42 protein-coding genes and 1 riboswitch are annotated in these 47,817 nt (G+C 74.3%); of the genes, 28 read left to right on the top strand and 14 right to left on the bottom strand.

Translation table 11 applies throughout. The features are described from left to right. Positions 1-9: 9 nt before the first annotated feature. Both H488_RS29800 and H488_RS29795 read right to left on the bottom strand, forming a co-directional pair. Positions 10-1,407 (bottom strand): dicarboxylate/amino acid:cation symporter, encoded by a 1,398-nt coding sequence (locus H488_RS29800; RefSeq protein WP_043739099.1) that lies wholly within the window; start codon positions 1,405-1,407, stop codon positions 10-12. 73 nt (positions 1,408-1,480) lie between these two features. Beyond that, positions 1,481-3,217 carry a DUF885 domain-containing protein gene (locus H488_RS29795; protein WP_017833852.1) on the bottom strand — a complete coding sequence of 579 codons (1,737 nt, stop codon included), beginning with the start codon at positions 3,215-3,217 and terminating at the stop codon, positions 1,481-1,483. 41 nt (positions 3,218-3,258) lie between these two features. Between H488_RS29795 and H488_RS29790 the strand changes: the two genes are divergently transcribed. Further along, positions 3,259-4,512: an MFS transporter gene (locus H488_RS29790; RefSeq protein ID WP_017833851.1), complete on the top strand. Its 1,254-nt coding sequence runs from the start codon at positions 3,259-3,261 to the stop codon at positions 4,510-4,512. A gap of 58 nt (positions 4,513-4,570) precedes the next feature. On the opposite strand, the gene H488_RS29785 is transcribed toward H488_RS29790, so the two are convergent. The 3 genes from H488_RS29785 to H488_RS29775 all read right to left on the bottom strand — a co-directional run bounded on the left by H488_RS29785 (position 4,571) and on the right by H488_RS29775 (position 6,842). Beyond that, entirely contained in the window at positions 4,571-4,801 is a 231-nt protein-coding gene (locus H488_RS29785; RefSeq protein WP_017833850.1) for an acyl-CoA carboxylase subunit epsilon, read from the bottom strand. Then, the gene (locus H488_RS29780) at positions 4,798-6,381 is read right to left on the bottom strand and encodes an acyl-CoA carboxylase subunit beta (RefSeq protein ID WP_017833849.1); all 1,584 of its coding nucleotides are present in this window, start codon (positions 6,379-6,381) and stop codon (positions 4,798-4,800) included. The genes H488_RS29785 and H488_RS29780 overlap by 4 nt, the downstream gene beginning before the upstream one ends. A 158-nt stretch (positions 6,382-6,539) precedes the next feature. Beyond that, the gene (locus H488_RS29775) at positions 6,540-6,842 is read right to left on the bottom strand and encodes a YciI family protein (RefSeq protein ID WP_017833848.1); all 303 of its coding nucleotides are present in this window, start codon (positions 6,840-6,842) and stop codon (positions 6,540-6,542) included. 199 nt (positions 6,843-7,041) lie between these two features. Between H488_RS29775 and H488_RS29770 the strand changes: the two genes are divergently transcribed. The 7 genes from H488_RS29770 (at position 7,042) to H488_RS29745 (ending at position 12,687) form a co-directional block, all read left to right on the top strand. Further along, on the top strand, positions 7,042-7,926 hold the full coding sequence (locus H488_RS29770; RefSeq protein WP_031283192.1) for a biotin--[acetyl-CoA-carboxylase] ligase: 885 nt from the start codon (positions 7,042-7,044) through the stop codon (positions 7,924-7,926). A gap of 2 nt (positions 7,927-7,928) precedes the next feature. Further along, complete coding sequence (locus H488_RS0118525; RefSeq protein ID WP_017833846.1) at positions 7,929-8,609, top strand: hypothetical protein; 681 nt, start codon at positions 7,929-7,931, stop codon at positions 8,607-8,609. 3 nt (positions 8,610-8,612) lie between these two features. Next, entirely contained in the window at positions 8,613-9,770 is a 1,158-nt protein-coding gene (locus H488_RS29765) for an adenylate/guanylate cyclase domain-containing protein (protein WP_017833845.1), read from the top strand. Continuing rightward, positions 9,767-10,663, top strand: coding sequence for a PP2C family protein-serine/threonine phosphatase (locus H488_RS29760; RefSeq protein WP_017833844.1), 897 nt, complete (start codon positions 9,767-9,769; stop codon positions 10,661-10,663). The genes H488_RS29765 and H488_RS29760 overlap by 4 nt, the downstream gene beginning before the upstream one ends. Positions 10,664-10,753: 90 nt before the next feature. Next, on the top strand, positions 10,754-11,728 hold the full coding sequence (locus tag H488_RS29755; RefSeq protein WP_017833843.1) for a hypothetical protein: 975 nt from the start codon (positions 10,754-10,756) through the stop codon (positions 11,726-11,728). An 85-nt stretch (positions 11,729-11,813) separates the two neighbouring features. Further along, positions 11,814-12,188, top strand: coding sequence for an ArsR/SmtB family transcription factor (locus H488_RS29750; RefSeq protein WP_031283191.1), 375 nt, complete (start codon positions 11,814-11,816; stop codon positions 12,186-12,188). 1 nt (position 12,189) lies between these two features. After that, positions 12,190-12,687 (top strand): SRPBCC family protein, encoded by a 498-nt coding sequence (locus H488_RS29745; protein ID WP_017833841.1) that lies wholly within the window; start codon positions 12,190-12,192, stop codon positions 12,685-12,687. A 153-nt stretch (positions 12,688-12,840) separates the two neighbouring features. On the opposite strand, the gene H488_RS29740 is transcribed toward H488_RS29745, so the two are convergent. After that, positions 12,841-15,222, bottom strand: coding sequence for an acyl-CoA dehydrogenase family protein (locus H488_RS29740; RefSeq protein ID WP_017833840.1), 2,382 nt, complete (start codon positions 15,220-15,222; stop codon positions 12,841-12,843). 88 nt (positions 15,223-15,310) lie between these two features. Further along, entirely contained in the window at positions 15,311-16,084 is a 774-nt protein-coding gene (locus tag H488_RS29735; protein WP_017833839.1) for a TetR/AcrR family transcriptional regulator, read from the bottom strand. Between the two features lie 69 nt (positions 16,085-16,153). On the opposite strand from H488_RS29735, the gene H488_RS29730 reads away from it, so the two are divergent. The 6 genes from H488_RS29730 (at position 16,154) to H488_RS29705 (ending at position 24,324) form a co-directional block, all read left to right on the top strand. After that, entirely contained in the window at positions 16,154-17,527 is a 1,374-nt protein-coding gene (locus H488_RS29730; RefSeq protein ID WP_017833838.1) for an acetyl-CoA C-acetyltransferase, read from the top strand. A gap of 50 nt (positions 17,528-17,577) precedes the next feature. Then, on the top strand, positions 17,578-18,960 hold the full coding sequence (locus tag H488_RS29725) for a 3-oxoacyl-ACP reductase (RefSeq protein ID WP_017833837.1): 1,383 nt from the start codon (positions 17,578-17,580) through the stop codon (positions 18,958-18,960). A gap of 2 nt (positions 18,961-18,962) precedes the next feature. After that, positions 18,963-19,961: a MaoC/PaaZ C-terminal domain-containing protein gene (locus H488_RS29720; RefSeq protein WP_031283186.1), complete on the top strand. Its 999-nt coding sequence runs from the start codon at positions 18,963-18,965 to the stop codon at positions 19,959-19,961. A 57-nt stretch (positions 19,962-20,018) separates the two neighbouring features. Beyond that, positions 20,019-22,313 carry an NAD-dependent DNA ligase LigA gene (gene ligA, locus H488_RS29715; protein WP_017833835.1) on the top strand — a complete coding sequence of 765 codons (2,295 nt, stop codon included), beginning with the start codon at positions 20,019-20,021 and terminating at the stop codon, positions 22,311-22,313. 2 nt (positions 22,314-22,315) lie between these two features. Then, positions 22,316-23,155, top strand: a complete 840-nt coding sequence (locus H488_RS29710) for an inositol monophosphatase family protein (RefSeq protein WP_017833834.1) — start codon at positions 22,316-22,318, stop codon at positions 23,153-23,155. A gap of 455 nt (positions 23,156-23,610) precedes the next feature. Next, positions 23,611-24,324: a LysM peptidoglycan-binding domain-containing protein gene (locus tag H488_RS29705; RefSeq protein ID WP_031283184.1), complete on the top strand. Its 714-nt coding sequence runs from the start codon at positions 23,611-23,613 to the stop codon at positions 24,322-24,324. A 122-nt stretch (positions 24,325-24,446) separates the two neighbouring features. Here the strand turns inward: H488_RS29705 and H488_RS29700 are convergent, their stop codons facing one another. Beyond that, on the bottom strand, positions 24,447-25,013 hold the full coding sequence (locus H488_RS29700) for a hypothetical protein (protein WP_017833832.1): 567 nt from the start codon (positions 25,011-25,013) through the stop codon (positions 24,447-24,449). Between the two features lie 138 nt (positions 25,014-25,151). On the opposite strand from H488_RS29700, the gene gatC reads away from it, so the two are divergent. From gatC to H488_RS29680, 4 genes are all read left to right on the top strand, one after another. Beyond that, positions 25,152-25,448, top strand: coding sequence for an Asp-tRNA(Asn)/Glu-tRNA(Gln) amidotransferase subunit GatC (gatC, locus tag H488_RS29695; protein WP_017833831.1), 297 nt, complete (start codon positions 25,152-25,154; stop codon positions 25,446-25,448). A gap of 4 nt (positions 25,449-25,452) precedes the next feature. Continuing rightward, on the top strand, positions 25,453-27,099 hold the full coding sequence (gene gatA, locus H488_RS29690; protein ID WP_017833830.1) for an Asp-tRNA(Asn)/Glu-tRNA(Gln) amidotransferase subunit GatA: 1,647 nt from the start codon (positions 25,453-25,455) through the stop codon (positions 27,097-27,099). Continuing rightward, positions 27,099-28,613 carry an Asp-tRNA(Asn)/Glu-tRNA(Gln) amidotransferase subunit GatB gene (gene gatB / locus H488_RS29685; protein WP_017833829.1) on the top strand — a complete coding sequence of 505 codons (1,515 nt, stop codon included), beginning with the start codon at positions 27,099-27,101 and terminating at the stop codon, positions 28,611-28,613. Before gatA ends, gatB begins: the two co-directional genes overlap by 1 nt. A 153-nt stretch (positions 28,614-28,766) precedes the next feature. Next, a complete protein-coding gene (locus H488_RS29680) occupies positions 28,767-29,879 on the top strand; it encodes an NAD(P)/FAD-dependent oxidoreductase (protein ID WP_031283182.1) in 1,113 nt (370 codons plus the stop codon). A 290-nt stretch (positions 29,880-30,169) separates the two neighbouring features. Here H488_RS29680 and H488_RS29675 read toward each other — a convergent pair whose 3' ends face one another. Then, entirely contained in the window at positions 30,170-32,341 is a 2,172-nt protein-coding gene (locus H488_RS29675; RefSeq protein ID WP_017833827.1) for a S9 family peptidase, read from the bottom strand. A 113-nt stretch (positions 32,342-32,454) separates the two neighbouring features. Here H488_RS29675 and H488_RS29670 point away from each other — a divergent pair, with 113 nt between their 5' ends. Then, positions 32,455-33,234 (top strand): CPBP family intramembrane glutamic endopeptidase, encoded by a 780-nt coding sequence (locus H488_RS29670; RefSeq protein ID WP_017833826.1) that lies wholly within the window; start codon positions 32,455-32,457, stop codon positions 33,232-33,234. Positions 33,235-33,257: 23 nt separating this feature from the next. On the opposite strand, the gene H488_RS29665 is transcribed toward H488_RS29670, so the two are convergent. Next, positions 33,258-33,896 carry a VOC family protein gene (locus tag H488_RS29665; RefSeq protein ID WP_031283179.1) on the bottom strand — a complete coding sequence of 213 codons (639 nt, stop codon included), beginning with the start codon at positions 33,894-33,896 and terminating at the stop codon, positions 33,258-33,260. Positions 33,897-34,038: 142 nt separating this feature from the next. Then, positions 34,039-34,154, top strand: a riboswitch (SAM riboswitch). Positions 34,155-34,230: 76 nt separating this feature from the next. Between H488_RS29665 and H488_RS29660 the strand changes: the two genes are divergently transcribed. Both H488_RS29660 and metX read left to right on the top strand, forming a co-directional pair. After that, a complete protein-coding gene (locus H488_RS29660) occupies positions 34,231-35,637 on the top strand; it encodes a bifunctional o-acetylhomoserine/o-acetylserine sulfhydrylase (protein WP_017833824.1) in 1,407 nt (468 codons plus the stop codon). Further along, complete coding sequence (gene metX / locus H488_RS29655) at positions 35,634-36,818, top strand: homoserine O-acetyltransferase MetX (protein WP_017833823.1); 1,185 nt, start codon at positions 35,634-35,636, stop codon at positions 36,816-36,818. Before H488_RS29660 ends, metX begins: the two co-directional genes overlap by 4 nt. 34 nt (positions 36,819-36,852) lie before the next feature. Here metX and H488_RS29650 read toward each other — a convergent pair whose 3' ends face one another. Next, a complete protein-coding gene (locus H488_RS29650; RefSeq protein ID WP_017833822.1) occupies positions 36,853-37,734 on the bottom strand; it encodes an SGNH/GDSL hydrolase family protein in 882 nt (293 codons plus the stop codon). Positions 37,735-37,815: 81 nt separating this feature from the next. Between H488_RS29650 and H488_RS29645 the strand changes: the two genes are divergently transcribed. Beyond that, the gene (locus H488_RS29645; protein WP_017833821.1) at positions 37,816-38,502 is read left to right on the top strand and encodes an alpha/beta hydrolase; all 687 of its coding nucleotides are present in this window, start codon (positions 37,816-37,818) and stop codon (positions 38,500-38,502) included. On the opposite strand, the gene H488_RS29640 is transcribed toward H488_RS29645, so the two are convergent. Next, positions 38,486-38,737, bottom strand: a complete 252-nt coding sequence (locus H488_RS29640; protein WP_017833820.1) for an RNA-binding S4 domain-containing protein — start codon at positions 38,735-38,737, stop codon at positions 38,486-38,488. The two genes, H488_RS29645 and H488_RS29640, sit on opposite strands and share 17 nt — an antisense overlap. A gap of 188 nt (positions 38,738-38,925) precedes the next feature. On the opposite strand from H488_RS29640, the gene H488_RS29635 reads away from it, so the two are divergent. Together H488_RS29635 and H488_RS29630 are read left to right on the top strand one after the other, a co-directional pair. Further along, positions 38,926-40,308 (top strand): glycine--tRNA ligase, encoded by a 1,383-nt coding sequence (locus H488_RS29635; RefSeq protein WP_017833819.1) that lies wholly within the window; start codon positions 38,926-38,928, stop codon positions 40,306-40,308. Continuing rightward, a complete protein-coding gene (locus tag H488_RS29630) occupies positions 40,308-41,288 on the top strand; it encodes a GNAT family N-acetyltransferase (protein ID WP_017833818.1) in 981 nt (326 codons plus the stop codon). The genes H488_RS29635 and H488_RS29630 overlap by 1 nt, the downstream gene beginning before the upstream one ends. A 42-nt stretch (positions 41,289-41,330) precedes the next feature. On the opposite strand, the gene H488_RS29625 is transcribed toward H488_RS29630, so the two are convergent. Both H488_RS29625 and H488_RS29620 read right to left on the bottom strand, forming a co-directional pair. After that, positions 41,331-42,617, bottom strand: a complete 1,287-nt coding sequence (locus tag H488_RS29625; RefSeq protein WP_017833817.1) for an FAD-dependent monooxygenase — start codon at positions 42,615-42,617, stop codon at positions 41,331-41,333. Positions 42,618-42,651: 34 nt separating this feature from the next. Further along, positions 42,652-43,959, bottom strand: coding sequence for an MFS transporter (locus H488_RS29620; protein ID WP_051063787.1), 1,308 nt, complete (start codon positions 43,957-43,959; stop codon positions 42,652-42,654). A gap of 158 nt (positions 43,960-44,117) precedes the next feature. Here H488_RS29620 and H488_RS29615 point away from each other — a divergent pair, with 158 nt between their 5' ends. The 4 genes from H488_RS29615 (at position 44,118) to H488_RS29600 (ending at position 47,808) form a co-directional block, all read left to right on the top strand. Then, on the top strand, positions 44,118-44,921 hold the full coding sequence (locus H488_RS29615) for an IclR family transcriptional regulator (RefSeq protein WP_031283171.1): 804 nt from the start codon (positions 44,118-44,120) through the stop codon (positions 44,919-44,921). Between the two features lie 143 nt (positions 44,922-45,064). Further along, positions 45,065-46,165: a cupin domain-containing protein gene (locus H488_RS29610; protein ID WP_017833814.1), complete on the top strand. Its 1,101-nt coding sequence runs from the start codon at positions 45,065-45,067 to the stop codon at positions 46,163-46,165. Between the two features lie 116 nt (positions 46,166-46,281). Next, on the top strand, positions 46,282-47,109 hold the full coding sequence (locus H488_RS29605) for a fumarylacetoacetate hydrolase family protein (RefSeq protein WP_017833813.1): 828 nt from the start codon (positions 46,282-46,284) through the stop codon (positions 47,107-47,109). A gap of 24 nt (positions 47,110-47,133) precedes the next feature. After that, positions 47,134-47,808 (top strand): maleylpyruvate isomerase family mycothiol-dependent enzyme, encoded by a 675-nt coding sequence (locus H488_RS29600; RefSeq protein ID WP_017833812.1) that lies wholly within the window; start codon positions 47,134-47,136, stop codon positions 47,806-47,808. Positions 47,809-47,817 lie beyond the last annotated feature (9 nt).

Here is a 47,817-nt window from a genome sequence, read left to right as displayed (position 1 = left end):
GCGAGGGGCTCAGCGGACCCCGGTCGCCGCGGCCTCCTCGGGAGCGGCGTCCTCGGGGGCGGCGTCCTCGGGTGTGAAGGGGTCGCCGGAGCGCGGGGCGTCGTAGAGCTCCCGGTCCAGCAGCCCCTCGCGGTGGGCGACGATCGTGGGCACCAGGGCCTGTCCCGCCACGTTGAGCGCGGTGCGGCCCATGTCGATGATCGGGTCCACGGCCAGCAGGAGGCCCACGCCGTCGAGCGGCAGGCCCAGCGTGGACAGGGTCAGGGTGAGCATCACGGTGGCGCCCGTGGTGCCGGCGGTCGCCGCGGAGCCCAGCACGGACACGAGCGCGATGAGCACGTAGTGCGTGACGTCCAGCTCGATCCCGTAGAACTGCGCGACGAACAGGGCGGCGATCGCGGGGTAGACCGCGGCGCAGCCGTCCATCTTGGTGGTGGCCCCGAGCGGCACGGCGAAGGACGCGTAGGCGCGGGGCACGCCGAGGCTGCGCTCGGTGACGCGCTGCGTCAGGGGCATGGTGCCGACCGAGGAGCGGGAGACGAAGCCCAGCTGCACGGCCGGCCACACGCCGGAGAAGTACTGCCGGACGGAGAGCCCGTGCGCCTTGACCAGGGCCGGGTAGACCACGAACGCCACGACCAGCAGGCCGGCGTAGACGGTGGCGACGAACGCCAGGAGCCCGCCCATCGAGGTCCAGCCGTACTCGAACACGGCCCGGCCGATGAGCCCGAGGGTGCCCAGCGGGGCGAGGCGGATGATCCACCAGACCACCTTCTGCACCACGGCGAGCGCGGCCCGGACCACGGCCAGGAAGGGCTCGGCGGGGGCGCCCACCTTGAGCGCCGCGATGCCGACGGCGGCCGAGACCACGAGCACCTGCAGCACGTTGAAGCCGAGGGAGGTCTGGACGGTCTCCGGGTCCACCACGGAGGAGGAGACCTGCAGGCCCAGGAAGTTGGCGGGGACCAGGCCGGTGAGGAAGCCCAGCCACGAGCCCTGCGTCCCGGTGTACGCCTCGGCGGGCGCGGCCGCGCCGCTGCCGGCGCCGGGCTGGACGACCAGGCCGAGCACCAGGCCGACCGTCACGGCGATCAGGGCGGTGATCCCGAACCACAGCAGCGTCTTCCACGCGAGCCGGGCGGCGTTGGAGACCTCCCGCAGGTTGGCGATCGAGGAGATCACCGCGGTCACGATGAGCGGGACCACGGCGGCCTTGAGCAGGCTGACGTAGCTGGTGCCGATGGTGTCCAGGGCGGTCATCAGCCAGTTGGGGTCCGTGTCGGGGTCGCCGCCCAGGGCGTCGGCCACGGTGCCCAGGACCACGCCCAGGAGGAGGGCGAGCACGATCTGCGGGCCGAAGGAGGTCATCCACCGGGGCAGCCGTCGAGTACTTTCTGCGGAAATCATGTGGCCACGATAGGGCGCAGAAATATACAACACCGAATGACGGTGACGAAATGTGACGCCGGAATGACGGAGGTCACAGGGCGAGCGCGTACCGCAGGGTGTCCAGGCCCACCGAGCCGACCCGCAGGGCGCGGGTGTGGAAGTCCTTGAGCAGGAACTCCGGGCCCGCCGCGGCGCGGGCCGCCTCCCGCGCCTGCTCCCACAGCTGCTGGCCCACCTTGTAGGACGGCGCCTGCCCGGGCCAGCCCATGTAGCGCATCCACTCGAAGCGCAGCATCGGGTCCGCCATCACGATGTTCGAGCGCAGGAACTGCCAGCCGTCCTCGGGCGTCCAGACCTCGCCGGGGCGGGCCCCGCCGAGGGCGTCCCCGAGCTCCGCGGGGATCCGGTAGCCGCAGTGGAAGCCGACGTCGAACACCACCCGCGCCGCCCGCAGCCGCTGGGCGTCCAGCATCCCCATCCGGTCCCCGGGGTCCTGCAGGTGGCCCAGCTCGTCCATGAGCCGCTCGGCGTACAGCGCCCAGCCCTCCCCGTGGCCCGAGACCCACACGCCCATCCGCCGCCACCGGTTGAGCTCGCCCGAGTTGGCGAGCGCGGTGGAGAACTGCAGGTGGTGGCCGGGAATGCCCTCGTGGTAGACGGTCGTGGTCTCCTCCCACGTGGTGAAGCTCCGGGTGCCCTCGGGCACGGACCACCACATGCGCCCGGGGCGGGAGAAGTCGGCGCTGGGCATCGAGTACCAGATCCCGCCGTCGTGGGTCGGGGCGATGCGGCACTCGAGCCGGCGCATGGGACCGGTGAGCTCGAAGTGCGTGTCCGCGAGGGCGTCCACGGCGGCGTCGGAGAGGTCCTGCATCCACGCCTGCAGCGCGTCGGTGCCGTGCAGCTGCCGCGCCGGGTCGGCGTCCAGGGCCGCCATGGCCTCGGCGACCGTGGCGCCGGGGGCGATCCGGCGGGCGAGCTGCTCCTGCTCCGCCACGATCGTGCGCAGCTGCTCCACGCCCCACGCGTAGACCGTGGCCGGGTCCAGGACGGCGCCCAGGAACTCCTGCAGGCGCAGCGTGTACACGTCCGGTCCCACCGCGTCCGTGCGGGGCGCGTCCGCGGCGAGCTCCCTGCCCAGCACGGCGGCGAGGCCCCGGTAGGCGTGCCGCGCCGCCTCGGCCGCCTCCCCGACCTGCTGCTGCAGCGCCTCGGGGACGCGGGGGCTGCGCGCCAGCCGGTCGAAGAAGCCGTGGCGCGCCGCGTAGCCGGTGCACTGCCGGGCGGCGTTGCGCAGCTGCGCCGCGGAGGCCGAGCGGCCGAGGGAGCGGGCGTGCCGCAGGCCCAGGACGTAGGAGTCCACGGCGGCGGGCACGGCGCGCAGCCGGCCGGCGAGGTGCGCCCAGTCCTCGGCGGTGCTCCGGGGCAGGTCGTCGAAGACCTCCCGGATCTCCTGCACCGGGGAGGAGATGTTGTTGACCTCCCAGCCCCGCAGCCCCTCCTCGTGCAGGAGCAGGTCCAGGCCCAGGCGCTCGCGCAGGGCGTGGCCGGTGATCCGGTCGACGTCGTCGACCGGGGCCGCGCGCTCGAGCTCCGCCAGCGTCCGGCGGGCGGCGTCGGCGTGGGCCTCCAGGCCCTCGGGCCCGAAGTCGCGGTACTCGGTCTCGTGCCCGGGAAAGCCGTGCACGGTGGCCTGGGCCGGGTCCAGCTCCATGGTGCGCGCGAACCAGCGCTCGGCCACGGCGTCCACGTCCGTGGGCTCGCGCCGCCCCGTGCCGAGGGGCGCGGGGCCGGCGCCGGTCAGGGGGTCGGGCCGTTGATCGGTCATGCACGTCACAGTAGCGCCGGGCGCTCCCTAGACTGCGGAGCATGTCCGCTGCTGCGCCGCGCGCGAACTCCGCGCCCCCCGCGACCGTCCCGGCCGGGCCCTCGGGGACCGCCGGGACCGGGCCCGCCCTGCTCGTGGTGGTCGCGGGGGTGGTGGGCGCCCTGCACGTGTGGAAGCTGGCCCCGGCGCTGCCCGTGCTCTCCGCCGAGCTCGGCCTGAGCCTGGTGCAGGGCGGGTTCCTGCTCTCCACCGTGCAGGTGGCAGGCATGCTGCTCGGCGTGGTGGTGGGTCTGTCCGGGGACCGGATCGGCCTGCGCCGGGGGCTGGTGCTCGGGCTGGGCCTGCTCACCGCGGGCTCCGTGACGGGACGGCTCTCCACGGGGTACGGCCCGCTGCTGGGCTCCCGGGTGCTGGAGGGCGTGGGGTTCATGCTCGTGTCGATCTGCGCCCCGGCCCTGATCCGGCGCACCGTGGCCCCGGCCCGGGTGTCCTTGCTGGTGGGGCTGTGGGGCTGCCACATCCCGGTCGCCGCGGCCCTCTCCCTGCTCCTCGGCGGGCTGCTCAGCGAGGCCCTCGGCTGGCGCACCTGGTGGGCGGCCGCCGCGGCCGGCTCCGCGCTCCTGGGCGTGCTGGTGCTCGCCGTGCTCCCGCCGGACCCGGCCCACACGGTGGTGCACGGGGTGCGGCAGCGCCTCGGGCTGACCCTGCGCGCACCGGGGCCGTGGCTCGTGGCCGCGGTCTTCGGGCTCTACACCGCCCAGTGGAACGGGGTGGTGCAGTTCCTGCCCTCCATGTACGCCGAGGCCGGGATCGCGGCGGGCGCCGCCGCGGGGCTCAGCGCGCTCGCCGCGGGGGTCAACGTGGTGGGCAACCTGGGCGCGGGCCGGGCCCTGCATCGCGGGGTGCGCCCCGTGGTGCTGTGGTGCACGGGCTTCGCCGTGCTGGGCCTGGCCGCCGTGGTCGCGTTCGGGATCGCCCCGCTGCTGGACGAGGGCGTGCGCTTCGGCGCCCGGTACGGCGCGGTCCTGGTGTTCTCCGCGGTGGGGGGAGTGGTGCCGACCACGGCGATCGCCAGCCTCATGCGCGTCGCGCCCACCCCCACCACGGTGGCCACCACGCTGGGCCTGGGCCAGCAGTTCAACGCCCTGGGCCAGTTCGCCGGCCCGCCCGCGGTCGCCTCGGTCGCGCAGGCGACTGGCTCCTGGGACCTGACGTGGGCGGTGACGGCGGTGCTCGCCCTGGCGGGCATCGCGGTGGCGCTCGTCGTCTCCCCGCGGATCCCCCGGGAGCCGTGACCGGGCTCCACCCGGGTCACGGCGTGCGGGTCACGGCGTGCGGGTCACGGCGTGCGGGTCACTCCTCCGGCCGGGTCCGCCGCCACGCGCCGCGGCCCGGACGCAGCTTCAGGCCCAGCCGCATCCGGCGGAACTGGTCCCGGCGCCCCGGGGAGCCCTTCGCGTCCTCCTCGCCCGCGTGCCGGCGCGCGAGCAGGACGGCCGTGACGGCGGCGATCTCCTCCGGCGTGGGGCTGCCGGCCGTGAAGCGCAGGGACGGGGTGCCCTCGGCGGGCTCACGGGAGGTCACAGCGGGATGTTCCCGTGCTTCTTGGTGGGCATCGACGCCCGCTTGTCGCGCAGGGCCCGCAGGGCCTTGAGCACCTGCACCCGGGTCTCGGACGGGGAGATCACCGCGTCCACGTAGCCCAGCTCGGCGGCCTGGTAGGGGTTGAGCAGGCTCTCCTCGTACTTGCGCACCAGCTCGGCGCGCAGCGCCTCGACGTCCTCGTCGTTGTCCGCGGCGGCCTTGAGGTCCCGGCGGTAGAGGATCTCCACGGCGCCCTGGGCGCCCATCACGCCGATCTGCGCGGTGGGCCAGGCCAGGTTGACGTCCGCGCCGAGCTTCTTGGAGCCCATCACGATGTAGGCCCCGCCGTAGGCCTTGCGGGTGATCAGGGTGACCAGCGGGACGGTCGCCTCGGCGTAGGCGTAGAGCAGCTTGGCGCCGCGCCGGATGATGCCGTTGAACTCCTGGTCGGTGCCGGGCAGGAAACCGGGCACGTCCACGAGGGTGAGGATCGGGACGTTGAACGCGTCGCAGTGGCGCACGAACCGGGCCGCCTTCTCGGAGGCCGCGATGTCCAGGGTGCCGGCGAACTGCATGGGCTGGTTCGCCACGACGCCCACGGTGTGCCCCTCGACCCGGGCGTAGCCGATCATCACGTTGGGGGCGTAGAGGGCCTGCATCTCCAGGAAGTGCCCGTCGTCGACGATCGCCTCGACCACCGCGCGCATGTCGTAGGGCTGGTTCGCGGAGTCGGGGACCAGCACGTCCAGGGCGAGGTCCTGGTCGGTGACCTCGTCCTCCTGGTCGTGGTCCACCAGGGGCGCCTCCTGCAGGTTGTTCGCCGGCAGGAACTCGAGCAGCTCGTGCACGAAGTCCAGCGCGTCCTGCTCGTCCTCGGCGAGGTACGTGGCCGTGCCGGTCGTCGCGTTGTGCTGGCGCGCCCCGCCCAGCGTCTCCATGTCCACCGTCTCGCCCGTGACCGTCTTGATGACGTCCGGGCCGGTGATGAACATGTGCGAGGTCTTGTCGACCATCACGATGTAGTCGGTCAGGGCGGGGGAGTAGGCCGCCCCGCCCGCGCACGGGCCCATGATCAGCGAGATCTGCGGGACCACCCCGGAGGAGCGGACGTTCATGTTGAAGATGTCCGCGAACATGGCCAGGGAGGCCACGCCCTCCTGGATCCGCGCCCCGCCGCCGTCGTTGATCCCGATGACCGGGCAGCCGTTGCGCAGGGCGAACTTCTGGACCTTGACGATCTTCTCCCCGTTGACCTGGGACAGCGACCCGCCGAAGACCGCGAAGTCCTGGGAGTAGACCGCCACCAGGCGCCCGTCCACCGTGCCGTAGCCGCTGACCACGCCGTCGCCGGGCAGCTTCTTCGACGCCATCCCGAAGGCGGTCGAGCGGTGGGTCGCGAGGGCGTCGAACTCCACGAACGAGTCCTCGTCCAGGAGCATCTCCACGCGCTCGCGGGCGGTGTTCTTCCCGCGGGCGTGCTGCTTCTCGACCGCCGCCTGCCCCGCGGGCACCTCGGAGCGGGCCCTGCGGTCGTGGAAGTCGGCGATCTTGCCGGCGGTGGTCGTCAGGTCGTGGGTCACAGGCACCTCGTGGTCTGGTACGCGGCCGGCCCGGCGGGCCGATCGGTCCGGTCCGGGGTGGTCAGGGGACCTGCTCACTCTAGTCCGCGGCCGCGGGGGCCTCCGTTGTAGAACTCCTACAAAATCCGTGCCCGGGTCCGGGGGACACGGGACGGTGCTCAGCCGACGCTGCCGAGGACCACCTTCCAGGGGCGGACGGTCCGCTCGGTGACCACCCCGTGGCGCACCAGCGGGTCCTCGTCGGTGAGCCGCTCCACCGCCCCGGCGTCCTCGGCGGCGAAGACCAGCAGCGCGCCGGGCGCGCCGTCGTCGTCGAAGGGACCGGACGCGAGCAGGTGCCCCTGCTCCACGAGCCCGCCGAGGTACTGGCGGTGCTCCGGCCGGCGCGCGGCCAGGACGTCGGCGGGCCCGCCGTAGACGTAGGTGACGGCGAAGGTCGTGCGGTTCTCGGCTGCGTTCACGGTGGCTCTCCCGGGGGTCGTGCCGCGGCCCCGCCCGGCCGGACGGGACCGTCCAGCCGGTTCCCGGGGAACGGGGCTACTACTGTGGATGTGGTCCGAACACTACGCGGACGGCGCCCGGCCGGACAGCACCGACCGCCCCGGCCCGTGCGGACCCGCCCGTGACGACCGACCCGTGACGACCGACCCGAGGAGCACCGTGCCCGACCCCTGCGCCGCCGACCTGCGCGAGCCCGCCCTGCTCGCGGCCCTGGCGGGCCTCGGTCTGGGGCGGATCGACGTCCTCGACGAGGTCGGCTCCACGAACGAGCACCTGACGGCCGCCGTCACCCGGCAGGCGCGCGGGCCCCGCCCGGACCGGCCGTGGACCGACCTGTCCCTCGTGCTCACCGGCCACCAGAGCGCCGGGCGCGGCCGGCTGGACCGGGTGTGGACCACCGAGCCCGGCACCGCGCTGACCTTCAGCCTCCTGCTGCGCCCGGCCGACGCGCGCGGCCGCCCGCTGCCCACCCAGCACTTCCCGTGGCTGACCCTGCTGATGGCCGCGGCCGTCGTCGACGCCCTGGACGGGCTCGCGGCGGCCGGCGCACGGATCAAGTGGCCCAACGACGTCCTGGTGGACGGGCGCAAGGCGGCCGGCCTGCTCGCAGGTCTCGTGCTGGACGGGCAGCACCCGCCGGCGGTGGTCCTGGGCACGGGCATCAACGTCGCCCAGCAGGAGCTGCCCGTGGACACGGCCACGTCCGTCCGGCGCGCCACCGGCCGCGAGGTCGAGCGCGCCGCCGTCCTGCGGGCCGTGCTGGGCGCGTTCGTCCCCGTCTACCTGCAGTTCTGCGCGGACCCGGAGGCCGCCGTGGGCCCGGGCGGGCCGCTGCGCGCCCGGGTCACGGAGCGGATGGAGACCATCGGCCGCCCGGTGCGCGCCGAGCTGCCCGGCGGGGCCGCCCCCGTCACGGGCACCGCGACGGGCCTCGGCGAGCACGGGGGCCTGCTGGTGCGCGAGGACGGCGGCGCCGAGCGCGAGGTGACGGCGGGCGACGTGGTGCACCTGCGCCCGGCCCCGGACGCCCCCGGGACGGTCTGAGCGTGCCCGCCCGCCCCGCCCTGCAGCCCGGGGAGCGCGTGCTCGTGTCCACGCGGGCCCACGGCGCCCGGCTGACCCGGCCTTTCCTGGTGCTGCTGCTCACGGTGTTCGCGCTCTCCTTCGCCCAGCGGGCCCTCGAGCTGCGCTGGCGCCCCGTGGCGGAGCCGTGGACCACGGTGCACGCCGGGGTGGAGCTCACCCTGCTCGTGGCGGCCGGCTGGGTGGTGCTCCGCAGCTGCCTGCGCCCGCTGGTGCGGTGGTGGCGCACCCGCTACGTGCTCACCACCCGCCACCTCGTGCTGCTGCGCCCCGGCGGGGCCCGCAGGACCGTGTCGCTGCCCCTGCAGCAGCTGCGCCGGGTCTCGGTGGAGCGCCGGCGCGGTCCGGCCCTGGGCCGGCACGACGGGCGCGTCGTGGCCGACTTCGGGCCCTTCGGCGGCCTGCGCCTGGAGCACGCCCCGGAGGCGCAGCGCCTGGCCGGGCTGATCCGCCGGGCCGCCGAGGACGAGTGGGCGGCGGGCGGCGGCGCCGGCCGGGCGGGGGATCCCGGTCCCGGTGGGGGTGCGCCGTGGCTCCGTCCCACTAGAGTGGACCGCGACGCGGTCGTGGCACCACGCCCGGGCCCGTCCGGCGCCCCGCGCCGACCGTGGAACCGGCGGGCCGTCCACCAGGAACAGGAGTGACGTGTGGCGAGTGAGGACCCGGAGAACCAGGGCGAGCCGGAGCTCGGCCCCCAGACGGCACAGCTGAACCTGAACCTGCACAACCCCGTCCAGGCCAACCTGTACCGCTCGGACGAGTCCAAGGCCGCCGTGCAGGCCCTCGAGCAGACCCTCCTGGGCTCCGAGCGCGACCTGCGCCGCCGGGAGGCCGCGCGCCGGGGCGGGCTGTCCCTGCTGTCCGCGCGGAAGGTGTGGCGGGCCCTGGGCTTCCCGAACCTCACCGACGACGACCTCTGGTTCACCGAGCAGGACTCCGAGGCCCTCCGGGTGCTGTCCACCATGGTCCTCGAGGAGAAGGTCACCGAGGAGGCGGCGCTGTCCCTGGTGCGCTCGATCGGGCAGATGACCGACCGCATGGTCGTGTGGCAGGTCGAGGCGCTCGTCGAGGACATGGTCGTCCACCGGGGCATGACCGACGCCGCCGCCCGGCGGCAGCTGCTGCACCTGCTGCCCGACCTCATCGACGCGATCGAGAACCTCCTCGTCTACTCGTGGCGGCGGCAGATGAACGCCGCCGTGCAGCGGCTCGCGATGCGCGTGGAGCGCCCGGACGGCTCGACCGCCACCGGTCCCACGTCCGACGACGGGGCGTCCGCCGTCCTCCCGCTCGCGCGCGGGGTGGGCTTCGCGGACCTGGTCTCCTACACCTCGCTGTCCCGGCAGATGAACGAACGGACCCTGGCGAACCTCGTGCAGCGCTTCGAGAACCGCTGCGCCGAGGTGATCGCCGTGGGCGGCGGCCGGCTCATCAAGACCATCGGGGACGAGGTCATGTTCCTCGCCGAGACCCCCGAGGGCGGGGCCCAGATCTCCCTGGCCCTGGCCCGCGCCATCCGGGACGACCCCGAGCTGCCGCAGGCGCGCGTGGCCTTCGTCTGGGGGCGGGTGCTGCCGCGGCTCGGGGACATCTACGGGCCCACGGTGAACCTCGCCTCCCGGCTCGTGTCGCTGACCGAGCCGGGCTCCGTGCTCGTGGACGCCTCGACCGCCGCGGTGCTCTCCGGCGACGACCGCTTCATCCTCCTGCCGCAGCCCACCCGCAACGTGCGGGGCTTCGGCGACGTCCAGCCCGTCGCGCTCTCCCAGGGCGCCGGTCCCGGGCTGGAGGTCGACTTCGAATGAGCGCACCCCTCGTCATCCGCGCGGGCGCGTCCACGGACCGGGGCCTGCGCCGGGAGTCCAACGAGGACGCCCTGGTGGTCACGGCCGCGATGTGCGCCGTGGCGGACGGGATGGGCGGGCACGAGGCCGGTGAGGTGGCCAGCGCCCTGTGCGTGCGCACCCTCGGGGCGTCCCCCCTGTTCCAGCTGGAGGACTTCCGCTCCTTCGAGGTCCTCGAGCCGGAGCCGCCCCGGGACATCGCCCGGTTCCGCGCCGTCGTGGAGCGCGAGCTGCGGCTGGACCCGGAGATCCCCGAGGACGCGATCGAGGCCGTCCGCCGGGTCCGGTCCGTGCTGTGGCAGGCGGACCAGCACATCCAGCACGCGGTCGAGGGCCGGGCGGGCACCACCGTCACCGGCGTGTGGTTGCTGCGCATCGACGGGCGCATGCTGTGGGTCGTGTTCAACACGGGCGACTCCCGGACCTACCGGCTGGTCTCGCCCCAGCCCGGGGGGCGGGCCGGCGAGGGCGAGGGCGGGCCGCGGATCGAGCAGCTGACCGTGGACCACTCCGAGGTGCAGTACCTCGTGTCGATCGGGCAGCTCACCGCCTCCCAGGCGCTCGTGCACCCGCGCCGCAACGTGATCACCCGCGCCCTGGGCACCGGCCAGGTGTGGGAGCCGGACGTGTGGGTGCTCCCGGCCCGGCACGGGGACCGGCTGATGCTGTGCTCGGACGGGCTGACCAACGAGCTGAGCCCCGCCCACATGGCCCGGGTGCTCGCCTCGGTGCCCCACCCGAAGGAGGCGGCCGACGTCCTGCTGCAGGCCGCGCTGCGCACCGGGGGGCGGGACAACGTCACCGTGATCGTGGCCGACGCCGTGCGGCCGGGGGAGTACGCCCCCGGCTTCTGAGCCGCATGCACGCCGCGTCCCCCGAAGTGGGGGGCATCATGATCCGTCACAACGGCACCGCTCCCACCAGGCCTGTTTACCTTTGAGAACATGGTTCTCTCGCGCCGCTCGTTCGTTCTCTCCGGCTTGGTGCTCGCCGCCTCCGGGGCCTTCGGGGGCGCCCTGGCGGAGCCCTCCGCCGGCCGGCGGCCGTTCGTGCTGTGGGGCTCCTCCTCGGCGGCGAGCGCCCTCCACCGGGACCGCCCGCGGGGCTTCCCCGCGGTGCGCATCGACGACCTGCTCTCGCAGCTGCTGGAGGTGCCCGGGACCTCGCGCGCGGTCAGCGGCGACCGGTCGTGGCAGACCCTGGCGATGCGCAGCAGCGCCCACCCCTACCTGCCCCGGCTGGGCTCCGGCTACGGGGTGGGGCGGATCCCGGCCCACGGGCCGCTGGTCGTGCCCACCGTGGACGGCCGGGTGCCCAGCGTCCACCTCGCGATCCCGGGCACCGTCTCCGGTCTGCCGTGCACGATCCAGGCCGTGGGGCGGGACGAGGGGGACGTGGTGCTGCGCCGGGCGGTCCCGGGGGCCGAGCTCGAGGTGGCGCCCGCGTCGGAGGCCCGCTGGCGCACGGCGCTGGAGGGGGAGCACCGGGGCCACGTCCACCTGCTGTGGACGGGCAAGAACAACATCGAGGACCCGGACCAGGTGCTCTCCGACACCCGTGCCGCGTGGGGGGTCGAGCCGGGCACGTCCGTGGTGATGGGCCACTGGCACACCGCGGCCGACCGTCCCGGCACCGCGGGGTGGGAGCAGGTGCGCGCGGTGAACGCGGCCCATCGGGCCGAGTACGGCGACCGGTTCTACGACACCATGGCCGATCTGCGCGATCCCGGTCTCTGGTCCCTGGCGGCGCTGCGGGCCCACCGGATCGGGGCCTCGCCCGCGGACCGCCGGTGGCTGGGTCTGGGGCTGCCCCCGCGCTCGGTGGTCGCCGCGGACCGCCGGCACCTGAACGCGCTGGGCAACACGATCGTGGCCCACGGTCTGCACCGCCACCTGACCGGCGCGGCGGGCCTCTACTGAGCGCTCCGCGGCCCCGGAGGTCACATCTGGTCCCGGGGCCCGGATCTCTTGCGCCGGGGCACCGGGCGCCCTAACATACAACCAAATGGTTGTACGAAATGAGCTGACGGACGACGAGGTCGACCGCATCTTCCAGGCCCTCGCGGACTCGACGCGACGGGACATCGTGGTGCGGGTGCTGCGGCAGGAGCAGTCGGTCTCCGCGCTGGCCGCGCACTACCGGATGAGCTTCGCCGCCGTGCAGAAGCACGTGGCGGTGCTCGAGCGGGCCTCGCTGGTCACCAAGGAGCGGCGCGGCCGGGAGCAGGTGGTGCACGCCGGGGTGGCCACGCTGCGCCGGGCGGCGGCGCTGCTGGCGGACTACGAGCAGATCTGGCGCGGGCGGGCCCGCGCCATCGAGGACCTCCTCGCCGAGGAGACGCCCCCGGGGGACCCGGGGCCCAGGAGGAAGGGAGCATGACATGCCGGTCATCGACGTGCACAAGGACACCGAGGCACTGACCCTGACGTTCGTCGCGGAGTTCGCCGCGGACGTCGAGCGGGTCTGGGAGGTCTGGGCCGACCCGCGCCAGCTCGAGCGCTGGTGGGGCCCGCCCGAGTGGCCCGCCACCTTCGAGGAGCACGAGCTCGCCGAGGGAGGGCGGTGCCGCTACTACATGACCGGCCCCGACGGGGAGAAGGCCCGGGGCTGGTGGACGGTCACCGCCGTGGACGCCCCGCACCGGCTGGAGTTCGACGACGGCTTCGCGAGCGAGGACGGCGAGCCCGACCCCGCGCTGGGGGCCACCCACGGCGTCGTGACGTTCGAGGCCGTCGACGGCGGGACGCGGATGACCACGGTCTCGACCTTCGAGAGCGCGGACCAGCTGGAGCATATGTCCGCGATGGGCATGGAGGAGGGCATGCGGGAGGCCATGGGCCAGATCGACGGCCTCCTCGCCGGCGCCGTCCCCCGCTGAGCCGCCGGGGTCCCGGCCGCCGACGGCGCAGCCCTCCCCGGTCCTCGCCCGCGCCGCGGGACCGGACGACGACGCCGCCCCGGGGCCTCCGGGGCGGCGTCGTCACCGCCGGGCCCGCCTGCGGTGACGGCGTGCGACGGCGGGCCCGACCGGTCAGGCGTCCTGGGTCACGGCAGCGCCCTCGGCCGGCGCGGTGCCGGAGGCGGGCTCACGGCCCTCCGCCGGCTCCCGGCCCTCCGCGGACCTGCGGCCCGGCTCGGCCGCCCGCTGCGCGGACGCCGCGGCCCGCTGCGCTGCCTTCTTCAACGGCTTCAGCTCGAGCCGGCGCTCGTGCTTGCGCTCCGCCCGGCGCTCCGTGCGCCGCTCGGCCTGCTTCTCGGCGCGGCGCTCCCGCTTCGCCTCCTCCGGGGCCTTCTCGCCCGGTGCCCCGGCGGCGGGCGTGGCGGTCTCCCGGCGCGGGGTGCGCTCCTTGACCGGCGCGCTGCCCGAGGCGCGCAGCCGCCGGTAGTGCTCGGCCGCCTCCTCCTGGCGCCGGGCCTCGATTCCCGTGGCGATCTCGGCCCGCAGGTGCTCCGGCTCGAGCTCGAACGCGGCCACGAGGTCGAGGGCGTGCGGGCGCAGGCGGGCGAGCAGCCGGTCGATGTACTCGTCGAGGCTGCGCCCGCGCCGCATGGACAGCCGGCCGTAGGAGAGGTACCACGCGAGGTTCTTCTCGATGAGCCGCAGCCCGAAGACGTCGCGCAGCCAGGTGAGCACGGTGCGGGTGCCCGGGTCCGCGACCTGCTCCAGGCCGCGGGTGAAGGCCTCCCACTGCAGCAGCTCCGCGTGGGCGCGCGCCGCGGCGATGATCTTGTGCTGGTTCTCGTTGAACAGCGCCGCGGCCTCCGCGCGGGGGAGCTTGGCGCTGGGCCGCAGGTTCTCCGCGATCTCGGCGACCATGGTCTGCACCCGGTCCGTGAGCAGCGCGCGCTGCGCCGACTCCTCGCGCAGGGCGTTGACCGAGCGGCGCACGTCCCCGGTGTCCCGGAAGGCCTGGCCGAGCTTGCGCAGCCCCGACCGGTGGTAGGTGGCCTCGGTGGCCCGGCCGGCCACGTAGCGGGCCATCACGCCCACGTCGACGTGCTTGAACTCGTCCGCCCAGTCGGAGAGCAGCCGCTTGGCCACGAGCTGCAGCAGCACCGTGTTGTCGCCCTCGAACGTCGCGTAGACGTCCAGGTCGTGGCGCAGGGAGGTGAGCCGGTTCTTGGTCAGGAACCCCGCCCCGCCGCAGGCCTCGCGGCACTCCTGGACGGTGTCGAGGGCGCTCCAGGTGGACAGGGCCTTCAGGGCCGCGGCGAGCGTCTCGAGGTCCTGCCGGTTCTCGTCGGTGTCCTCGCGGCCGGAGAAGACGTCGTCGTACTTGTGCAGCAGCTCCTGGTGGGCGAAGTGCATGGCGTAGGTCTCCGCCAGCCGCGGCAGCAGCCGCCGCTGGTGCTGCTGGTAGTCCAGCAGCACCTCCTCCTGGACGTCGGAGGACGCGTTGAACTGCCGGCGCTCGCTGCCGTAGCGGATCGCGATGCTCAGCGCGGCCTTGTTCGCCAGGACGGCCGCGCCGTCGAGGGAGACCCGGCCCTGCACCAGGGTGCCGATCATCGTGAAGAACCGGCGGCCCGGGCTCGCGATGGGCGAGCTGTAGGTGCCGTCCGGAGCCACGGCCCCGTACTTGTCCAGCAGGTGCGTGCGCGGGACCCGCACCCGGGTGAAGTGCAGCCGCCCGTTGTCGATCCCGTTGAGCCCGCCCTTGTGGCCGTCGTCCTCGCCGCCCACGCCGGGCAGGAAGTTCCCGTCCGCGTCCCGCAGGTCCACCCAGAACGCGTGCACGCCGTGGTTCACGCCGAGCGTCACCAGCTGGGCGAAGACCACGGCGGCGCGCCCGTGCACGGCGGCGTTGCCGAGGTAGTCCTTCCACGCCGCCGTGAAGGGGGTGTGGATCTCGAACTCCTCCGTGGCGGGGTCGTACGTGGCGGTGGTGCCGATCGAGGCGACGTCGGAGCCGTGGCCGATCTCGGTCATCGCGAACACGCCCGGGATCTTCAGGTCCCGGATGTCCGCGAGCCAGCGCCGGTGGTGCTCCTCGGTGCCGAGGTTGAGCACCGCGGAGCCGAACAGGCCCCACTGCACCCCGGCCTTGATCTGCATCGAGGGGTCCCCGAGCAGCAGCTCCTCGAAGCCCGAGACGTTGCCGCCCGGGTCGTTGTGCCCGCCGTACTCCTCCGGCAGCCCGCGGCTCATCGCCCCGTGCTCCACCAGCAGGTGCAGCTGGCCCAGGACCCGCTCGCGGTGCTCGTGGTGGGTGAGGCCCGGCTGCTGGTGCAGCCGCTCGTCGAGCAGCATCCGGCGGGTCTCGCGCCGGACCTCGGCCCAGCGCCCGAGCAGCACCTCGCCGAGGGCGGCGACGTCCACGGCGGGCCCCGGGAGCCCGGCGCCGTCCGCGGTGGCGGGCCCGGCGGCGGAGCCGGCTGCGGCGGTGGTCGGTCGGTCGATGGTGGTGGTCATGTTCGCTCCTGTCGTGGGTGACCGGCGGTGGCCGGTGCGGTCACGGGGTGGTGGGGCCGGCCGGGGTCCGTGCCGGCCCGGGCGGTGGTCAGGTCGAGGGGGGCTCCGGCACGGGTGCGCCGGGCGGGCGCAGGCCGTCGACGGCCCAGCCCACGATCAGCTCCGTCATCCGCTCGCGGGACGGTCGCCGCGTGCCCTCGGGGGTGTTCATCCAGGCCTCGCCGGCGCCGCGGACCATGCCGATCGTGGACGCGGCCCAGTAGCTGAGCACCGGCTCCTCGAGCCGGCGCTCGGCGGGGGTGTGGTGCACGTGGGCCTCCGCGAGCAGCCCGCTGACGGACTCGGCGAACTCCTGGATCAGCCAGCGCTCGCCGCCGTCCCCGGCCGGGGCGTCCTCCTTGCCGGAGCGCTCGCCGCGGGCCCGCTCGGCCCGGTGCCGGTCGTGCCGCGAGCGCCCGGGGTCGGGGGAGAGGGCCACGACGAAGCGGTACACCGACGCCGAGCGCTCGATGCTGAGCAGGTACTCCGCGACCATCGCCTCGACCGAGTCCTCGAAGGAGCCGGCCGCGCGGGCCGCCTCCTCGAGCCGGTCGCGCATCCGCGTCACGGTGTACTCGCCGACCGCCCTCTGCAGTCCCGCCTTGTCCCCGAAGTACCGGTAGTAGACGGACTTGGAGGTCTGGCACGCGGTGGCGATCTCCTCCATGGACGCCTGCGCGCCGAGCTCGTCCACGGCGCTGCGCGCCGTGCGGATGAGCTCGATCCGGCGCTGCGCGCGGTGCCGGGCCCAGCGGGAGGAGCGTCCGTCCGTGGCGGGCGTGCCGCCCGGGGCGGCGGAGTCAGTGGCGTCGACCTGTTTCACGATACCCAGAGTATCAGGTATTGTCTTTCGTGACGTGATCATCATCACAACACCACCGAGGAGTTACCTGTGAGCGAGTCCACCCCCGAGCAGACCGTCGAGCCCACCGCCGAGCACACGACCCCCAGCGGCGCCGGACGCACCGGCGTGGCCCGCCGTGCGGTCGTGATCGGCGCCAACCGCATCCCCTTCGCCCGGGCGCACGGCGCCTACGCCAACGCCGGCAACCAGGACATGCTCACCGCCGCCCTGGACGGGCTGGCCGCCCGCTACGGCCTCGCCGGGGAGCGGATCGGCGAGGTCGCCGCCGGCGCCGTGCTCAAGCACCCCAAGGACTTCAACCTCACGCGCGAGTCCGTGCTCGGCTCGGTCCTGGACCCCCGCACCCCGGCCTTCGACGTGCAGCAGGCCTGCGCCACCGGCATGGAGGCCGTCTCCACGCTGGTCAACAAGATCCGGCTCGGCCAGATCGACTCGGCCGTCGCCGGCGGCGTCGACTCCGCCTCGGACGCGCCCGTCGTGGTGAGCGAGCGGCTGCGCCGGAGCCTGCTCGAGCTCAACCGGGCCAAGAGCACCCCGCAGAAGCTCAAGGCCCTCGCGGGCCTGCGCCCGGCCGACCTCAAACCGGTGGCCCCCGGCACGGGGGAGCCGCGCACGGGGCTGTCCATGGGAGAGCACCAGGCCCTCACCACCGCCCGCTGGGGGATCTCCCGCGAGGCCCAGGACGAGCTCGCCGCCGCGAGCCACCGCAACCTGGCGGCCGCCTACGAGCGCGGGTTCTTCGACGACCTCGTCACCTCCTTCCGCGGCCTGTCCCGGGACAACAACCTCCGCCCGGACAGCACGGTCGAGAAGCTCGCCGGGCTCAAGCCGGTCTTCGGGAAGTCCCTCGACGCCGGGGCCACCATGACGGCGGGCAACTCCACGCCCCTCACCGACGGCGCCTCCACCGTGCTGCTCGCCTCCGAGGACTGGGCCGCGGAGCGCTCCCTGCCCGTGCTCGCCGACGTCGTGGACGTCGAGGCGGCCGCCGTCGACTTCGTGCACGGCGACGAGGGCCTGCTGATGGCCGGCGCCTACGCCGTGCCCCGCCTGCTGGCCCGCCAGGGCCTGGCGCTCGAGGACTTCGACTTCGTCGAGATCCACGAGGCGTTCGCCGCGACCGTGCTCGCGACCCTCGCCGCGTGGGAGGACGAGCAGTTCGGCCGCGAGCGGCTGGGCCTGGACGGCGCCTTCGGCACCGTGGACCGCAGCCGGCTCAACGTCACGGGCTCCTCGCTCGCGGCCGGGCACCCGTTCGCCGCGACCGGCGGGCGCATCGTCGGCACCCTCGCCAAGCTCCTGCGCGAGCGCGCCGACGAGACCGGCCGCCCCGCCCGCGGGCTCATCTCGGTGTGCGCCGCCGGCGGCCTGGGCGTCACCGCGGTCCTCGAGGCCCGCTGAGCCCGCGCCCCCGACACCCCGCCGACCCCCACAGCAAGGACCCCGACCCCATGGCAGACACCTATCTCGACCTCGTCAGCTCCGGCCCCGGCGGCCGGCTCGCCCGGCAGCTCGGCCTGCCCGCCCCCGCCCGGCTGCGCCGCCACCGCGCCGGGGACCCGCTCGTGCCCGGACCCGTCCTCGTGCTGGGGCGGGGGGAGGAGGCCGACCGGATCGCCGCGGCCCTGCTCGGCTGGGACCTCGACGTGCGCCGCCACCCCGACGACGTCCACCGCTTCGGCGCGGTCGTGCTGGCCCTGACCGAGCTCGCCCGGCCCGCCGAGCTGGCCGAGCCCGCGCTCGGCCTGGGCGGGGCGCTCCGCTCGCTCGCCCCCGGCGGCCGGGTGGTCACCGTGTCCCGGCCCGCCCCGGGCATCGGCACGGGCGCGGCCTCGGCCACGCCCGCGGCGGCGGAGCCGCTCGACCCGGCCGTCGCCGCGGCCCGCCAGGCCGTCGTCGGCCTGCTGCGCTCCACCGCCCAGGAGATGCGCGGCGGGGCCACCGCCAACGGCGTCCTGCTCGCCGAGGGCGTCGCCCCCGAGGCCCCCAGCGTGCTGGGCGCCCTGCGGTTCCTGCTCTCCGGGCGCAGCGCCTTCGTCTCCGGGCAGTTCGTGACGGTCGGCGACGACGCCGGGGCCCTGCCCGCGGACTGGGAGGCCCCCCTGCGGGGCAGGGTCGCCGCTGTCACCGGCGCCGCCCGCGGCATCGGCGCACAGATCGCCCGCACGCTCACCGGCGCCGGCGCGCGCGTCGTCGTCGTGGACGTCCCCGCCGCGGGCGAGCCCCTGGCCGCCCTCGCCAACGAGATCCACGCCGTGGCCCTCCAGCTCGACGTCACGGACGAGCACGCCGGCGAGCGGATCCTCGGGCTCGCCCGGGAGCGCTTCGGGCACCTGGACGTGGTGGTGCACAACGCCGGGATCACCCGGGACAAGCTGCTGGCCAACATGGACGAGTCCCGCTGGGCCTCGGTGCTGGCCGTGAACCTCGAGTCGCAGCTGCGGATGAACGACCAGCTCCTGGCGGGGGAGGGCCTCGGCGAGGCGCCGCGGATCGTCTGCCTGGCCTCCACGAGCGGTGTGGCGGGCAACCGCGGCCAGACCAACTACGCCGCCTCGAAGGCCGGGGTGATCGGGATGGTCGCCGCCACCGCGCCCCTGCTGGCCCGGCGCGGCGGCAGCATCAACGCCGTGGCCCCCGGGTTCATCGAGACGGAGATGACCGCCCGGATCCCGGCGGCCCGCCGCCAGGTCGCGCGCCGGCTGAACTCCCTGCAGCAGGGCGGGCTGCCGGAGGACGTGGCCCAGGCCGTGCTGTTCCTCGCCTCGGACGCCGCCGGCGGCGTCAACGGGCAGACGCTGCGCGTGTGCGGCCAGAACCTGGTGGGGGCGTGAGCATGGCCGCCGACCGGCACGAGACCGTGGTCCTGCCCGGCGTCCCCTCGCTGGGCGGGCTCTACGCCCGTGCGGCGGCGGGGGCGGCCGGGGACCTGCTGCCGCGCGCCCTCGCCGACCGGGTGCCGGGCCGGCTGTCCGGCCGGCTGCCCGGCCGGCCGGCCGGGGCGCGCCGCGGCACCGGCGACGCCCCGCTCGAGCTGCCGGCGGTGGCGCACGTCGTCGAGGACGTGGTCGTCGACCCCGCCGGGCACGAGGCGTTCTGCCGCGCGGTCGGGGCGCCGCTGCGCGAGGGCCCCGGCGGCACCGAGGCCTTCTCCGGGCACCTGCACGCCCTGGCGTTCCCCGTGGCCATGAGCGTGCTCACCCGCCCGGACTTCCCGCTGCCGGTCCTCGGCATGGTGCACCTGGCCAACGAGGTCGAGCACCTCCGGGCCGCGGCGGTGGGGGAGCACCTCACGGTCACCGCCACCGCCGAGCGGCTGCGCCCGCACCGCTCCGGCGCGCAGGTGGACGTCGTCGCCCGCCTCGCGCGCCGGGACGGCGAGACCGTCTGGACGGGCCGCTCCACCTACCTCGCCCGGGACGTGCGCGTGCCCGGGGCGGCCGACGACGCCCCGCGCGCGGAGTCCGTGCCGCCGGCGCCGACCGGGCACTGGCGCCTGGCGGCCGGCACGGGGCGGGACTACGCCGCGGTGAGCGGGGACTGGAACCCCATCCACCTCTCCGGCCCGAGCGCCCGGGCGCTCGGCATGAAGGGCGCCATCGCCCACGGCATGTACTCCGCCTCGCGCGCCCTCGCCGAGGTGGGCGTGCCGCCCGGGACGCCCTTCCGCTGGACGGTGGAGTTCGCGGCCCCGGTCCTGCTCCCGGGCACGGTCGCGGTCGCGATCACCGACGACGGCCGGGGGCCCGGCTGGCGGGGCTCGCGCTTCGCCGGGTGGGACCCGCGGCGCAGGCGCCCGCACTTCACGGGGACGGTGGCGCGGCTGGACGGCTGACCCGCCGCCGCGGGCCCGGTCGACGGTGGCGTCCGGCGCGTGGGCCACAATGGTCGGGTGAGCCCACAGCAGAGGACAGACGCACGACCCGTCGACGCCACCGGCCAGGACCTCAACCCCGCCCCGCCCAGCGAGGACCTCAAGGAGCAGTACGCGGAGCTCGTGGACCGGGTGCGCGCGGCACGGACCGCCTACTACGTCGAGGACGCGCCCACCATCTCGGACGCGGAGTACGACGAGCTCTACCGGCGGCTCGAGGAGGTCGAGGCGCTGCACCCCGAGCTGGTGGCCAACGACTCGCCCACGCAGGAGGTCGGCGGCGAGGTCTCCGCGGCGTTCACGCCCGTGACGCACCTCGCGCGGATGTACTCCCTCGAGGACGTCTTCTCGATCGACGAGCTCACGGCCTGGCTGGCGAAGGCCTCCGCCTCCATCGAGGCGCTGCCGGACGCCCCGGAGTCCGCGTGGCTCACCGAGCTGAAGATCGACGGGCTGGCCGTGAACCTGCTCTACCGGAACGGCGAGCTCGTGCGGGCCGCGACCCGGGGGGACGGCACCACGGGCGAGGACGTCACGCACAACGTGCGCACCATCGCCACCATCCCCACCGTGCTCACGGGGGAGGACGTGCCCGAGGAGGTCGAGATCCGCGGCGAGGTGTTCATCTCCTCCCGCGACTTCCGCGCCCTCAACGACGCCATCGTGGCCGAGGGCCGGGCGCCCTTCGCCAACCCCCGCAACGCCGCGGCGGGCTCGCTGCGGCAGAAGGACCCGGCGGTCACGGCCCGGCGCCGGCTGTCCATGTACGTGCACGGGGTGGGCGCCGCCACGGGCCTGCGCGCCGACACCCAGTCCCAGGTCTACGAGCTGCTCGAGCGGTGGGGCCTGCCCGTCAGCCCGTACTACCGCGTGCTGCCCTCCACGGAGGACGTCCTCGCGTTCATCGAGGAGTACGGCCGCCGCCGCCACGACCTCATCCACGAGATCGACGGCATCGTGGTCAAGGTCGACGACCGCCGCACCCAGTTCCGGCTCGGGCACACCTCCCGGGTGCCCCGCTGGTCCGTGGCCTACAAGTACCCGCCCGAGGAGGTGCACACCCGGCTCAAGGACATCCTGGTCAACGTGGGCCGCACCGGGCGGGTCACCCCGTTCGGGCTCATGGAGCCGGTGCGGGTCGCCGGGTCCACCGTGGAGATGGCCACCCTGCACAACCAGGACGTGGTGCGGGCCAAGGGCGTGCTCATCGGGGACACCGTGGTGCTGCGCAAGGCGGGCGACGTGATCCCCGAGATCGTGGGGCCCGTGGTGGCGCTGCGGGACGGCACGGAGCGCGAGTTCGTGATGCCCACCCACTGCCCGTCCTGCGGCACGGAGCTGCGCCCGGCCAAGGAGGGCGACGTCGACATCCGCTGCCCCAACGCCCGCAGCTGCCCGTCCCAGCTGCGGGAGCGGGTCTTCCACGCCGCCGGCCGCGGCGCGTTCGACATCGAGGCCCTCGGTTACGAGGCCGCCCTCGCCCTGACCCGGCCCGACGAGCCGGAGACCCCGCCGCTGACCAGCGAGGCGCACCTGTTCGACCTCACCCCCGAGGACCTGCGCGAGGTGCGGATCCGGCGGGAGAAGAAGTCGCGCGGCACGCCCACGGGCGAGACCGAGCTCGTGCCCTACTTCTGGACGAAGGGCACGGCCAAGAAGCCCTCCGAGCCCACCGCCACCACCCGCAAGCTGTTCGAGGAGCTCGAGAAGGCCAAGGCGCAGCCGCTGTGGCGCGTGCTCGTGGCCCTGTCCGTCCGGCACGTCGGCCCGACCGCGGCCCGCTCCCTGGCCACGGCCTTCGGCTCGCTGCCGGCCATCCGCGACGCCGACGAGGAGACCCTGGCCCAGGCCGACGGGGTGGGGCCCGTGATCGCCGCGGCCCTCACCGAGTGGTTCGCCGAGCCGTGGCGCCGGGAGATCGTGGAGCGCTGGGCGGCCGCGGGCGTGCGCATGGAGGACGAGGTGGACGAGTCCGTGCCGCGGACCCTCGAGGGCACCACCGTGGTGATCACCGGCACCCTCGAGCGCTTCAGCCGCGACTCCGCGAAGGAGGCGGTGCTGGTGCGCGGCGGCAAGGCCTCCGGCTCCGTGTCGAAGAAGACGCACTTCCTGGTGGCGGGCGAGAACGCCGGCACCAAGCTGGACAAGGCCGAGCAGCTGGGGGTGACCGTGCTCGACGAGGCCGGGTTCGAGCGGCTCCTCGCCGAGGGGCCGGACGCGCTCGCCGGCGCGGCCGGGAGCACCTCCGAGGACGCCGCGGTCGGCACGGAGAACGGCACGGAGAACGGTACCGACGACGAGGACGGGGCCTGAGCATGGGACGCCACGACGACGCGCTGGAGGGCCTCGGCCCGACCGGCGCCCACCTGGAGGAGCTGCTGGAGCTGGCCCTGGCGGCCGCCGAGTCCGGGGCGGAGGTCCTGCGGGGCCGCGACGCCGGCCGGCTGGGCGTCACCGGCAAGTCGGGGGAGGGGGACTGGGTCACCCGCTTCGACGTCGCCGCCGAGCAGGCCGTGCTGCGCACCATCCTGGACCGCCGCCCGCACGACACCGTCACCGGCGAGGAGTCGGGCACGCACCGCCCGGAGCACCCCTCCGGGATCCGCTGGTCGGTGGACCCGCTCGACGGCACCACCAACTTCATCCGCGGCATCGTCTACTACTGCACGTCCGTGGCCGCCGCCGACGCACAGGGCAACTGGCTCGTGGGCGCCGTCAACGCCCCCGCCCTGCGCCGCACCTACTTCGCCGTGCGCGGGGCCGGCGCGTGGGTGGAGGAGGACGGCGCGTCCCGCCGGCTCGAGGGTCCCGTGCCGGACCGGGCGGGCCGGCTCTACGGCACCGGCTTCTCCTTCGACGCCGACCGGCGCGAGCGCCAGTTCCCCGCCTTCGCCGCCACCATGCGGCAGTACACGGACATGCGGCGCCTGGGCTCGGCGGCCCTGGACCTGTGCATGGTCGCGGACGGCGCGCTCGACGGGTACGGCGAGCAGGGTCTGCACGAGCACGACTGGGCCGCCGGCGCGCTCATCGCCGAGGAGGCCGGCGCCCTCGTGACCCGGCCGGAGCTGCCCTCCCCGGCGGCGGGCGAAGTGCCGGCCGCCGACCGCCTCGCGGCCTGGATCACCGCACGCGAGCGCGGCATTCCGGGCTGAGTGCGGGCCGGGGCCCGGCCCGCTGAACGTGTGAGATGGCTCTCGTCACTTGACCGAGACCAAAACGTTGCCATAGCGTGACCTTCGAAGCGTTCTTCCCGAGGGCATGCCCTCCGCTTCCCGGAGTGCGAACTCCTGCGCCGGCGTCCTTCACGGGCCGGCACCCCTGCAGACCGCGAACGTGTGATACCTCACGACGGGCCGAAAGGGGTAGCGCAACAAAAATCGTTACGCTATCGTGATAACCAGCTTCCCCGAGGATTCCTCCGGGGATCCGGTGTGCCTGGAGTCCGACTCCCGGCGCGCCACCACACCATGCTGGGTGCTGCCGTAACACCGCACGTCGTCTGAAGGGCAGACACCTGTAAGCACTTACCCACCAACACCTTGACGGGTAGACGACGGCGCGAAGACATCCGGGGACGGAAACGAGCGCAGGTGGCCCAGGGAGCATCATGACCAACGCTTTTGCTGTTCGTCGCAACGTCCGTCGCGGTGCCGCCGCTCTGATCCTCGGCGGGACCGCCGTGGGCGCCATGGCCCTCCCGGCCAACGCCGCTCCGGCCTCCACCTGGGACGCCCTCGCCGAGTGCGAGTCCGGTGGCAACTGGGGCACCTCCACCGGCAACGGCTTCTCCGGCGGCCTGCAGTTCACCCCCTCCACCTGGGCCGCCTTCGGTGGCCAGGGCGCTCCGCAGGACGCCTCCCGTGAGCAGCAGATCGCCGTTGCCGAGAACGTTCTCGACGGCCAGGGCTGGGGCGCGTGGCCCGCCTGCTCCGCGAAGCTGGGCCTGTCCGGCTCCGCCGCTCCCTCCGCCAACCCGATGGGCTCCGCGTCCGTGACCCCGCAGTCCGTCGAGGCCCCGGCCCCGATCGAGGCTCCGGCCCCCGCCCCGGTCGCCGCCCCCGAGCCCGGCCCCGTGGCCGCTCCCGTCGAGGCCCCGGTCGCCGTCCAGGCCCCGGTCGTCGAGTACGTGGCTCCCGCCGCCGCCGTGGCCCCGGCCTCGGTCTCCGCCGAGACCTACACCGTGGTCGCCGGCGACACCCTCGGTTCCATCGCCGACAAGCTCGGCATCGAGAACTGGGAGGACCTGTACGCCGCGAACGAGGGCACCATCGCCGACCCGAACCTGATCTTCCCCGGCCAGGTGCTGAACATCCCCGCCTGATCCCCACCGGACAGGCACCGCGCGGCCGCGCCGCGCGAGAGCATGCGAGAGGGCCCCTCCGATCGGAGGGGCCCTCTCGCATGCTCGGCGGGCACCGGCACGGCGCCGACCGTGCGCTCAGCTCACGGCGTGCGCTCGGGCCGGCTCCACAGCCACGGCTCGGCGGGCTCGGCCCCGGCGTCGCCGAAGCTCACGGAGCGCTCCGCGCCCTTGACCCGGTACGGCTGGATCACCGTCAGGGACTCGCCCTCCCGGTGCTGGGTCTCCACGGCCACGGCCGTCTGCCCGGAGCGGTCCGGCAGGGTTACGGGGAAGGCGACCGCGGCGCAGAGGAGGTCGTCCCGCAGCTCCACCGCCCGCGCCCGCAGGGCGTCCAGGGCGGCCTCGGGGCTCAGCTCCTCCGCGTCCTCGGCCGGCAGGCTGTCGAGCTCGTACTCGCCGTCCTTGCGCGCGGTGACGAGGAAGGGGGGGAACGCCCCGTGCTGCCCCAGCTGCTGCTCGGCCACGGCCTGGACGTGGGCCATGACCGTGTCGATCGTCGCGGCGGCGTCCTTGCTGACCCGCTGGCGCCACGCGTTGGCGGCGTCCGTCGCGGAGGTCGCGCGCGCGGCCTTCCCGGAGCGGGCGCCGGGGCGCCCGCTCTTGGCGCCTCGGTCCTTCTTCGTGCGGGCGGGGGTGCTCTTGGCCATGTCCGGGTGCTCCTGTGCGGTGGTCGGTGCGTCCCTCCAGGGTATGCCCCTGCGGGGCCCCCTCCGGCCGGGAAGGAGGGGAGTGCCGCGCGGCTAGACTGGACCGGAAACCACCCCCGATCACGAGCAGGAGTGCGCATGTCTGCGATCACCCGCGAGCAGGTCGCCCACCTGGCGAAGCTCGCGCACATCGAGATGACCGAGGAGGAGCTGCGGTCCATGGCGAAGGAGCTCGACCTCGTCGTCGACTCCGTCGCGTCCGTCAGCGAGGCCGCCGGCCCGGACGTCCCGGCCACGAGCCACCCCATCCCGCTGCAGAACGTCTTCCGCGAGGACGTCGTGGGCGAGACCCTCACCGCCGAGGAGTCGCTGCTCAACGCACCGGACGCCGCCGAGGGCAAGTTCAAGGTGCCCGCGATCCTGGACGAGGAGTAGCCGCATGAGCAGCACCGGAACGCCCCAGGGACCCGTCGGTCTCTCCGCCGCCGAGCTCGCCCGCCGGCTCGCCGCCGGCGAGATCACCTCCGTCGACGCCGTCCAGGCCCACCTGGACCGCATCCGGGAGACCGACGGCGAGCCCGTCGACCCCGCCGACCGCAGCCGCGGCCGGACCGGGCTCAACGCCTTCCTGCACGTCAACACCGAGGAAGCCCTGTCCGTGGCCGCCGAGGTGGACGCCGCCCGCGCCCGCGGTGAGGAGCTGCCCGAGCTCGCCGGCGTGCCGATCGCGGTCAAGGACCTCATCGTCACCAAGGGGCAGCCCACCACCGCGGCGTCCCGCATGCTCGAGGGCTGGATGAGCCCCTACGACGCCACCGTGACCCGGCGGCTGCGCGCCGCCCGGATGCCGCTGCTGGGCAAGACGAACCTCGACGAGTTCGCGATGGGCTCCTCCAACGAGCACTCCGCCTTCGGCGACACCGCCAACCCGTGGGACCTGTCCCGCATCCCCGGCGGGTCCGGCGGCGGGTCCGCCGCCGCCGTGACCGCGTTCCAGGCGCCGCTGGCCCTGGGCACGGACACCGGCGGGTCCATCCGCCAGCCCGCGGCCCTGACCGGTTCGGTGGGCGTCAAGCCGACCTACGGCGGGGTCTCGCGCTACGGCGTGATCGCCATGGCCTCCTCGCTGGACCAGGTGGGCCCCGTGGCGCGCACGGTGCTCGACGCCGCGCTGCTGCACGAGGTGATCGGCGGGCACGACCCGCAGGACTCCACGTCCCTGCCCGACCCGGTCGGCGACCTCGCCGCCCAGGCCCGGGCCGGCGCCGCCGAGGGCGGGCTGGCGGGCCTGCGCGTGGGCGTGGTCAAGGAGCTCACGGGCGAGGGCTTCCAGCCCGGCGTCCAGCAGCGCTTCGAGGAGGCCGTGGAGCTGCTGCGCTCCGCGGGCGCCGAGGTCGTGGAGGTCTCCACCCCGAACTTCAAGTACGCCCTGGGGGCCTACTACCTCATCATGTCCTCCGAGGTCTCCTCGAACCTCGCCAAGTACGACGGCGTGCGCTTCGGCCACCGCGTGCTGCCCGAGGACGGGCCCCTGACCATCGAGCGCGTGATGGGCTCCACCCGCGCCGCCGGCTTCGGGGCCGAGGTCAAGCGCCGCATCATCCTGGGCACCTACGCGCTGTCCGCGGGCTACTACGACGCCTACTACGGCTCGGCGCAGAAGGTCCGCACCCTCGTGCAGCGCGACTTCGCGGCCGCGTTCGAGCAGGTGGACGTGCTGGTCTCCCCGACGTCCCCGACCACCGCGTTCGAGCGGGGCGCCGTGGACGAGTCCGCCGACCCCATGCAGATGTACCTCAACGACATCGCCACCATCCCCACCAACCTGGCCGGGGTCCCCGCGATCTCCGTCCCCGGCGGCCTCGCCCCCGAGGACGGGCTGCCCGTGGGCATCCAGTTCATGGCCCCCGCACGCCAGGACGCCCGGCTCTACCGCGCCGGCGCCGGCCTGGAGGCCCTGCTCGAGCAGCGCTGGGGCGGACCGCTCTGGCAGCGGCTGCCGGACACCGCCGCCCTGGTCCGGGACCTGGCCGACGGCCCCGCCGCGTCCGATCTGTCCGCACCCGTCCGGGGAGGAGCCCGCTGATGAACCGGAGCACCGAAGAGGTCCTGTCCTTCGACGAGGCCATGGAGAAGTACGACCCCGTGCTGGGCTTCGAGGTCCACGTGGAGCTCAACACCCGGACCAAGATGTTCGACGCCGCCCCCAACGTCTTCGGGGACGAGCCGAACACCAACGTCACCCCCGTCTCGCTCGGCCTGCCCGGGGTGCTCCCCGTGGTGAACCGGGTGGCCGTGGAGTCCGCGATCAAGCTCGGGCTCGCCCTGGGCTGCGAGATCCGCCCGGTCTCCCACTTCGCCCGGAAGAACTACTTCTACCCGGACACCCCCAAGAACTTCCAGACCTCCCAGTACGACGAGCCGATCGCCGAGAACGGCTCCGTCGACGTGGAGCTGGAGGACGGGACCGTGTTCACGGTCGAGATCGAGCGCGCCCACATGGAGGAGGACGCCGGGAAGCTCACGCACATGGGCGGCGCCGCCGGGCGCATCCAGGGCGCCGACTTCTCCCTGGTCGACTACAACCGCGCCGGCGTCCCGCTCATCGAGATCGTGACGAAGCCCATCGTGGGCGCCGGCACCCGCGCGCCCGAGCTGGCCCGCGTGTACGTGGCCCTGATCCGGGAGATCGTGAAGAACCTCGGGATCTCGGACGCGAAGATGGAGCGCGGCAACGTCCGCTGCGACGCCAACGTGTCCCTCATGCCCAAGGGCAGCGCCACGTTCGGCACCCGCTCCGAGACGAAGAACGTGAACTCGCTGCGCGCCGTGGAGCGTGCCGTGCGCTTCGAGATCCAGCGCCACGCGGCGGTCCTCGACTCCGGCGGCACGATCGTGCAGGAGACCCGGCACTGGCACGAGGACACCCGCTCCACCACGAGCGGGCGTCCCAAGTCGGACGCCGACGACTACCGCTACTTCCCGGAGCCCGACCTCGTGCCGGTCGTCACCGACCACGAGTGGATCGAGCGGCTGCGGGCCGAGCTGCCCGAGCCCCCGGCCGAGCGCCGGAAGCGGCTCAAGACCGACTGGGGCTTCTCCGACGAGGAGTTCCGGGACGTCGTCAACGCGGGGGTCCTCGACGAGATCGAGCAGACCGTGTCCGCCGGCGCCGCCCCGGCCGCGGCCCGCAAGTGGTGGATGGGCGAGATCGCCCGCCTGGCCAACCAGCGGGAGGTGGAGATCGCCGAGCTCGGCGTCACCCCGCAGCACGTCGTCGAGCTCAACGGGCTCATCGACGCCGGGAAGATCAACGACAAGCTCGCCAAGAAGGTCCTCGCCCACGTCCTGGAGGGCGAGGGCTCGCCCGCGGAGGTCGTGGAGCGGCGCGGCCTGGCCGTGGTCTCCGACGACTCCGTGCTGACCGCGGCGATCGACGACGCCATGGCGCAGATGCCCGACGTCGTGGCGAAGGTGCAGGCCGGCAAGGTCCAGGCCGTCGGCGCCCTCATCGGCCCCGTCATGAAGGCCACCCGCGGCCAGGCCGACGCGGGCCGGGTGCGGGAGCTGATCCTGGAGAAGCTCGGCGTGCAGGGCTGACCGCCGCCCGCGCCCGCGCAGGACTGCGTGCGCGGAACACCGAGGGGTCGCCTCCTGTGGGAATCCGCAAAGGATTCCGGCAGGACGCGACCCCTCGCCGCGCGGCGGGGTCCGGACGCGACCCGTCGCTGCGCGGCGTGCGAGCATGGGCGCATGGACCCTGCGTGCGACGTGCTCATCATCGGCGGCGGCATCGCCGGACTGTCCCTGGCCTCGGAACTGGCCGAGCGGCGGGGGAGCGGCGCCGGGATCGTGCTCGCGGAGACCGAGCCCGTCCTGGCCCACCACACCTCCGGGCGCTCGGCCGAGCAGCTGATCCCCAGCTACGGCCCGGCCCCCGTCCGGGAGCTGACCGGGGCGACCGTGGCCCGGCTGCTCGACCCGCACCCGGCCCCGCCGCGGCCCCTGGCCTGGCCCAGCCGCATGGTCCTCGTCGGGACCGAGGCCCGGCTGCACGCCGAGGCCGCCCCGGGGACGCAACCGCTGTCCCGCGCGGAGCTCGTGGAGCTGTGCCCCGAGCTGGCCTGCTCCCCGGCGGACGCGGTCGAGGCCGGGCGCCTCGACAGCACCTCCGTGCGCACCGACGCCGCCGCGCTCGTGGCCTGGCACCGCGACCGGGCCGCGGCGGCGGGCGCCCGGCTGCTCACCGGCGCCCCGGTGACCGCGGCGGACCCCGACGGCGCCGGCTGGCGGGTCACGGCCGGCGGGGACCGGATCCGGGCCCGGCAGGTCGTCGTCGCCGCGGGCGCCTGGGCGGACGAGGTGGCGGGCCTGTTCGGCGCGGCCCCGCTGGGCCTGCGCCCGCTGCGGCGCACCGCGGCCCTCGTGCGGCTCGCGAAGCCGCTGGCCCCGGACCACCCCATGGTCGTCGCCGCGGACTCCGGCTGGTACTACCGGCGGGCCGGGGACGGCGCGCTCGTCTCCCCGTCCGAGGCCGTGCCGAGCGAGCCCTGCGACGCGCAGCCGGTGCTCGAGGACGTCGAGGACCTCCTGGGGCGGCTCAACACTGTGACCTCCCTCGGCGCCACGGGGATCGAGCGGGCCTGGACCGGTCTGCGCACCGAGGCCCCGGACGGCGTGCCCGTGTGCGGCGCCGACGCTGACGTCCCGGGGCTCCTGTGGCTGGCCGGCCAGGGCGGCTACGGGTTCCAGACGAGCACGGCCATGGCCCGCGCCGCCGCGGACCTGCTGCTCGACGGGGCCGTGGGTCCGTGGTGCTCCCGGGAGACGGCCGCCGCCCTGGACCCGGGCCGCTTCCGGCGCTGAGCCCCCGGGGGCCGGCGCGGCGGGCGCCGTGCCGTCGACCGCCGTGCCGTCGACCGCCGTGCCGTCGACCGCCGTGCCGTCGACCGCCGTGCCGCGCGGCGGCGGATCCCCGGCGGGGGCAGGCCGTGCTCGGGACCCGCCGGCCCGGCTCAGGCGCCGGCGAGGNGCCGTGCCGTCGACCGCCGTGCCGTCGACCGCCGTGCCGTCGACCGCCGTGCCGTCGACCGCCGTGCCGCGCGGCGGCGGATCCCCGGCGGGGGCAGGCCGTGCTCGGGACCCGCCGGCCCGGCTCAGGCGCCGGCGAGGCCCATCCGGTCCAGCACCCAGGCGTACTCCCAGGCCGTGTCCTTCCACTGCGAGTACCGCCCCGAGGCGCCGCCGTGGCCCCCGGCCATCTCGCAGCGCAGCAGCACCGGCTCGCCGGAGGTCGAGGCCTCCCGCAGCGCGGCGACCCACTTGGCGGGCTCCACGTAGAGCACCCGGGTGTCGTTGAGGCTCGTGACCGCGAGGACCGGGGGGTAGGGCAGCGGTCGGACGTTCTCGTAGGGGGAGTAGTCGCGCATGTACCCGTAGACGTGCGCGTCCTCGATGGGGTTGCCCCACTCCTCCCACTCGAGGGCCGTGAGCGGCAGGGACGGGTCGAGGATGGAGGTCAGCGGGTCCACGAACGGCACCGCCGCCAGCGCGCCGCAGTACCGCTCCGGGGCGAGGTTGAGCACCGCGCCCACCAGCAGGCCGCCGGCGGAGCCCCCCATCACCAGGATCCGCCGCTCGTCGACGTCCGGCCGGGCGGCGAGGTGCTCGGTGACCGCCACGTAGTCGGTGAACGTGTTCGTCTTGTGCAGCTTCTTGCCGTGCTCGTACCAGGTCCGCCCCAGCTCCCCGCCGCCGCGCACGTGGGCCACGGCCCAGACCACGCCGCGGTCCAGCAGGGACAGCCGGGAGACCGAGAACGCGGGGTCGGTGCTGTGCTCGTAGGAGCCGTAGGCGTACTGCAGCACCGGTGCCGGCACGGAGGGGTCGAGGTCGGCGCGGCGGACCAGGGAGACGGGGATGCGGGTCCCGTCCGCCGCGGTGGCCCAGTCCCGCTCCACCGCGTAGTCGGCGGGGTCGTAGCCGCCGAGCACCGTGGCCTCGCGCCGCAGCAGCGGCTCGGCGGGCAGTGCGCCGTCGTCCCCGGTGGCGCCCGCCACGAAGAGGTCGTAGACGCGCGGGGGCGTCGTGAAGGACGTGTAGGACAGGCGCACCACGGGGGCGTCGTGCTCCGCGGCGGAGACGCTCGCGGTGTAGAGCTCCTCGGCGAAGGCCGGTTCCACGGGGGCGGCCTGGGCGTCCGTGCCCAGCCCGGCGAGCGGGAGCAGCCGGACCCGCAGCGTGGTGTCCGCCCGGACGGAGACCACCAGGTGCGTGGCCGTCACGGCGCAGCCGTTGACGCGGACGGTGTCCGAGGCCGGCACGACGTCGCGCAGGGCCACCTCCGCGACCGGACGGCCGAGGTCGGCCGGGTCCATGAGGGAGATCCGGGAGTTCGGGGCCTCGTGGTCGTGGGTCAGCAGGATCTGCTCCCGCCCGTCCAGCAGCAGGGGCTCCGCCTCGTAGAGCACCCGGTCGGTGCGGGGCAGCACCACCCGCAGCGGCGCCGCCGGGTCCGCGACCGGCTGGATGAGCTGCTCCGAGAACTCGGAGCACATGGCCTCCACCACGATCCAGCGCCGGTCCGCGGACAGGCCCGCCCCGAGCCACAGGCCGGGGTCGGCCTCCTCGTGGACGACGACGTCCTCGGCCACCGGGGTGCCCAGCTCGTGCCGGCGCAGCTGGTGGGGGCGCCAGGACTCGTCCACCACCGTGTAGTACACGGCGCGCGCGTCCGGGGTGAGGAAGGACCCGTAGAACGTCCCGGGGATCTCGTCGGCGAGCAGCGCCCCCGTGGTGAGGTCCCGGACCCGCAGGGTGAAGCGCTCGTCGCCGGTGACGTCCTCGGCCCAGGCCAGCAGCTCCCCGTCCTCGGAGACGTCGAAGCTGCCCAGGGAGTAGAACTCGTGCTTCGCGGCCTCCGCGTTGGCGTCGAGGAGCACCTGCTCCCCGGCCATGGGGGTGCCGGGCTCGACGACAGGCGGGGTCCAGTCCGCCAGCACGTCGCCGGTGGTCACGGCCGGGACCCGGCAGAACACCTGGTGCGCGCCGCCCTCCACGGTGCGGGCGAAGTACCACCAGGCGCCGCGCCGGCTGGGCACGGACAGGTCGGTCTCCTGGGTGCGGTCCTTGATCTCCCCGAAGATCGTCTCCCGCAGGCCCGTGAGGTGGACGGTGGCGGACTCCGCGTACTCGTTCTCCGCGGTGAGGTGGGCCAGCACCTCGGGGGAGTCCTTGTCCCGCATCCACTCGTACGGGTCGGAGAACACGTGGCCGTGGAAGGCGCGCTCGACGGGCTGCTGGCGGATCTGCGGGGGAAGGACAGTCATGGTCCCCATCCTAGGGAAGACGTCCCGGGTGGGGAGGGGCGGTCCGGGCGGGCCCGGGGGCGCCCGGCGCGGGCTGCACGGGGCGGCCGGCGGGCCGGTGCCAGAATGGCCGCATGAGCACCCCTGCCCACCTCGCCCCGCGACCGCCCGCCTTCGGCTCCACCCGCGCCGACCTGTGGGTGCAGGTGCTCCTGGTGCTCGGGGTGTCCCTGGGCGCCTCGGCCCTCTGGGCGGTGCTGTCCCTCGCCGAGCACCTGGCGCGCGGACCGCTCTCCGAGGCGCAGGCCACGATGAACCCGCCGCTGAGCCCGCAGCCCCTCATCGACCTGCTGCGCCAGCTCACCGGGATCGCCCTGGACCTGGTGCCGGTGCTGCTCGCGCTCTACCTGCTCGCCGGCTCCGCCGGGGCGCTGGGCACGGTCCGCCGGCGGATCGGCCTCGACGCCCGGATGCCCCTCCCGGACCTGGGCCTCGGCACCGTGCTCTTCCTGCTCATGGGCCTGGGCACGCTGGCGCTCTACGGCGCCGGCCGGGCCCTGGGCGTCACCGCGGAGGTGACCACGTCCGGGCTCGCCGCGCACTGGTGGACGGTGCCCGTGCTGCTGCTCTCGGCCGTGCGCCACGCCCTGGTCGAGGAGGTCGTGGTGGTCGCGTTCCTGACCGACCGGCTGACCCGCATCGGGTGGAGCTGGCCCGTGGTGCTGGTGGTCACGGCCCTGTTCCGCGGCAGCTACCACCTCTACCAGGGGATCGGGCCCTTCCTCGGCAACGTGGTGATGGGCCTCGTCTTCGCGGAGCTCTACCGGCGCACCGGCCGGGTGATGCCCCTCGTCGTCGCGCACTTCCTGCTGGACGCCGTCGGCTTCCTCGGGGCAGCCCGGCTGCTGGGCTGAGCCCCGCCCCGCGGTGCCCGGTCTCAGATGGTGACGGCGCCGTCCGGGGTGCTGAACGAGACGGAGAGCACCCCGGGGGTGCCGTCCGGATAGCGCCAGTCGACCTCGAGGTCCTCGAGCGCGGTCTCGACGGGGGCGCCCAGCCACTCGGCGACCCGTTCCGGGGCACCGGCGATGGTCATCCCCGCGAGCCCGACGTCCGTGATCCGCGCCTGGGACGGGTGCATCTCCGGGGCGGAGTCGAAGTGGATCATGAACGGCAGCTGCGGATCGGCGATCAGGCCCTTGACGCCGATCTGGTGCCACTCGAGGCACCGGCCGTCCGGGAAGACCCGGTGGCCGGGCACGGAGCGGCGCCCCAGGCGCTGCTCGAAGGGGGCGAGGTCCTCGACCTCCACGACCCAGCCCAGCCAGCCGCCGCCGGCGGCGGACCGGGCCCGCACGGCCTGTCCGAAGGGCGCCTTCTCCGCCGCCGGGTGCTGGAGGACCTCGACGACCTCCACGTACTGGTGGTTCGTGAGCGGCAGGATCATGTTGCGGGTGCCGAAACGGGGGTGCACCCCGCCCTTGACCGGTTCGATCCCGAGCTGGTCGGCGATGCGCTCGGTGGTGGCCTCCAGGCCCTCCGGGCGGCAGGCGTAGGACACGTGGTCGACTCTCATGGGCACATCGTGGCACCCTGTGAGTTTCGTCTCCAAATCGGCCCGCGACGCGCCGGGCACCGTGCGGGCGACGCCCCGGCCGGGGCGTCACGCCCGGCCCCGGCTTGACGCCGTGCGGGCCTGATCCGGAGAATGCTGTCCAGGTCATGAGCGCCAGCGTCCAAGCCCCAGCTAGCTGGCCGGCAACCCTCCACCGCGGTGGGGTGCCCTGGGTGAAGACCAGGCTCCTCGCGTCCGGCGAGCGAGCAAGCGCGGGTCCCCGGCGCCCGGCCGTTCCCGGCCGCACCGCCTCGGCCGGGACGGGACCCCTGAGATCCACAAGGAGTCCCACGGCATGTCCGATCTCCCCGCCTCCAGCACCGACGCCTCCGCCGCCCGCACCGACGCGGCCGAGCGCCCCACCCCGGAGAACCCCGGGGGCTGGGCCTTCGAGACCCGGCAGATCCACGCGGGGCAGAGCCCCGACCCGGTCACCGGCTCCCGCGCCCTGCCGATCCACCAGACCACGTCCTTCGTCTTCCCCGACGCCCAGGCCGCCGCCGACCGCTTCGCGCTCGCCGAGCTCGGCCCGATCTACACGCGGATCGGCAACCCGACCACGGAGGTCGTGGAGAACCGGATCGCCGCCCTGGAGGGCGGCGTGGGCGCCCTCATGCTCAGCGCGGGGCAGTCGGCGACGACGTTCGCCGTGCTCAACGTCGCCGGCGCGGGAGACCACCTCGTGGCCAGCCCCAGCCTGTACGGCGGGACCTACAACCTCTTCAAGTTCACGCTGCCCAAGCTCGGCATCGAGACCACCTTCGTCTCCGACCCCGACGACCCCGAGGCGTGGCGGCGGGCGGTCCGGCCGAACACGAAGGCCTTCTTCGCCGAGACGATCCCGAACCCGCGCAACGACGTCCTCGACATCGAGACGGTCTCCGGGATCGCCCACGACCACGAGGTCCCGCTCATCGTGGACAACACCGTGGCGACCCCCTACCTCGTCCAGCCCCTGCGCTGGGGCGCGGACGTCGTGGTGCACTCGGCCACCAAGTTCCTCGGCGGGCACGGCACGGCCATCGGCGGCGTGATCGTGGACTCCGGGGCCTTCGACTACGGCCGCTACCCGGACCGCTTCCCCGGTTTCAACCAGCCGGACGAGTCCTACGGCGGTCTCGTCTACGCCGAGGCCCTGGGCGCGGAGGGGCCCTTCGGCGTCAACCTGTCCTACATCCTCAAGGCCAGGGTGCAGCTGCTGCGCGACCTCGGCTCGGCGATCTCCCCGTTCAACGCGTTCCTCATCGAGCAGGGCATCGAGACGCTGTCCCTGCGGATGGAGCGGCACGTGGCCAACGCCGGGACGGTGGCCCGCTGGCTCGAGGCCCGCGAGGACGTGCGCTCGGTGACCTGGGCCGGGCTGGAGTCCTCCCCGTGGCATGGGCGGGCGCAGAAGTACGCGCCCCGGGGCGCCGGGTCGATCCTGGGCTTCGTCCTCGACGGCGGCCGGGAGGCCGGGGCCGCCTTCGTGGACGCCCTGACCCTGCACTCGAACGTCGCCAACATCGGCGACGTCCGCTCCCTGGTGATCCACCCCGCGTCCACCACGCACAGCCAGCTCCTGCCCGAGGAGCAGCTGGCCGCCGGCGTGGAGCCCGGCTTCGTGCGCTTGTCCGTGGGTCTGGAGCACATCGACGACATCCTGGCGGACCTGGAGCAGGGCTTCGCAGCGGCCGCGGCCGCGCAGGGAGGACAGGAGTGACCGTGACGGTCGTGAGGGGCTCCGGCGCCGGGACCGCCGTCCGCGAGGACGGCGTGCCGCGGGTCGCCGGGATCGGCGAGCTGGAGCTCGAGTCGGGCTTCCGGCTGCCCGACGTCCGGATCGCCTACGAGACGTGGGGGACGCTCGCCCCGGACGCCTCCAACGCGGTGCTCGTCGAGCACGCCCTCACCGGGGACACCCACGTGGCGGCCGGCCGGGCCCGCCCCGGCGCCCCCGAGGCCGAGCGGCGCGCCGCCGAGAGCGGCGGCTGGTGGGAGGGCCTGATCGGCCCCGGCGCCGCCATCGACACGGACCGGTGGTTCGTGGTCTGCACCAACATCGTGGGCGGCTGCTACGGGTCCACGGGCCCGGCGACCCCCGCGCCGCCGAGCGTGGACCCCGAGGGCCGCCCCTGGGGCTCCCGCTTCCCGCTCATCACCGTCCGGGACTCCGTGCACGCCGAGGCGGCGCTGGCCGACGCCCTCGGCATCGACGCCTGGCGCCTGGTCATCGGCGGCTCCATGGGCGGGGCCCGCGCCCTGGAGTGGGCCGTGACCCACCCGGACCGGGTCCGGGCGTGCGCGGTGGTCGCCGCGTGCGCCCAGTCCAGCGCCGAGCAGCTCGCGTGGGGCCAGGCGCAGAACCTCGCGATCCGCCAGGATCCGCACTTCCGCGGCGGGGACTACTACGACGGCCCGCCGCCCGTCACGGGCCTGGGCCTGGCCCGGCGGATCGCCCACATCACCTACCGCTCGGCCGACGAGCTGCACCACCGGTTCGGGCGCTCGCCGCAGGCCGAGGAGCAGGTCATCGACACGCACGCCGGCGGGCGGGGGCGCTACCAGGTGGAGAGCTACCTCGACCACCAGGCGTCCAAGCTGGCGGGCCGCTTCGACGCCAACAGCTACCTCGCCGTCAACGAGACGCTCATGTCCCACGACGTCGCCCGGGGCCGCGGCACGCTCGAAGAGGCGCTGTCCGTGACCTCGTGCGAGTGGCTCGTGGCGGCGGTGGACTCCGACCGGCTCTACCTGCCCCGCGAGTCCGACGTCCTGGCCGCCGCGCTGCCCGGGGACGTCCGGCGGCACACCCTGACCTCGCCCTCGGGCCACGACGGCTTCCTCATCGAGGCTCCCCAGCTCGGCAAGCTGCTCGTGGAGACCGTGCTGCCCGAGCGCTGAGCCGGGACGGGGGTCCTCAGCCGTTCCCGCTCGCTCAGCCGTCCGCGGCACCCCGGTCGTCGCCGGGGCCCGCCCCGGGTCCCTCGCCGGGCGCGACGCCGCCCCCGGGCACGGTGGGGGTGCCGAAGTGCGGCCGCTTCGGCCGGACCTGCGCCCCGGAGCTGGTGCGCCGGATCCGGCGGGCCACCCACGGGCGCAGATAGCGGTGGGCCCAGACGAGGTCCTCGCCGCGGGCCTGCCGCCAGGACGAGGGCGGGCGGTCGGGCACCACCTCGGGCACGAGGCCGTGCGCGAGGCCCAGGGTGTCCAGGGCCTCGACCGCGATCCGGTGGTGGCCCAGGGGCGAGAAGTGCAGCCGGTCGGGGTCCCACATCGCCGGGTCCGCGAGCTCCCGCAGCCCCCACAGGTCCACCAGCACGGCGTCGTGCCGGGACGCGACCACGCGCACGTTCTCGTTGTAGACCGCGATCCGGCCCCGGATCCCGCGCAGCACGGGCGTGGCGCCGATGTCCGGGCCGCCGACCAGCACGACCGTCGCCCCGTTCGCCGCGAGCCGGCCCACGACGTCGTCCATCTCCTCGGCGATCGCGTCCGGGTCCCCGCCGGGGCGCAGCATGTCGTTGCCGCCCGCGCAGACCGTCACGAGGTCCGGGGTCAGCTCCAGGGCCGGTGCCACCTGCTCGTCGACGATCTGGCGGAAGAGCCGGCCGCGGATCGCGAGATTGGCGTAGGACAGGCCGGGGGCGAGGCGGTTCAGCTCCTCGGCGACCCGGTCCGCCCAGCCGCGGTGCCCGCCGGGGGAGCCGGGGTCCGGGTCCCCGATGCCCTCCGTGAACGAGTCGCCGATCGCCACCATGCGGCGCCACGGGTGGACGGGAGGCGCGGTGTCCGGGGGGCCCGGCGTCGTCTCGGTCATGCCTCCCGGTCTACCACCGGGCCCGGCGGGCGTCCACGCGCCCGCGCCGCGGGCCCCGGGACCGGGTGGCACACTGGTGCCATGACCGACGCCACCGTCCCGACCGGGACCGCCACCCCCTTCGCCGTGTGGAGCAGGGACGCCGACGCCCGCCCCGGCACCCCGCTGCTCGTGCTCCTGCACGGCTACGGCTCGCACGAGCAGGACCTCATGGGTCTCGTCCCGGCCCTGCCGGACGAGTTCAGCGTGGCGTCCGTGCGCGCCCCCCAGCCCGCCGGGTCCGGCTACCAGTGGTTCCCGCTCGCCGCGGACCTCAGCTTCTCCCTCGACCGGGTGGCCGAGGCCGTGGAGCCCGTCGCGGCGTGGCTGCGGGAGCTGGCCGCGGACCACCCCAGCACCACGCTGCTGGGGTTCTCGCAGGGCATGGCCATGGCCACGTCCCTCGCCCGCCACATGCCGGGCGAGATCGCCGCCGTGGTGGGGCTCTCCGGCTTCGTGGTCCCCGGCGAGCACCCCCTGTTCGCCGACGAGCAGCTGCGGGAGCGGCCGCTGCGGATGTTCTGGGGCCGTGATCCGCAGGACCCGGTCATCCCGCAGGAGCTCGTCGACTCCACCGCCGAGTGGGCGCTGGAGCACGCCGACGTCATGAAGGTGCACTACACCGGGGTCGGCCACGGGATCAGCCCGCAGGAGGTGGGGCACGTGCGCGAGTACCTCACCCACGTGGTGCTGGGGGACCCGGACCGCCCGGTCAGCCGCCCGCGGTGATCCGCACCGAGGCGCCCCCCGCGGAGACGACGTCCCCCGGGTGCAGCTGCCGGCCGCGCCGCGTCTCGACCTCGCCGTTGACCGAGACCTGACCGTCCTCCACCAGGCCCCGGGCGTGCGCCCCGTCCTCGGCGAGGTTCGCCAGCTTGAGGGCCTGGCCCAGCCGTATCATGTCGTCGCGGATGGGCAGTTCGTCGGGGCCGCCGGGCCGCTGGGGAGTCGTCATGCCCCCCATTGTCCCAGGTCCCGTCCGGTCGGCGGGCACGGCGGGAATTGGCTACCCTGGGACGAGGACGTCGCCCGCGGCGTCCTCGTTCGTGACGGCCGACGACGGCCGGTCCCCGCCCGGCGCACCGCCGGGCCACACCACCCACCACGCGCGTCCGCAGCCGGCGGTCGGGCGAGACCCTGGAGGAATCCCACATGGCCCCCAAGTCCACGCTGGACAACGTCATCTCGCTGGCCAAGCGCCGCGGTTTCGTGTTCCAGGCGGGTGAGATCTACGGCGGTTCCCGCTCCGCCTGGGACTACGGGCCCCTCGGCGCGGAGCTCAAGGAGAACATCAAGCACGAGTGGTGGCAGACCTTCGTGCGCGGGCGCGAGGACATGGTGGGCCTCGACTCCTCGATCATCCTCCCGAAGGCCGTGTGGGAGGCCTCGGGGCACGTGGCGACCTTCACGGACCCGCTCGTGGAGTGCACCTCCTGCCACAAGCGCGCCCGCCAGGACCACCTGGTCGAGGCCTTCGAGGAGAAGAAGGGCCGCGCCCCCGAGAACGGCATGGCCGAGATCCCCTGCCCCAACTGCGGGACCAAGGGCCAGTGGACCGATCCGCAGCAGTTCTCCGGGCTGCTCAAGACGTTCCTCGGCCCGGTCGACAACCAGGAGGGCCTGCACTACCTGCGGCCCGAGACCGCCCAGGGCATCTTCGTGAACTTCAACAACGTGGTCACCGCCGCCCGGAAGAAGCCGCCGTTCGGCATCGGGCAGATCGGCAAGGCGTTCCGCAACGAGATCACCCCCGGCAACTTCATCTTCCGCACGCGCGAGTTCGAGCAGATGGAGATCGAGTACTTCACCCACCCGTCCGAGGCCGGGCACTTCTTCGACGAGTGGGTCGAGGCGTGCTGGAACTGGTTCACGGACCTGGGCATCGACCCGGACCACATGCGCCGCTACGACGTCCCCGAGGACGACCGGGCGCACTACTCCGCCGGCACCATCGACATCGAGTACCGGTTCGGCTTCCAGGGCAACCCGTGGGGCGAGCTCATGGGCGTGGCCAACCGGACCGACTACGACCTCGGCGTGCACAACGAGCACTCCAACACGGACCTCAGCTACTTCGACCAGCAGACCAACGAGCGCTACGTCCCGTACGTGATCGAGCCGTCCTTCGGCCTGACCCGGTCGATGATGGCCTTCCTCGTGGACGCGTACACCGAGGACGAGGCCCCCAACTCGAAGGGCGGGGTGGACAAGCGCACGGTCCTCAAGCTGGACCCGCGCCTGGCCCCGGTCAAGGCCGCGGTGCTGCCGCTGTCCCGCAACGAGGACCTCTCGCCGAAGGCCAAGGACCTGGCCGCCGAGCTGCGCCGGAACTGGAACATCGACTTCGACGACTCGGGGGCGATCGGGCGCCGCTACCGCCGCCAGGACGAGATCGGCACCCCGTTCTGCATCACGGTGGACTTCGACACCCTCGAGGACCAGGCCGTGACCATCCGCGAGCGGGACGCGATGACCCAGGAGCGCGTGGCCCTCGACCAGGTGAAGTCCTACCTCGCCGGGAAGCTCGTCCGCTGATGAGCGGCGCGCTGACCGGCTCCGGGCTGCGGCCCTGGCGGGACGGGGACGACCTGCGGCTGCTCGAGGTGTGGCCCGACCCGGAGACGCCCCAGGCCGCCGCCTTCCGGGCGACCCTGCGCCCCGACGACGACGCCCCGTGGTCCCGCACGGTCGTGGCGGAGGACTCCGGCGTGCCGGTCGCCGCCGGCACGGTCTACGAGTCGGCGCTGCACCCCTCGAGGCTGTGGGCCTACGTGGAGGTCGCCCCCGACCGCCGCGGCGAAGGCCTCGGGCGCGCCCTGCTGGAGCGGCTGCGCACCGAGGCGGCGGGCTCGCCCTCGGGCGTGCAGGCCCTGCGCACGAAGGCGGCGCCCGGCTCGGCCGGCGAGCGCTTCGCCCGGGCCGCCGGCCTGGACCCCGTCCAGGACTCGCGCGTGGTCCGGGTGGCGGCCGGTGCCCTGCCCCTCCAGCCGCTGCGGGAGCACCCCGACGGGACACCGGCGCAGGCCGTCGAGGACCTGGCCACCGGCTCGGTCGAGCTGACCCGGGCGCTGTGGGCGTTCTACCGGGCCGTGCACGCCTGGGACGAGCCGGCGGACCTGTCCGTGGGACGGGTCAACCAGCTGTTCCTCTCCGACGCCGCGCACGCCTTCGGGGCGCTCGTGCTGCGCAACGGCGTGGGCCCGGGGGAGCGGGGCAGGATCTCCGCGTTCGCCGTGAGCTACCGGCCCGTCGAGCTCGACGCCGCCCCCGGCGCCCCCGCCCCTGAGGACGCGCCGGACGAGCCCGCCCACGTCGTGCTCGGCTGGACGCCGGGGGACGCCGCGGCAGGTCCCGCGCTCGAGCAGCTGCTCGCGCTGCTGGCCCACCACCACCCCGTGCAGTTCCAGGTGGACGGGTCGATGGAGCCGCTGACCGCCGTCGTCGACAACCTCCTGGCGGCCGGCGCCGCCACGGTCGTGGAGACCTCCGTCGTCCTCGCAGAGCCCGGGGACTGAGCGCGCGTGCCGGTGCCGGGTCCGGCCGGTGCGGGGACGTGCTCAGCCGGCCGTGCTCGCGTCGACGCGCCGGACCTCGGCCCGGTCGCCGGCCTCGGTGCTGACCTCGTCGCCGGTGTAGTCCTGCTCCCCGTAGAGCCAGTCGGTGTAGTCCCAGATGCCGTGCCGGTCCGCGGACTTCCACAGCATGTTGCGCACGGTCCGCTCGACCGGGCCGGTGAGGTGCCAGGACTCGCCCCACACCCGCGCCGTCGTCTGGATCCGCGCGGTGCGCGGCTGGCGGACGGCGTTGTACTCCCGGAACACGGCGTTCCACCGGGAGGCGTCGTGGTGCTCCGGGTCCGCGAACACGGACCGCGCGGCGATGGCCTCGAGGGCGGCGGCGTCCTCGAGGGCCTGGCAGGCGCCCTGGGCGAGGTACTGCAGCATCGGGTGCGCGGCGTCGCCGGCCAGGGCGATGTTGCCGTCCACCCAGTTCTCGATCGGCACGCGGTCGAACATGGGCCAGCGCTGAACGTGGCTGAGGTTGTCGAGTGCCGCCCGGACCTCCGGAACGCAGTCCCGGTAGGCCTCGCGCAGCTCGGCGTCGCCCTCGTAGACGAGCTGACCGGCGGCGAAGGACGGCGAGCGGTAGACGGCCACGGTGTTGAACAGCTCCCCCTGGCGCAGCGGGTACTGCACGAGGTGGCACTCGGGGCCCATCCACACGACCACGGCCTCCATGTCACCGGCGTGGGTGATCTGCGAGATCGGCAGGGCGCCGCGGTAGGCCACGTACTCGGAGCCGACGGGCTGGTCGTCGGAGAGCTGCGCGCGGACCACGGACCTGATCCCGTCCGCGGCGACGATCGCGTCGGCCTCGAAGACCCGGCCGTCGTCGGCGGTCGCCCGGGCCACGGCGCGCCCGTCGACCTCCACGTTCTCGGTCTTCGCGACCCGGACGTTGTTGTGCAGGATCACGCCGAGCTCGGCGCACTCCTCCATGAGCAGGCGGTGCAGGTCCGAGCGGTGGGCCACGATGTAGGGGGCGCCGTAGCGCTCGTAGTACTCGCCGGTGACGTCCTCCCGGAGCAGCTCCTCGCCCGTGAGGGCGTCGCGGAAGACGATGTACCGGGGGGCCACGCCGGTCTCGACGGCCCGGTCCAGCACCCCCCACTCGCGCAGCAGGCGGGTGGCGTTGGGGGACATCTGCAGGCCGGCGCCGACCTCCCCGAACTCGGGGGCCTGCTCCACGAGCTCGACCTCCGCGCCGAGCCGGCGCAGGGCGAGGGCGTTGCCGAAGCCGCCGATGCCGCCTCCGATGACGAGGACCTTGGTGTGCTGTGCCATGGTGGTGATTCCTTTCGAGCTGTGCGGGACGAGGTCAGGCAACCGGCTGGGTCCGTACGACCCGGGGCGCCTGGCGGGCCCTGGTGATGACGGGCAGGAGGGCGAACTGCAGGACCGTGGCGACGGCCGCCGCACCCGCGAAGAGCAGGAACACGGGGTGGACGCCGTCGGCGGGGTCGGCGTAGGCGCCGAGCACGAGCCCCGCCGTCTGCGGGGCGAGGACGGCGCCGATGCGCCCCACGCCCAGGGCCCAGCCGAGCGCGGTGCCGCGGAGGCTGTCCGGGTAGTACAGGGTGATGGCGCCGATGATCAAGGACTGCGTGCCGTGCGTGCCGACACCGGCGAGCACGAGCATCAGGTAGATCAGCCAGACCGGCTCGTCGCCGACGACCATGATCACGAGCAGCCCGGCCGCGGCGGCGCCCGAGGCCACGGCGCCGGTGAGCACCGGGCCGAACCGGTCCCCGGCCCAGGCCGTGAGCACGGAGCCCAGCACCGCGCCGAGATTGAGGACGAGCGCGAACGTCAGGGCCCCGCCGATCTGCGCGCCCTGCAGCCGCATGAGGTTCGGCAGCTCGGTGCCCAGCCCGTACCAGGCGAAGAGGGTCGCGAGGGTGGCGGCGGCGAACAGGATGCTCATGGTCAGGTGGGGCGGGCGGAGCAGGGACCCGAAGCCGGGCCGGTGCACCTGCGCGGCGGCCGCGGCGGCCCGCTGCTCCCGGCCGGGGTCGGCGGGGATCACCTTCAGGGCCACGGGCACGAGCACGACGAGGGCCAGGACGGGGAAGACGAACATCCACCGCCAGCCCTCCCATCCGAGCCAGTCCGCCGGGATCACGGGGATGCCGGTCAGGGCGGCGAGCGAGCCGCCGATCGGCACGCCGGACATCATGAGCGTGGCCATGGCCGAGCGCCACCGGGGCGGGATGAAGTCCGCGGCGAGGGCGTTGGCCGAGGGCACGAGACCGCCCAGGCCGAGCCCCGCCACGAGCCGCAGCAGCGCGAAGACCCACTCGTCGGGGGCCACGGCGCACGCCACGGTCGCCAGGGAGAACACCACCGTGCACCAGACGACCGTCTTCTTCCGGCCCAGCCCGTCGGAGAGCCGCCCGGCGAAGACCGCCCCGATCATCATGCCGAGGAACGCCGAGGAGCCCACCGTGCCGGCGGTCGCCTGGGACATTCCCCACTCCTCCATGAGGGAGGGCTTGACCGTGCCGAAGACGATGAGGTCGTAGCCGTCGAAGACGATGAGCAGCCAGCAGACCAGCACGGCGATCCATCGGGCGCGCCGGCCCACCGGGGCGGGCGGGGCGGCGGCGGCAAGAGCCGTTGCGGACATCGGGACTCCGTTTCACAGGTGCGGGGCGCCACCGGCGTGCGGCGCGTCACACCAGGATGTGCCCGTGACCGGCACGCCCTGAAACTTATTCTGCTGGATGGAACAAACGGTGTGCCGTGGATCTCCCCCGGGGTGCGGCGGGCGCCTACACTGGGCCCGTGCAGAACCAGGACCTGGAGCGGAAGCCGGCCTACTCCCTGCAGTCCGTGGACAACGTCCTGCGCCTGCTCCAGATGCTGCGCGACTCCGGCGGGGTGCGGCTCAAGGACGTGGCGCAGGAGCTGGGGGTCGCCCCCTCCACCGCGCACCGCCTCCTGTCGATGCTCGTCTACCGCGGCTTCGCCGTCCAGGACGACTCCCGCCGCTACCTCGCGGGGCCGGGGCTCGGCGTCTCGGTCCCCGAGTCCGGCTCGCACAGCCGGCTGCGCGCTCTCGTGCAGCCCTACCTGGAGCTGCTCAGCGAGCGAACCCACGAGACCACGAACCTCATGGTCAGGGTCGGCACCACGGTCCGCTTCCTCAGCTCCGTGGAGGGGGCGGGGCTGCTCAAGGTCGGCGACCGGCGCGGCGCCGTCCTCCCGGCGGCCGCCACCTCCGCGGGCAAGCTCCTGCTGTCCTACCTCTCCGAGGAGGACCTCGCGCGGCTGTTCCGCACGGGCTCGGCCCGGACCGTGGGGGAGTACCTGGACGAGGCCGCCTTCGGCTCCTTCGTCCGGTCCCTCGCGATGATCCGCTCCGTGGGACTGGCCTTCAACCGCGAGGAGGCCGAGCGCGGCGTCTCCGCCGTGGCCTGCGCCGTGCGCGATCCCGAGGGGCGCCCCCTGGCCGCCCTGTCGGTGTCCGTGCCCGTGCAGCGGGCCGGCGTGATCGAGGACCGGGCGGTGATCCGGGCGCTGCGGGAGGTGTGCCGGGAGATCGAGGGCGAGATCGCCGCGGAGATCGAGTCCGGCCGGCCTCGGTGAACCGGCCGTGGAGCACCGCAGGAAGTTTCCATCCAGCAGAATTCATTGCGGGTCCCGCCGGTGCCTGCTCTAGCGTGGCCAGTAACTCACATCACAGCGCAGGGTGGTCCGCCCCGCGACCCGCGAGCACCGAGGAGCTCACCATGAGTCACGACAACCAGATGACGGTCCCGGCCCCCACGCCTCAGGAGCAGGCCCAGCTCGACGCCCTCTACCAGGACTTCGACGCGGGCCACATGGTCCCGCTGTGGACGGAGATCGGCAATCTCATGCCGGAGGCCCCGGCCTCGGCGGCCGTCCCGTTCGTGTGGGAGTGGAAGAACCTGCTGCCGCTGGCCGAGCGGGCCGGGGACCTGGTGCCCGTGGGCCGCGGCGGGGAGCGCAGGGCCATCGCGCTGGCCAACCCCGGTCTGGGCGGGCGCCCGTACGCCACCCCCACCCTGTGGTGCGCCATCCAGTACCTCGGCGGCCACGAGGTGGCGCCCGAGCACCGGCACTCCCAGAACGCCTTCCGCTTCGTGGTCGAGGGCGAGGGCGTGTGGACCGTGGTCAACGGCGACCCGGTGCGCATGTCCCGCGGGGACTTCCTGCTCACCCCGGGCTGGAACTTCCACGGCCACCACAACGAGCTCGACCAGCCCATGGCGTGGATCGACGGCCTCGACATCCCGTTCGTGCACTACACCGACACCGCGTTCTTCGAGTTCGGCATCGACCGGGTCACGGACGAGTCCACCCCGGAGTTCTCCCGCGGCGAGCGGCTGTGGTGCCACCCGGGCCTGCGGCCCCTGTCGGGTCTGGACAACACCGTGTCCTCCCCGATCGGGGCCTACCGGTGGGAGCACACCGACCGGGCGCTCACCGAGCAGCTGGCCATCGAGGACGAGGGCTACCCCGCCACCGTGGAGCAGGGCCACGCCGCCGTGCGCTTCGTGAACCCCACCACCGGCGGGGACGTCATGCCCACCATCCGGGCCGAGTTCCACCGCTTCCGTCCCGGCACCGAGACCCGCACGACGCGGGAGGTCGGCTCCAGCGTCTACCAGGTCTTCGAGGGCCGCGGCCGGTTCGTGCTCGACGGCGAGGTCCGGGTCGTGGAGAAGGGCGACCTGGTGGTCGTCCCGTCCTGGACGGCCTGGCAGATCCAGGCCGAGACCGGGTTCGACCTGTTCAAGTTCGGCGACCAGCCGATCGTCGAGAAGCTGAACTTCCACCGCACCTTCGTGGAGGGCGAGGAGAAGTAGCACCGTACCTCCGGCGCGCGGAGCGGACCGCCCCGCGCGCCGGACCACGTCCGTGGCGCCCCGCCGGGCGCCGCCGCACACCGACCCCCACATCCCGACCCAGGAGACACTGACCGATGAAGCTTGCAACCCTGCGCACCAACGGGACCACCACGGCCGCCCGCCTCGACGGCGAGGTGTTCACCGAGATCGAGGGCGTCCCCGACCTCGGTGCCCTGCTCGCGGAGGAGAACTGGCGCGGAATCGCCGCCGGCGCCTCCGGGCCGACGCACCCGGCCGCCGGCGCCGAGCTCGAGACGATCGTCGCCGACCCCGGCAAGGTCCTGTGCGTGGGGCTCAACTACAAGAGCCACATCCAGGAGATGGGCCGCGACCTGCCGTCCTACCCCACGATCTTCGCCAAGTTCACCGAGACCCTCACCGGCCCGAACGACGACATCGAGGCCGTCGCCGAGGACCCCCAGCTGGACTGGGAGGGCGAGCTCGTCGTCGTCGTCGGCAAGCGCGCGTACAAGGTGGACGAGGCCGACGCCGGTCAGTACATCGCCGGGTACGCCGCCGCCAACGACATCTCCATGCGCGAGTGGCAGTTCCGCACCAAGGAGTGGCTGCAGGGCAAGATCTGGGCGAAGTCCACCCCGGTGGGCCCCGTCATGGTCACCGCCGACGAGTTCGACCCGAAGCAGGCCGTCCTGCACACCCGGGTCAACGGCGAGACCATGCAGGAGCACTCGATCGGGGACCTGCTGTTCACCCCGGAGCACCTCGTGGCCTACTTCTCCACGATGCTGCCGCTGAACCCCGGGGACATCATCCTCACCGGCACCCCCGGCGGGGTGGGCCGGGCCCGCAACCCGCAGGTCTTCCTGAAGTCCGGCGACGTGGTGGAGGTCGAGATCGACGGTCTGGGCGTGCTCACCAACAAGATCGTCGACCCCGCCTGAGCGCGGGCACGAGAGGAGTCAGCCATGGTCGCCCGTCAGGACCTCACCACCGACGAGGACCTCAAGGCCCAGCTGCTGCTGGTGCGCCGCGGCACGGCGTTCTGGTCCCGCAAGGTCAACGAGCTCACGGACGACGAGCTCGACGGACCCTCGCTGCTGCCCGGCTGGTCCCGCCGGCACGTCCTCGCCCACGTCGGCTACAACGCCCGCGCCCTGACCCGGCTCGTGCAGTGGGCCAACACCGGGGTGGAGACCCCGATGTACTCCTCCCCTCAGGCCCGCAACCAGGAGATCGCCTACGGGGCGACCCTGCCGTCCCGGGCGCTGCGCCACCTGAACGACCACGCCTCGGTGTCCCTGAACGTCGAGTGGCGGGACACCCCGGAGGCGGCGTGGGGCCACGAGGTGCGGACCGCCCAGGGCAGGACCGTGCCGGCCACGGAGACCGTCTGGATGCGCAACCGCGAGGTCTGGATCCACGCGGTCGACCTCGACAACGGGGCCCGCTTCTCGGACGTCCCGGCCGAGGTCCTGACCCGGCTGCTGAAGGACGTGACCGGCAACTGGGCGGGACAGGACAAGGACCCCGGGCTGCGGATCCAGGTCTCCGACGCCCCGGAGCTCGGTGAGCTCGGGGCCGGCGCCGGCCAGGACGCGGGGATCCTGGTGCGCGGGGACCTGTTTTCGCACGAGTTTTGACAACCCCGT

Origin of the sequence: Kocuria sp. UCD-OTCP, from assembly GCF_000349605.1 — a bacterium.
Taxonomy (GTDB): Bacteria; Actinomycetota; Actinomycetes; order Actinomycetales; family Micrococcaceae; genus Kocuria; species Kocuria rosea.
Note: the sequence above shows the minus strand (reverse complement) of the source record. Positions and strands in the feature narration are given on the sequence as shown.

Bases quoted from the DNA above. Each gene is read 5' to 3' on its own strand.
- H488_RS29800 (WP_043739099.1), bottom strand. From the start codon at position 1,407: ATGATTTCCGCAGAAAGTACTCGACGGCTGCCCCGGTGGATGACCTCC.
- H488_RS29795 (WP_017833852.1), bottom strand. From the start codon at position 3,217: ATGACCGATCAACGGCCCGACCCCCTGACCGGCGCCGGCCCCGCGCCC.
- H488_RS29790 (WP_017833851.1), top strand. From the start codon at position 3,259: ATGTCCGCTGCTGCGCCGCGCGCGAACTCCGCGCCCCCCGCGACCGTC.
- H488_RS29760 (WP_017833844.1), top strand. From the start codon at position 9,767: ATGAGCGCACCCCTCGTCATCCGCGCGGGCGCGTCCACGGACCGGGGC.
- H488_RS29755 (WP_017833843.1), top strand. From the start codon at position 10,754: ATGGTTCTCTCGCGCCGCTCGTTCGTTCTCTCCGGCTTGGTGCTCGCC.
- H488_RS29750 (WP_031283191.1), top strand. From the start codon at position 11,814: ATGGTTGTACGAAATGAGCTGACGGACGACGAGGTCGACCGCATCTTC.
- H488_RS29745 (WP_017833841.1), top strand. From the start codon at position 12,190: ATGCCGGTCATCGACGTGCACAAGGACACCGAGGCACTGACCCTGACG.
- H488_RS29740 (WP_017833840.1), bottom strand. From the start codon at position 15,222: ATGACCACCACCATCGACCGACCGACCACCGCCGCAGCCGGCTCCGCC.
- H488_RS29725 (WP_017833837.1), top strand. From the start codon at position 17,578: ATGGCAGACACCTATCTCGACCTCGTCAGCTCCGGCCCCGGCGGCCGG.
- H488_RS29720 (WP_031283186.1), top strand. From the start codon at position 18,963: ATGGCCGCCGACCGGCACGAGACCGTGGTCCTGCCCGGCGTCCCCTCG.
- H488_RS29710 (WP_017833834.1), top strand. From the start codon at position 22,316: ATGGGACGCCACGACGACGCGCTGGAGGGCCTCGGCCCGACCGGCGCC.
- H488_RS29705 (WP_031283184.1), top strand. From the start codon at position 23,611: ATGACCAACGCTTTTGCTGTTCGTCGCAACGTCCGTCGCGGTGCCGCC.
- H488_RS29700 (WP_017833832.1), bottom strand. From the start codon at position 25,013: ATGGCCAAGAGCACCCCCGCCCGCACGAAGAAGGACCGAGGCGCCAAG.
- gatC (WP_017833831.1), top strand. From the start codon at position 25,152: ATGTCTGCGATCACCCGCGAGCAGGTCGCCCACCTGGCGAAGCTCGCG.
- gatA (WP_017833830.1), top strand. From the start codon at position 25,453: ATGAGCAGCACCGGAACGCCCCAGGGACCCGTCGGTCTCTCCGCCGCC.
- gatB (WP_017833829.1), top strand. From the start codon at position 27,099: ATGAACCGGAGCACCGAAGAGGTCCTGTCCTTCGACGAGGCCATGGAG.
- H488_RS29680 (WP_031283182.1), top strand. From the start codon at position 28,767: ATGGACCCTGCGTGCGACGTGCTCATCATCGGCGGCGGCATCGCCGGA.
- H488_RS29675 (WP_017833827.1), bottom strand. From the start codon at position 32,341: ATGACTGTCCTTCCCCCGCAGATCCGCCAGCAGCCCGTCGAGCGCGCC.
- H488_RS29670 (WP_017833826.1), top strand. From the start codon at position 32,455: ATGAGCACCCCTGCCCACCTCGCCCCGCGACCGCCCGCCTTCGGCTCC.
- H488_RS29665 (WP_031283179.1), bottom strand. From the start codon at position 33,896: ATGAGAGTCGACCACGTGTCCTACGCCTGCCGCCCGGAGGGCCTGGAG.
- H488_RS29660 (WP_017833824.1), top strand. From the start codon at position 34,231: ATGTCCGATCTCCCCGCCTCCAGCACCGACGCCTCCGCCGCCCGCACC.
- H488_RS29650 (WP_017833822.1), bottom strand. From the start codon at position 37,734: ATGACCGAGACGACGCCGGGCCCCCCGGACACCGCGCCTCCCGTCCAC.
- H488_RS29645 (WP_017833821.1), top strand. From the start codon at position 37,816: ATGACCGACGCCACCGTCCCGACCGGGACCGCCACCCCCTTCGCCGTG.
- H488_RS29640 (WP_017833820.1), bottom strand. From the start codon at position 38,737: ATGGGGGGCATGACGACTCCCCAGCGGCCCGGCGGCCCCGACGAACTG.
- H488_RS29635 (WP_017833819.1), top strand. From the start codon at position 38,926: ATGGCCCCCAAGTCCACGCTGGACAACGTCATCTCGCTGGCCAAGCGC.
- H488_RS29630 (WP_017833818.1), top strand. From the start codon at position 40,308: ATGAGCGGCGCGCTGACCGGCTCCGGGCTGCGGCCCTGGCGGGACGGG.
- H488_RS29625 (WP_017833817.1), bottom strand. From the start codon at position 42,617: ATGGCACAGCACACCAAGGTCCTCGTCATCGGAGGCGGCATCGGCGGC.
- H488_RS29620 (WP_051063787.1), bottom strand. From the start codon at position 43,959: ATGTCCGCAACGGCTCTTGCCGCCGCCGCCCCGCCCGCCCCGGTGGGC.
- H488_RS29610 (WP_017833814.1), top strand. From the start codon at position 45,065: ATGAGTCACGACAACCAGATGACGGTCCCGGCCCCCACGCCTCAGGAG.
- H488_RS29605 (WP_017833813.1), top strand. From the start codon at position 46,282: ATGAAGCTTGCAACCCTGCGCACCAACGGGACCACCACGGCCGCCCGC.
- H488_RS29600 (WP_017833812.1), top strand. From the start codon at position 47,134: ATGGTCGCCCGTCAGGACCTCACCACCGACGAGGACCTCAAGGCCCAG.